The organism is Bariatricus sp. HCP28S3_A7 (genome assembly GCF_052066375.1).
Taxonomy (GTDB): Bacteria; Bacillota; Clostridia; order Lachnospirales; family Lachnospiraceae; genus Allocoprococcus.
This window is the reverse complement of sequence record NZ_JBQHSG010000003.1, coordinates 1-57,671: the sequence shown is the minus strand read 5'-3', so window position 1 is coordinate 57,671 and position 57,671 is coordinate 1. Positions and strand designations below refer to the sequence as shown.

At 45.2% G+C, this 57,671-nt stretch carries 49 protein-coding genes, 1 tRNA gene and 1 pseudogene (1 of these 51 running past the window's edge); 5 read left to right on the top strand and 46 right to left on the bottom strand.

Features of this window, described 5'->3' with window-relative positions; all coding sequences use genetic code 11:
• The 7 genes from ACTNA4_RS02805 to ACTNA4_RS02775 form a co-directional block, all read right to left on the bottom strand.
• Nucleotides 1-281: the 5' end (the start) of a CFI-box-CTERM domain-containing protein gene (locus tag ACTNA4_RS02805; protein ID WP_441028436.1), read on the bottom strand. The gene continues 481 nt to the left of window position 1, outside the view; only the first 281 of its 762 coding nucleotides appear in the window; the start codon lies at nucleotides 279-281; the stop codon falls past the left edge of the window.
• Between the two features lie 22 nt (nucleotides 282-303).
• Entirely contained in the window at nucleotides 304-1,035 is a 732-nt protein-coding gene (locus ACTNA4_RS02800; RefSeq protein WP_427806508.1) for a YebC/PmpR family DNA-binding transcriptional regulator, read from the bottom strand.
• A gap of 89 nt (nucleotides 1,036-1,124) precedes the next feature.
• The gene (locus tag ACTNA4_RS02795; RefSeq protein WP_427819805.1) at nucleotides 1,125-1,964 is read right to left on the bottom strand and encodes a hemolysin family protein; all 840 of its coding nucleotides are present in this window, start codon (nucleotides 1,962-1,964) and stop codon (nucleotides 1,125-1,127) included.
• 22 nt (nucleotides 1,965-1,986) lie between these two features.
• Complete coding sequence (locus tag ACTNA4_RS02790; protein WP_427806611.1) at nucleotides 1,987-2,334, bottom strand: type II toxin-antitoxin system PemK/MazF family toxin; 348 nt, start codon at nucleotides 2,332-2,334, stop codon at nucleotides 1,987-1,989.
• An 88-nt stretch (nucleotides 2,335-2,422) separates the two neighbouring features.
• Entirely contained in the window at nucleotides 2,423-3,589 is a 1,167-nt protein-coding gene (gene alr / locus ACTNA4_RS02785) for an alanine racemase (RefSeq protein WP_427819804.1), read from the bottom strand.
• Nucleotides 3,586-5,109 carry an NAD(P)H-hydrate dehydratase gene (locus ACTNA4_RS02780; protein ID WP_427819803.1) on the bottom strand — a complete coding sequence of 508 codons (1,524 nt, stop codon included), beginning with the start codon at nucleotides 5,107-5,109 and terminating at the stop codon, nucleotides 3,586-3,588. Before ACTNA4_RS02780 ends, alr begins: the two co-directional genes overlap by 4 nt.
• 97 nt (nucleotides 5,110-5,206) lie before the next feature.
• On the bottom strand, nucleotides 5,207-5,857 hold the full coding sequence (locus ACTNA4_RS02775) for a redox-sensing transcriptional repressor Rex (RefSeq protein WP_427806504.1): 651 nt from the start codon (nucleotides 5,855-5,857) through the stop codon (nucleotides 5,207-5,209).
• A 143-nt stretch (nucleotides 5,858-6,000) separates the two neighbouring features.
• On the opposite strand from ACTNA4_RS02775, the gene ACTNA4_RS02770 reads away from it, so the two are divergent.
• Nucleotides 6,001-7,926 (top strand): ABC-F family ATP-binding cassette domain-containing protein, encoded by a 1,926-nt coding sequence (locus tag ACTNA4_RS02770; protein WP_427806503.1) that lies wholly within the window; start codon nucleotides 6,001-6,003, stop codon nucleotides 7,924-7,926.
• Nucleotides 7,927-7,969: 43 nt separating this feature from the next.
• On the opposite strand, the gene ACTNA4_RS02765 is transcribed toward ACTNA4_RS02770, so the two are convergent.
• The 14 genes from ACTNA4_RS02765 to mgtE all read right to left on the bottom strand — a co-directional run bounded on the left by ACTNA4_RS02765 (nucleotide 7,970) and on the right by mgtE (nucleotide 23,609).
• Nucleotides 7,970-9,166: an NADP-dependent isocitrate dehydrogenase gene (locus ACTNA4_RS02765; RefSeq protein ID WP_441016987.1), complete on the bottom strand. Its 1,197-nt coding sequence runs from the start codon at nucleotides 9,164-9,166 to the stop codon at nucleotides 7,970-7,972.
• Between the two features lie 25 nt (nucleotides 9,167-9,191).
• A complete protein-coding gene (locus ACTNA4_RS02760) occupies nucleotides 9,192-9,830 on the bottom strand; it encodes a GntR family transcriptional regulator (RefSeq protein WP_441028433.1) in 639 nt (212 codons plus the stop codon).
• Nucleotides 9,831-9,960: 130 nt separating this feature from the next.
• Nucleotides 9,961-10,431, bottom strand: a complete 471-nt coding sequence (locus ACTNA4_RS02755; RefSeq protein ID WP_441028431.1) for a DUF1653 domain-containing protein — start codon at nucleotides 10,429-10,431, stop codon at nucleotides 9,961-9,963.
• A gap of 16 nt (nucleotides 10,432-10,447) precedes the next feature.
• Nucleotides 10,448-11,662 (bottom strand): threonine ammonia-lyase, encoded by a 1,215-nt coding sequence (gene ilvA, locus ACTNA4_RS02750; RefSeq protein WP_427806499.1) that lies wholly within the window; start codon nucleotides 11,660-11,662, stop codon nucleotides 10,448-10,450.
• A complete protein-coding gene (ftsY, locus tag ACTNA4_RS02745) occupies nucleotides 11,656-12,603 on the bottom strand; it encodes a signal recognition particle-docking protein FtsY (RefSeq protein WP_427806498.1) in 948 nt (315 codons plus the stop codon). The genes ilvA and ftsY overlap by 7 nt, the downstream gene beginning before the upstream one ends.
• Nucleotides 12,604-12,619: 16 nt before the next feature.
• A complete protein-coding gene (gene smc, locus ACTNA4_RS02740; protein WP_441028429.1) occupies nucleotides 12,620-16,180 on the bottom strand; it encodes a chromosome segregation protein SMC in 3,561 nt (1,186 codons plus the stop codon).
• Between the two features lie 10 nt (nucleotides 16,181-16,190).
• Nucleotides 16,191-16,883, bottom strand: coding sequence for a ribonuclease III (rnc, locus tag ACTNA4_RS02735; RefSeq protein ID WP_441028427.1), 693 nt, complete (start codon nucleotides 16,881-16,883; stop codon nucleotides 16,191-16,193).
• Nucleotides 16,884-16,936: 53 nt separating this feature from the next.
• Nucleotides 16,937-17,167: an acyl carrier protein gene (acpP, locus tag ACTNA4_RS02730; protein ID WP_427806495.1), complete on the bottom strand. Its 231-nt coding sequence runs from the start codon at nucleotides 17,165-17,167 to the stop codon at nucleotides 16,937-16,939.
• Nucleotides 17,168-17,187: 20 nt separating this feature from the next.
• Nucleotides 17,188-18,213 carry a phosphate acyltransferase PlsX gene (gene plsX, locus ACTNA4_RS02725; protein WP_441024865.1) on the bottom strand — a complete coding sequence of 342 codons (1,026 nt, stop codon included), beginning with the start codon at nucleotides 18,211-18,213 and terminating at the stop codon, nucleotides 17,188-17,190.
• Between the two features lie 135 nt (nucleotides 18,214-18,348).
• Nucleotides 18,349-19,443 (bottom strand): hypothetical protein, encoded by a 1,095-nt coding sequence (locus ACTNA4_RS02720; protein ID WP_427806493.1) that lies wholly within the window; start codon nucleotides 19,441-19,443, stop codon nucleotides 18,349-18,351.
• A gap of 641 nt (nucleotides 19,444-20,084) precedes the next feature.
• The gene (rpmF, locus tag ACTNA4_RS02715) at nucleotides 20,085-20,264 is read right to left on the bottom strand and encodes a 50S ribosomal protein L32 (RefSeq protein WP_427807031.1); all 180 of its coding nucleotides are present in this window, start codon (nucleotides 20,262-20,264) and stop codon (nucleotides 20,085-20,087) included.
• A gap of 3 nt (nucleotides 20,265-20,267) precedes the next feature.
• Complete coding sequence (locus ACTNA4_RS02710) at nucleotides 20,268-20,795, bottom strand: YceD family protein (protein WP_427807032.1); 528 nt, start codon at nucleotides 20,793-20,795, stop codon at nucleotides 20,268-20,270.
• Between the two features lie 100 nt (nucleotides 20,796-20,895).
• Nucleotides 20,896-22,083: an acetate/propionate family kinase gene (locus ACTNA4_RS02705; protein WP_427807033.1), complete on the bottom strand. Its 1,188-nt coding sequence runs from the start codon at nucleotides 22,081-22,083 to the stop codon at nucleotides 20,896-20,898.
• Between the two features lie 167 nt (nucleotides 22,084-22,250).
• Nucleotides 22,251-23,609: a magnesium transporter gene (gene mgtE / locus ACTNA4_RS02700; RefSeq protein WP_427807034.1), complete on the bottom strand. Its 1,359-nt coding sequence runs from the start codon at nucleotides 23,607-23,609 to the stop codon at nucleotides 22,251-22,253.
• A 126-nt stretch (nucleotides 23,610-23,735) separates the two neighbouring features.
• On the opposite strand from mgtE, the gene ACTNA4_RS02695 reads away from it, so the two are divergent.
• Nucleotides 23,736-24,995, top strand: coding sequence for a nucleotidyltransferase (locus tag ACTNA4_RS02695; protein WP_427807035.1), 1,260 nt, complete (start codon nucleotides 23,736-23,738; stop codon nucleotides 24,993-24,995).
• A 119-nt stretch (nucleotides 24,996-25,114) separates the two neighbouring features.
• Here ACTNA4_RS02695 and ACTNA4_RS02690 read toward each other — a convergent pair whose 3' ends face one another.
• The 9 genes and pseudogenes from ACTNA4_RS02690 to ACTNA4_RS02650 form a co-directional block, all read right to left on the bottom strand.
• A complete protein-coding gene (locus ACTNA4_RS02690) occupies nucleotides 25,115-25,987 on the bottom strand; it encodes a DegV family protein (RefSeq protein ID WP_427807036.1) in 873 nt (290 codons plus the stop codon).
• A gap of 14 nt (nucleotides 25,988-26,001) precedes the next feature.
• Nucleotides 26,002-27,111, bottom strand: a pseudogene (locus ACTNA4_RS02685) (PFL family protein); the annotation flags it as partial.
• Nucleotides 27,112-27,132: 21 nt separating this feature from the next.
• A complete protein-coding gene (locus ACTNA4_RS02680; RefSeq protein WP_427807038.1) occupies nucleotides 27,133-27,405 on the bottom strand; it encodes an ACT domain-containing protein in 273 nt (90 codons plus the stop codon).
• Between the two features lie 33 nt (nucleotides 27,406-27,438).
• On the bottom strand, nucleotides 27,439-28,236 hold the full coding sequence (locus ACTNA4_RS02675) for an MBL fold metallo-hydrolase (RefSeq protein WP_427807039.1): 798 nt from the start codon (nucleotides 28,234-28,236) through the stop codon (nucleotides 27,439-27,441).
• Between the two features lie 4 nt (nucleotides 28,237-28,240).
• On the bottom strand, nucleotides 28,241-28,852 hold the full coding sequence (gene coaE, locus ACTNA4_RS02670) for a dephospho-CoA kinase (protein ID WP_441028424.1): 612 nt from the start codon (nucleotides 28,850-28,852) through the stop codon (nucleotides 28,241-28,243).
• A gap of 96 nt (nucleotides 28,853-28,948) precedes the next feature.
• Complete coding sequence (polA, locus tag ACTNA4_RS02665) at nucleotides 28,949-31,567, bottom strand: DNA polymerase I (protein ID WP_441028422.1); 2,619 nt, start codon at nucleotides 31,565-31,567, stop codon at nucleotides 28,949-28,951.
• A gap of 142 nt (nucleotides 31,568-31,709) precedes the next feature.
• Nucleotides 31,710-31,792, bottom strand: a tRNA-Leu gene (locus tag ACTNA4_RS02660).
• A 61-nt stretch (nucleotides 31,793-31,853) separates the two neighbouring features.
• Complete coding sequence (locus ACTNA4_RS02655; RefSeq protein ID WP_427807043.1) at nucleotides 31,854-33,155, bottom strand: diaminopimelate decarboxylase; 1,302 nt, start codon at nucleotides 33,153-33,155, stop codon at nucleotides 31,854-31,856.
• Between the two features lie 57 nt (nucleotides 33,156-33,212).
• Complete coding sequence (locus ACTNA4_RS02650) at nucleotides 33,213-34,046, bottom strand: hypothetical protein (protein WP_427807044.1); 834 nt, start codon at nucleotides 34,044-34,046, stop codon at nucleotides 33,213-33,215.
• Nucleotides 34,047-34,339: 293 nt separating this feature from the next.
• On the opposite strand from ACTNA4_RS02650, the gene ACTNA4_RS02645 reads away from it, so the two are divergent.
• On the top strand, nucleotides 34,340-38,593 hold the full coding sequence (locus ACTNA4_RS02645) for an acyl-CoA dehydratase activase-related protein (protein ID WP_441028420.1): 4,254 nt from the start codon (nucleotides 34,340-34,342) through the stop codon (nucleotides 38,591-38,593).
• A 52-nt stretch (nucleotides 38,594-38,645) separates the two neighbouring features.
• Here the strand turns inward: ACTNA4_RS02645 and ACTNA4_RS02640 are convergent, their stop codons facing one another.
• The gene (locus ACTNA4_RS02640; protein WP_427807046.1) at nucleotides 38,646-39,935 is read right to left on the bottom strand and encodes an aminotransferase; all 1,290 of its coding nucleotides are present in this window, start codon (nucleotides 39,933-39,935) and stop codon (nucleotides 38,646-38,648) included.
• 274 nt (nucleotides 39,936-40,209) lie between these two features.
• The gene (gpmI, locus tag ACTNA4_RS02635) at nucleotides 40,210-41,748 is read right to left on the bottom strand and encodes a 2,3-bisphosphoglycerate-independent phosphoglycerate mutase (RefSeq protein ID WP_427807048.1); all 1,539 of its coding nucleotides are present in this window, start codon (nucleotides 41,746-41,748) and stop codon (nucleotides 40,210-40,212) included.
• Between the two features lie 188 nt (nucleotides 41,749-41,936).
• Between gpmI and ACTNA4_RS02630 the strand changes: the two genes are divergently transcribed.
• Nucleotides 41,937-42,578 (top strand): flavin reductase, encoded by a 642-nt coding sequence (locus tag ACTNA4_RS02630; RefSeq protein WP_427807049.1) that lies wholly within the window; start codon nucleotides 41,937-41,939, stop codon nucleotides 42,576-42,578.
• Nucleotides 42,579-42,670: 92 nt separating this feature from the next.
• On the opposite strand, the gene tpiA is transcribed toward ACTNA4_RS02630, so the two are convergent.
• The 8 genes from tpiA to ACTNA4_RS02590 form a co-directional block, all read right to left on the bottom strand.
• Nucleotides 42,671-43,420 carry a triose-phosphate isomerase gene (tpiA, locus tag ACTNA4_RS02625; RefSeq protein ID WP_427807050.1) on the bottom strand — a complete coding sequence of 250 codons (750 nt, stop codon included), beginning with the start codon at nucleotides 43,418-43,420 and terminating at the stop codon, nucleotides 42,671-42,673.
• 12 nt (nucleotides 43,421-43,432) lie between these two features.
• Nucleotides 43,433-44,626, bottom strand: a complete 1,194-nt coding sequence (locus ACTNA4_RS02620; RefSeq protein ID WP_427807051.1) for a phosphoglycerate kinase — start codon at nucleotides 44,624-44,626, stop codon at nucleotides 43,433-43,435.
• A gap of 113 nt (nucleotides 44,627-44,739) precedes the next feature.
• Nucleotides 44,740-45,753 (bottom strand): type I glyceraldehyde-3-phosphate dehydrogenase, encoded by a 1,014-nt coding sequence (gene gap / locus ACTNA4_RS02615; protein WP_427807053.1) that lies wholly within the window; start codon nucleotides 45,751-45,753, stop codon nucleotides 44,740-44,742.
• A 161-nt stretch (nucleotides 45,754-45,914) separates the two neighbouring features.
• Nucleotides 45,915-46,718 carry a histidinol-phosphatase HisJ family protein gene (locus tag ACTNA4_RS02610; protein ID WP_427807055.1) on the bottom strand — a complete coding sequence of 268 codons (804 nt, stop codon included), beginning with the start codon at nucleotides 46,716-46,718 and terminating at the stop codon, nucleotides 45,915-45,917.
• 32 nt (nucleotides 46,719-46,750) lie between these two features.
• The gene (mnmA, locus tag ACTNA4_RS02605) at nucleotides 46,751-47,848 is read right to left on the bottom strand and encodes a tRNA 2-thiouridine(34) synthase MnmA (RefSeq protein ID WP_427807056.1); all 1,098 of its coding nucleotides are present in this window, start codon (nucleotides 47,846-47,848) and stop codon (nucleotides 46,751-46,753) included.
• A 29-nt stretch (nucleotides 47,849-47,877) separates the two neighbouring features.
• A complete protein-coding gene (gene nifU / locus ACTNA4_RS02600; RefSeq protein ID WP_427807057.1) occupies nucleotides 47,878-48,321 on the bottom strand; it encodes a Fe-S cluster assembly scaffold protein NifU in 444 nt (147 codons plus the stop codon).
• Nucleotides 48,322-48,337: 16 nt separating this feature from the next.
• Nucleotides 48,338-49,522 carry a cysteine desulfurase NifS gene (gene nifS / locus ACTNA4_RS02595; RefSeq protein ID WP_427807058.1) on the bottom strand — a complete coding sequence of 395 codons (1,185 nt, stop codon included), beginning with the start codon at nucleotides 49,520-49,522 and terminating at the stop codon, nucleotides 48,338-48,340.
• A 36-nt stretch (nucleotides 49,523-49,558) separates the two neighbouring features.
• Nucleotides 49,559-50,020, bottom strand: a complete 462-nt coding sequence (locus ACTNA4_RS02590) for an RrF2 family transcriptional regulator (RefSeq protein WP_441028418.1) — start codon at nucleotides 50,018-50,020, stop codon at nucleotides 49,559-49,561.
• A gap of 148 nt (nucleotides 50,021-50,168) precedes the next feature.
• On the opposite strand from ACTNA4_RS02590, the gene ACTNA4_RS02585 reads away from it, so the two are divergent.
• Nucleotides 50,169-51,491: a polysaccharide biosynthesis protein gene (locus ACTNA4_RS02585; RefSeq protein ID WP_427819784.1), complete on the top strand. Its 1,323-nt coding sequence runs from the start codon at nucleotides 50,169-50,171 to the stop codon at nucleotides 51,489-51,491.
• Between the two features lie 15 nt (nucleotides 51,492-51,506).
• Here the strand turns inward: ACTNA4_RS02585 and ACTNA4_RS02580 are convergent, their stop codons facing one another.
• From ACTNA4_RS02580 to ACTNA4_RS02555, 6 genes are all read right to left on the bottom strand, one after another.
• Complete coding sequence (locus tag ACTNA4_RS02580; protein WP_441028416.1) at nucleotides 51,507-52,049, bottom strand: stage II sporulation protein M; 543 nt, start codon at nucleotides 52,047-52,049, stop codon at nucleotides 51,507-51,509.
• Nucleotides 52,050-52,122: 73 nt separating this feature from the next.
• Entirely contained in the window at nucleotides 52,123-52,665 is a 543-nt protein-coding gene (locus ACTNA4_RS02575; RefSeq protein ID WP_427807062.1) for an NUDIX hydrolase, read from the bottom strand.
• A gap of 134 nt (nucleotides 52,666-52,799) precedes the next feature.
• Entirely contained in the window at nucleotides 52,800-54,344 is a 1,545-nt protein-coding gene (gene rny / locus ACTNA4_RS02570) for a ribonuclease Y (protein ID WP_427807063.1), read from the bottom strand.
• Nucleotides 54,345-54,462: 118 nt separating this feature from the next.
• Complete coding sequence (locus ACTNA4_RS02565; protein ID WP_441028414.1) at nucleotides 54,463-55,062, bottom strand: regulatory protein RecX; 600 nt, start codon at nucleotides 55,060-55,062, stop codon at nucleotides 54,463-54,465.
• Between the two features lie 18 nt (nucleotides 55,063-55,080).
• Entirely contained in the window at nucleotides 55,081-56,103 is a 1,023-nt protein-coding gene (gene recA, locus ACTNA4_RS02560; RefSeq protein WP_427807111.1) for a recombinase RecA, read from the bottom strand.
• Nucleotides 56,104-56,555: 452 nt separating this feature from the next.
• Nucleotides 56,556-57,356 carry an MBL fold metallo-hydrolase gene (locus tag ACTNA4_RS02555; RefSeq protein ID WP_427819781.1) on the bottom strand — a complete coding sequence of 267 codons (801 nt, stop codon included), beginning with the start codon at nucleotides 57,354-57,356 and terminating at the stop codon, nucleotides 56,556-56,558.
• Between the last annotated feature and the right edge of the window lie 315 nt (nucleotides 57,357-57,671).

Below are 57,671 nucleotides of genomic sequence, written 5' to 3'. Positions count from 1 at the left end.
CCCATATTGTAATTCATCAGAATTTGTTCTTTCTTACGTTTGGATCCGGCTTTTTCCAGAATCTGATGCATGGCATCGGGAATCACGGACGCTACCTCTTCCACCGCCTCATCCGGATTATCAGCTTCTGCACACTCCCGTTCAATTGCATCAAAAAGGGGCTTGAATTCCTCATATTTGCTCTGGAACAAATCAGAATATGTACGTTTGTTAAATTCCTTCGCAAGAGGAACAGCCAGTTTGAACAATCTCTCCAGTTCTTCCTTCGTGTTATGAGTCATATCTGATTCCTCCGTTCCGGTATTATTCTTCCCAGTTGTGGTACACTTCCTGCACGTCGTCATCATCCTCAAGAAGATCTAAGGTCTTCTGAATATTTTTGATATCTTCTTCACTTTCCAGTGTCACCCATGTCTGCGGGATCATGGTCACTTCCGCACTTGCCATCGGGATTCCTGCTTCCTCAAGTGCAAGACGGACCTCACTGAAATCATCCGGTGAAGTAAGGATCTCAAAGCTGTCTTCTTCCTCTGAGAAATCTTCTGCACCTGCATCCAGTGCCTGCATCATCAGATCATCCGCATCCAGTTCACATTCTTCCTTATCGATAATGATCTGTCCCTTCTTGTCAAACATGAAGGAAACGCAGCCGGAGGTTCCGATATTGCCTTTTCCTTTCGTAAAAGCGCTTCGTACATTTGACGCGGTACGGTTACGATTGTCAGTCAGCGCATCGACAATGATTGCTGTACCGTTCGGGCCATATCCTTCATAAACGATATGTTCATAATTGTTCGCGTCTCCATCTCCCGCTGCTTTCTTGATGCTTCGTTCGATATTGTCATTCGGCATATTATTTGCCTTTGCTTTTGCTATTGCATCTCGAAGTCTGCTGTTATTTGCAGGATCAGCTCCGCCGCCTTCCTTTACAGCAACTGCAATCTCACGGCCGATCTTCGTAAAGATTTTTCCCTTCGCAGCATCATTTTTTTCTTTTTTATGCTTGATATTCGCAAACTTTGAATGTCCAGACATTGTATTTACCTCTCTGTTCGTATAGTATTCACTAAAATATTAATCATTTTATTTTAGCACTCTTTTCGGTTCCTGACAAGAACCAACTGTTACTTCATCTTCATAATCCGTACTTTGCGGATGGTATTGTTATCAACTGACAGTACCTGGAACACATATCCTTCAAATTGTACCGTGCATTTTTCGTCTTCAGAGGGAATTCTGTCAAGGCAATCGATCAGATAACCATTGATCGTGTCATAATCCTCTTCTTCAAAATTAATGCCCAGTATTTCTTCCAGATCTTCAAGCTGTGCCATTCCGTCTACGATATATGTACCGTCCGGCTGACTTGTGATCAGCTCCTCTTCTTCATCATATTCATCCTGAATATTGCCGACGATCTCTTCGATGATATCCTCCATCGTAACAATTCCCACGGTCTGTCCGTATTCATCGAGAACGATGACCATATGCCGTTTGTCTTTCTGCATCTGCTGAAACAACTTATCTATACTTTTTGTCTCAGGGACAAAGCTTACCGGCCGGATGATCTCTTTCAGATCCTTGATCCGGACATTTCTTAAAGAATCATCCAGATAACATTTCATGGCATCTCTGAGATGGACGATCCCGATAATATTATCAATATCCTCCTCATAGACCGGAAACCTGGAATTATTCTCTTCAAGAATAAATCTGATTGCATCTGAAAGTGTTGTATTTCCGTCCAGGCCCACAATATTTTTACGATGGGTCATGATATCTTTTGCTTCAGAATCCATATATCCGAAAACATTACAGATCATCTTCATTTCGCGCTTTGCAAGAACACCTTTCTGATAGCCTTCCTCAATCTTCTCTATAATTTCTTCAGCCACCCGCTCCTGATCTTCATTTTCCGAAAAGACTCTTCTCATTTTCTGAAGTAAACTATTGCCTTCTTCCATAATTATTTCAGTTTCTCCTTTACTATGTATGAAGCATCAGACTGACACACAATGCCTCATCAACTTTTCTCATCAGTTCCCGGTCCACATGACAGACTAAATCTTTCAGTCGCTGCTTGTCGATTGTGCGTATCTGCTCCAGCAGGACTACAGAATCCTTCACGATTTTGTACCGTCCCGAATCGATTTCAACATGTGTAGGCAGTTTTGCCTTATTCATTCGGGATGTTATAGCTGCACAAATCACAGTTGGGCTGTGCCTGTTGCCTATATCGTTCTGGATGATCAGCACCGGACGGATGCCTCCTTGTTCTGAGCCGACTACCGGACTTAAATCTGCATAATAGATATCTCCACGTCTTACCTGCACTTCATTCACTCTCCGATTTCAAGATACAAGAAGTATTCCCATCTTTCATCAGAAGTATTCCATGCATACTTTTCATTCTTATAATATTCTATTCAAAATAATCTATCTGCCTTACTACCTCTCCGCCGCGAATATATTCCCGGGGAACACGTTTATTGATGTCACAGACAAATTCATAATTAAACCTTCCGGATAATTCACTTAACGTTTCAACCGGAAGATACACCCCTTCATTTTCACCAATCAGGGTAACCTTATCTTCAAACTTCACATCGGGAATATCTGTCACGTCAACCATGAACTGGTCCATGCAGACTCTTCCAACGATCGGCGCTTTCTTCCCATGAATCAAAACATATCCTTTATTGGACAGACTCCTGGGATACCCGTCACCGTACCCGGCCGGTACTGTTGCAATCTGCATTCTCCGATCCGCTACAAAGGTTCCACCATAGCTGACGGCAGTCCCTTTTTCAATCCATTTCAAATATGTGATATGGGAAATCAATTCCATAGCCGGTTTCAATGGAACCGAATCTTTTCTCACTTCCTCAGAAGGGTACATACCGTAAGTAGATATGCCCGCTCTCACAAGATTCAGATTCAATTCCGGCTGATCGATGATCGCAGCACTGTTTGATACATGAAGTAGTGGAAAATGGATACCCCTTTTCTCCAGTTCTTCTTTAACCCGGATATATGAAGTAAATTGCTGATCTGTGATCTCCTTATTTTTCTCATCAGCCCGCGAAAAATGTGTAAACATTCCTTCCAGCTCTACACATGGAAGATGACTGATCTTTTCGATTGCGTTCACGCTTACGTCATCCGGCGCAAATCCGAGTCTGGACATTCCGGTATCAATCTTAATATGAAAGATTGCATTCATTCCCAGTTCTTCTGCTTTTGCCGATGCCAGAGCTGCCAGTTCACCGTCATAGACCGTCATACGGATCTGATGCCGAATCATCGCTTCCATCTGATCCGGGAAAATGCATCCGAGGCAAAGAATCGGTTTTCCAATCCCAGCTTTTCGAAGCAGGATCCCTTCTTCCAATGTTGCCACAGCATATCCCCATACGTACTCCACATCTTCTAACATTTCTGCAATCGGTACGGCACCATGTCCGTATCCGTCCGTTTTCACGACAACGATCATCCGCGCATCGTTTTTAATATTACGATACATCATTTGCATGTTATACATTACTGCATCAAGATCGATCACTGCGCGCAGTCTGTTATATGTCTTCATTTCAAGTTTTCCTCCAAAGTTTTTAGTGTTCTGCCAAGCCCCCGGATGAGATCTTCAGCAAGCACACTGTAGGATCCACATTCTTCTCTTGCCGTATCTCCGGCAAGGCCGTGCAGATATACTCCCAACACAGCCGCGTCAAAAGTCGGGAGGTTCTGAGCCATCAGGCCGGCAATCGTTCCTGCCAGCACGTCACCGGAACCGGCCTTCGCCATTGCTGCATTTCCGGATGAATTCAGAAACGTCGGATGTCCGCAAGCTGCGACGAGTGTTCTGCTGTCTTTCATGGCACAAACGACCTGCATTTTTTCAACAAACTCACGTAGAAGAGCGTTCCTATGATTCTTTAGTTCTGCAACAGGATATCCTGTCAATCTTGACATTTCTTTCATATGAGGTGTCAGCACATACTGTTCTTTCTGGCGCGCCCATTTTCTTCGCTCTTCTTCGGTAAATTCCGCAAGAAGATTGAGACCGTCCGCATCAATCACACACGGCTTCCGGTTCATTTCCAGCGTCATTTTAAAAAGTCTCCGCGAATACTCTGAAATTCCAAGTCCGCATCCGATGCAGACCACATCTGCCCATTGAAGCAGATCTGGAAGTTCCCGGAAACAATCTAAGGCCATCTCATCATAAGTCGTGATAATAGCTTCCGGCAGAAGCTGCTGAAGAATCTGTCTGTTGGATTCTTCCGTGTATATCCGTACAAGGCCTGCGCCTACCATGTACGCCGCATGGGCACTTAAGTACGCTGCCCCCGACATTCCCCTACTTCCGGCAATAAGAAGAACCCTTCCATAGCTTCCTTTATTGGAATCCGGCTTTCTCTCCGGCATCCTGGAAATCACATCCTGTTTTTCCAGCATAAAATAAAGATCGTCCCGGTTTTCAAAGCCCGGATCCGTAATGCCGATATCCTTTACCAGTACTTTCCCCGCATACTCGGAACCCGGAAAGAAAACCTGACCTGCCTTAGCGTATGCAAACGTGACTGTCAAATCAGCCCGGAACGCACATCCCAGTACTTCCCCGGTGTCAGCGGAAATTCCGGACGGAGTATCAATCGCAACTTTGTATCCCTGATACCGGTTCATTTGTTCAATCACATTCTGGTAATGTCCTTCGATATTTCGGCAAAGCCCGATTCCAAATACGGCATCTATAATAACACTATATTCCTTCTCCGGTAAAGTGTTTCCTACAGACACGCCCAGATTTTCCAGAATATGCATCTGCTGCTTCGTTTCTTCACTCCTGGATTCCAATTTTCCGGCAAAACACACATCGACCCTTTTTCCTTCTTCGGCAAGCAGTCTTGCCACCGCGAATCCGTCTCCACCGTTGTTGCCGGAGCCGCATACCACCAGTGCATAGGACAGATCAATCTGCTCTTCTTTCATTGCAGCCATACACTGAAGCGCCGCACGTTCCATCAGTACCAGCGAAGGAATCCCGATCTCATGGATCATTCTTCCGTCCGCCGCTTTCATCTGTTCAGCCGTCAATATATATTTCATATTCTCACCTTCCAATACGCAATAAAGAGCCCCGCAGCCGGAACTCTTCTCTCATTACGCCGATTCAGGCAAAATGTGTGTAACACATTCTGTCGAATTATGAATTATCTGTATGTTCCATATTATAACGTGTTATATTGTATGAAAGTCTCATCAGACTCTCCGATAAATGCACGTTCTCAACAATAATATTATCCGGAAGATTCAAATCTGTATGTGCAAAATTCCAGATCGCCCGCACACCATTATCAACCAGAACATTCGCAACATCTATGGCTCTTGTCTTCGGAATCGCAAGTACTCCGATTTCAATATCATTCTTCTGAATAAAATCACTCAGTTCATCCATCATCCGGATCTCCACACCGCGGATCGTAATTCCCACAAGTCGTGGATTCACGTCAAATAATCCTTTTAATACAAAACCTCTTTTTTCAAATGCTGCATAATTAGCCAGTGCCTGTCCAAGATTACCGGCACCGATAATGACCATGTTATGTTGGTTGTCCAGTCCCAGAATTTTCCCTATTTCCGTATATAAGTATTTTACATTATACCCGTATCCCTGTTGTCCAAATCCACCAAAATTATTAAGGTCCTGACGAATCTGGGATGCAGTTACTTTCATTCTCTTGCTCAAATCGTTGGAGGATATTCGTTCCACACCGTGTTCCAGCAATTCGCCAAGATAACGATAGTATCTCGGAAGTCTTCTGATTACTGCCTGAGATATTTCTCTTTCTTCCACCTGACATCCACCTTCCATTCTTATTCTAAATTTCATTATATAAAAATGACATAAAAAAGTCAAACTTAATAGTTGTTTTTTATTGTATTTCCGATATAATGAGGTAGACAGTACCTATTTCTACAGTATAAGGAGGTTTGAAAATGATACTGGCATGCCACAATTTAACGAAATCCTTTGGGGAGCAGGTTATTGTGAATAAAGGCTCCTTTCATATAGAAGACCGTGAGAAAGCGGCGCTGGTCGGTCTGAACGGCGCCGGGAAATCCACAATTTTGAAAATGATCGTCGGTGAATTGAATAGTGATGACGGTGATGTAATTCTTACCAAAGGAAAAACAATGGGCTATCTTGCCCAGCACCAGGACCTGATGAGCGGGAATACCATTTACGAAGAAGTCCGCACCGCCAAATCTGAGATTATCGAAATGGAACGTCAGATTCGTGCACTGGAACTGGAAATCAGTACGCTGACCGGTGACGCACTTCAGATGAAACTTGACACTTATCATAGACTTACCGCTGCATTTGAACGTGCTGACGGCTATTCTTATAAAAGCGAACTGGTCGGTGTTCTTAAAGGCCTTGGGTTTACTGAGGATGAATTTCAGAAACCGGTGGACGCCCTTTCCGGCGGCCAGAAGACACGTGTTTCCCTCGGCAAACTTCTGCTGACGAAACCGGATATTTTACTGCTGGATGAGCCTACCAATCACTTGGATATGAATTCAATCGCATGGCTTGAGAACTACCTGCTGAATTACTCCGGTGCAGTGCTCATCGTCTCCCACGACCGTTATTTTTTGAATCGTGTCGTAACGAAAGTGCTGGAGATTGAAAACGGTACACTGATGACATATATGGGAAATTATTCAGATTATGCCCAGAAGAAACAGCAGCTCAGAGACGCAAGGCTAAAAGAATATCTGAATCAGCAACGGGAAATCAAGCATCAGGAGGCAGTCATCGAAAAGCTTCGTTCCTTCAACCGCGAGAAATCAATCCGACGTGCGGAAAGCCGGGAAAAGCTGTTAAACAAAATCACACCTGTTGAAAAACCGGTTGAGCTGAATACCGATATTCATTTAAGCCTGGAGCCTTCCTGTGTGAGCGGGAACGACGTGCTTCGCGTTGAAGGCCTTGGAAAATCATTTGCTCCCCAGGTCCTTTTTCAGGATGTCAGCTTCGAGATTAAGCGAGGTGAACATGTAGCCATCGTAGGCGATAACGGAACAGGGAAAACGACACTGCTTAAGATTTTGAACAATGTGATCGCGGCGGATTCGGGAAGCTTTACACTGGGAACCAATGTACATATCGGTTACTACGATCAGGAACATCACGTACTTCACATGGAAAAAACGATCTTTGAAGAGATCTCCGATGATTATCCGACACTTACGAATACACAGATCCGGAATGTTCTAGCTGCATTTTTATTCACAGGCGATGATGTATTTAAGATGATCGGTGATTTGAGCGGCGGAGAACGCGGACGAGTATCTCTTGCAAAGCTGATGCTCTCCGAGGCGAACTTCCTGATTTTGGACGAGCCTACGAACCACCTGGACATCGCTTCGAAAGAAATTTTGGAAAATGCATTGAATGAGTACACCGGAACCGTACTTTATGTGTCCCATGACCGTTATTTCATCAACCAGACAGCCACGCGTATTCTTGACCTGGTGAACCATACTTTTGTAAATTATATTGGAAACTACGATTACTATCTCGAAAAGAAAGAGGAACTCACGACGGCATACGCCGGTGGCAATATTTCAGACAAGCAATCTACGAATGAAGGCACTTCTTCAATGTCCCAGTCCAAAATGAGCTGGCAGGAACAGAAAGAAGAACAAGCAAGAATCCGGAAGCGTCAGAACGAACTGAAAAAGACGGAAGAACGCATTACCCGGCTGGAAGAACGAAACCAGGAGATCGATACGCTTCTTATGCAGGAAGAAATCTATACCAATTCCGTCCGGTGTCAGGAACTGGCAAAGGAAAAGGCTGCAAATGAAGAAGAGCTGGAAGAGCTCTATGAAAAATGGGAAGAGCTGGCTGAATAACTGTTAAAAACGCGCCTTATCGGCGCGTTTTTCCTGTTTTTATTTACAATCTCTCAGCGATCGCTTTGATAAAATCTTCGCTGTTCAATACAGTCGGATTTGGAAGCGTCGTGATCAGTGCAAGATCTTTAGTCATATTTCCGCTTTCAATTGTATCGATCGTTGCCTTTTCCAGCTTATCGGCAAAATCCATCAGCTCCTGATTTCCATCCATCTCACCACGTTTTCTGAGTGCCCCCGTCCATGCAAAGATCGTTGCCACGGAGTTAGTAGATGTTTCTTCTCCTTTCAGGTGCTTGTAATAGTGCCGCTGTACCGTTCCGTGTGCTGCCTCATATTCATAGTATCCTTCCGGAGATACCAGCACGGAAGTCATCATGGCCAGTGATCCGAATGCGGAAGAAACCATGTCACTCATCACATCACCGTCATAGTTCTTACATGCCCAGATATAACCGCCTTCAGACTTCATCACACGTGCTACGGCATCGTCGATCAGCGTATAGAAATACTCGATTCCGGCTTCTTCAAACTTCTCTTTGTAATCTGCATCAAAAATCTCCTGAAAAATATCTTTAAAGGTATGGTCGTATTTCTTGGAAATCGTATCTTTCGTTGCAAACCAGAGATCCTGTTTCGTATCCAGTGCATAGTTAAAACAGCTTCTTGCAAAACTCTCGATTGACTGATCAATATTATGCATGCCCTGAACAATTCCGGATCCGGTAAAATTATGAACCAGCTCTCTCGTCTCGGTTCCGTCCTCTGCGGTATAAACCAGTTCTACCTTTCCGGCACCCGGGATCTTCATTTCAGAACCTTTGTAAACATCCCCGTAAGCGTGTCTTGCAATCGTGATCGGCTTTTTCCAGTTCTTTACACAAGGTTCAATTCCTTTTACAACGATGGGTGCACGGAATACAGTACCGTCAAGGATCGCACGAATGGTTCCATTCGGGCTCTTCCACATTTCTTTCAGATTATACTCTTTCACACGGGCTGCGTTCGGAGTGATCGTTGCACATTTTACTGCAACCTTATATTTCTTCGTTGCGATTGCAGAATCCACAGTAACCTGATCGTTTGTCTCGTCTCTGTGTTTCAGGCCCAGATCATAATATTCTGTCTTCAAATCAATATACGGAAGAAGAAGATGCTCCTTGATCATCTTCCACAGGATCCTTGTCATCTCATCTCCGTCCATCTCAACAATTGGTGTCGTCATCTGAATCTTGCTCATGCTTACTCTTCCTTTCTTTTGCCTGTTATTCCTGCTCAATATGAAGATTCTCCATAACATTCAGGATATGAATATGTGCCAGTTCTTCTGCACGGTCCGCATCTCCGGTCCGTAGTGCATTCAGGATCTCCCGGTGTTCTTCCAGAGATTTTTTTGCCCTGTCTTCTTTCTTCACGGATCGTTTTCTTGCCACCTGAACATATTTATGAAAATCAGAAAGAATATGTCTGAGTATCCGGCTCTGACTTGCGTCATAAAGAACCTCATGAAACTTTCCGTCAAGTTCTGCAAGCTGTTCGGCATTTCCACGATTCAAGTGGTATTCTGTAAGAAGCAGGACTTCTTCCATTTCCTGAATCTGCTCCTCTGAAATGTGCTCAGCCGCCCAACGTGCACATAGGCCTTCAAGCATGGAACGCGTCATATAGATATCATGCACGTCCTTCTCCGTAATGCCCGTCACATAGGCCCCTTTGTTCGGAATAATGTGAACCAGCCCCTCCAGCTCCAGCTGACGGAGTGCTTCCCGAACCGGCGTCCTGCTGACTCCAAGTTCCTTACCCAGTGTTGCTTCTCGTAATTCTTCATTTTCCTTAAATTTGCCTTTCAGAATGTCCTCGCGGATCTCCTGAAAAACCTGTCCCCTCAGTGAATATTTATCCATGATTCTGCTCCTGAAAACTATATTTTTTGTTGGGGTCAATATAAAATCTGACCCAAGTATACCTGGCTCATTTTTGTATCATTGTATACAACGATACATTTATTGTCAATAGGCTAGATTATTTTTTCTGCTACATCCGTTTTTCATACTTCATCAATGTCTTGATGTATTTTACCAACTGCTGGTATCGCATTTCCATCGTCTGTGCATTTTCTGTAAAATCCATACTCTGCGCAGCGGCGGAAAGGAATTCATCTGTGAGTTCTGTTTTATATTTTTGAAGGAACCGCAGTTTTTCTTCGTTGCTGCTCAGATCAAGAAATCGCATGATCAGACTCTGTTCCTCCTCATCCGCCACTGCGGTCTCTTCCTCCAGTTCAAACCGATATTCCTGATCTACATCCGGGAATTTTCTCTTATCGACCTGCTCCAGAAACATTTCCAAAGGTCGTGCAAATACCGGATGTTCTCCGTAAAGTCCTTCATAAACGACAAGCTCTTCTGCACGCTCTGTATGCTTTGCAATTGCAAGTACGCGATAACGATTCCCTTTAAAATGTCTGTAACACTCACCGACTTTCGGCATTCTGCCTTGTTTCATGATTCTCATCCCTTATCTAATAGAGTTTGGCACTGATTGTTTTAGGACGGAATCCTTCTCGCTCCAATGCCTGAATAATTCTGTTTTTGTGTTCCGTTCCAAATGCTTCCATGGTGACTCTGAGTTCAACGGCAGCATTTCGATTAATGCTGACAAACTGATTATGCTCCAGTTTAATTACATTTCCCTGTTCATCAGCAATTGTCTTTGCGACGCGCACAAGTTCACCCGGTTTATCCGGAAGAAGTACGGATACAGAAAAAATACGGTCTCTCTGAATCAATCCATGCTGTACGATGGATGACATGGTAATGACATCCATATTACCGCCGCTTAAGATACAAACAACCTTTTTGCCTGTCAGATCCATCTGTTTTAAAGCAGCCACAGAAAGAAGTCCTGAGTTTTCGACAACCATTTTGTGATTCTCGACCATATCAAGGAATGCACCGACCAGTTCATCATCTTCTACTGTAAGGATATCGTCTACATTTTCCATAACATACTGAAGCGTCTTTTCACCAACTGTTTTTACAGCGGTACCATCTGCGATCGTATTTGCGCTCGGAAGAGTCACAACATGGCCTGCCGCTACGGCCGCTTTCATACTGGCTGCTGCTGCCGGTTCCACACCGATCACTTTGATCTTAGGATTCAGCATTTTCGCAAGTGTAGAAATACCCGTGATCAGTCCGCCTCCGCCGATCGGCACAAAGATATAATCGACCGTCGGAAGTTCCTGCACGATTTCCATCGCGATCGTTCCCTGTCCTGTTGCAACATCAAGATCATCAAACGGATGAACAAATGTATAGCCGTGCTCCTCCGCCAGCTCATAAGCCTTTGCACAGGCATCATCATAGACATCTCCGTGAAGTACCACTTCCGCTCCGTAACTCTTGGTACGATTGACTTTGATGAGTGGGGTAACGGTCGGCATAACGATGGTAGCCTTACATCCAAAGGCTTTTGCGGCATATGCGACACCCTGTGCGTGGTTTCCTGCGGATGCAGCGATCAGTCCTCTGGCGCGTTCTTCCTCTGACAAGGTACTGATCTTATAATAAGCGCCTCTGAGCTTATAGGCACCTGTATACTGCATGTTTTCCGGTTTCAGATATACTTTAGCTCCGGTCTGTGCGCTTAAATGCTCACTGTAAACCAGTTTGGTAGGTTTGGTGACCCGTTTTACAATCTCGCTTGCTTCTTCAAATTTCTCTAACGTTAACATGTCTCTTCTCCTTCTTCTGTCGTAAATAAAGCGTTTACAAACTGATCTGAATCAAATTTCTGCAGATCATCAATGGATTCTCCCACTCCGATATATTTAACAGGTATTCCGAGTTCTGCCTGAATCGCAACGGCAATTCCTCCTTTTGCGGTACCGTCCATCTTCGTCAGAATGATACCGGTAATGTCTGCAACTTCACTGAATTCTCTGGCCTGTGCAAGTGCATTCTGACCGGTCGTTCCATCCAGCACGACCAGAGTCTCGCGGTACGCTTCCGGATATTCTCTCTCCAGCACACGATTGATCTTCTTCAGCTCTTCCATCAGATTCTTTTTATTATGAAGTCTTCCCGCCGTATCACACAGCAGTACGTCGGCCTTTCTCGCTTTAGCAGCCTGGACCGCATCATAAACGATGGCTGCTGGATCCGCTCCTTCCTGCCCGCCGATCAGATCGGCCCCGGAACGGTTTGCCCATTCTCTTAGCTGTTCACCGGCTGCCGCACGGAATGTATCTGCTGCCGCAAGGACAACTTTTTTGTTCTGGTCTCTCAGTTTTCCCGCTAGCTTTCCAATGGTTGTCGTCTTGCCAACCCCATTTACTCCAATCACCAGAACTACCGATGTTCTTTCTTCAAATTCATAAGCCGTCTCTCCTACATACATCTGTTCTTTGATGCTGTCGATCAGAAGCTGCTTACATGCGATCGGCTCTTTGATGTGCTGCTCTTTAACTTTTTTGCGCAGATCCTCAAGAATCGCATAAGTGGCCTTTACTCCCAGATCTCCCATGATCAGAATTTCTTCCAGCTCTTCATAAAAGTCTTCGTCAATATTGGTAAATCCGTGGAAAATACTGTCAATGCCCGATACAATATTGTTTCTGGTCTTAGTAAGCCCGGACACAAGTCGTTTAAAAAATCCCATTTTCTCTTCAGCCATATAATGCCTCCCATTCCTACTGATCCAGTTCATTTTCCAGAAGATCGACAGACACAAGCGTAGACACGCCTTTCTCCTGCATGGTAATACCGTAGAGGCGGTCTGCCGCCGTCATGGTACCTCTACGATGCGTGATCACAATGAACTGTGTATATTTTGTAAGTTTATGTAAATACTGTGCAAATCTGGTTACATTGGAATCATCCAGTGCTGCTTCGATCTCATCCAGCAGACAGAAGGGCGATGGTTTCAGATTCTGGATCGCAAAAAGCAGCGCAATCGCGGTCAACGCCTTCTCTCCACCGGAAAGCTGCATCATATTCTGCAGTTTCTTGCCCGGTGGCTGTGCGATGATCCGGATGCCCGCTTCCAGAACATCTTCATCCTCCATCAGCTCCAGTGTACCCTTTCCTCCACCAAATAGTTCTTTGAAAACCTGATTGAATTCCTGCGCGATACGCCCGAACTGCTCGGTGAACTGTTTTCTCATCGCTTCATCCAGTTCCTCGATAATCTTCGTAAGTGTTGTCTCCGCTTCGACCAGATCGTCATGCTGACCTTTCAGGAACTCATATCGTTCCGCAAGATTTTTAAAATCCTCTATTGCATTGACATTGACCGAACCGAGTGCTTTAATTTCTGCCTTCAATTCCTGGATCCGCTTCTTCATCATAGACAGATCTGTCAGATTTTCATCTCGTATCTCAAGAGCCCTGTTGTAAGTAAGTTCATACTCTTCCCACATATAATTGATCTGTTTTTCAGATGCTTCCTCATAGCCGGTTTTCCGGCTGTCCAGACGGAAAACTTCCTTGTCCAGTTCTGCCATATGTTTCGACAATTCGTCCCTTTTTCCAAGGAAAGCCTTGTTCTTCTGATTCAGTTTCTCGCGTTTTTCACGCGATTCTTCAATCTGGGTTTTCAATTCCGTAAAGAGTTCTCCTGAATCATCGATGGTCTTTCGAATTTCTGCGATCTGCTTTTCTTTCTCTTCAATTTCACCGGAGTTCTCGCCCTTGCTTGCATCTAAGGATGCCAGTTCTTCCTCAAATTTCACAATTTCTTCACTGATACGATTCAGATTCTCCTCAATGAATGCATTCTTCTGATCCAGGGCTGCATAAGTCAGATGGATATTTTCATTTTTTTGTACGGCAGTGCTTTCTTCCGCTCGCTCTTTTTCCAACTGCATCTGCAGTTCATCGACTTTTGTTGAAAGCTCTTTTTCCAATTGCTCACTGGTTTCCAGTTCTACCTGAATAGATTCCTGGTTTTCTTCGATTTCATGCACGCGGTGTTCCAGTTCTTCCCGCTCTTTATGCATGCCTTCTGTATTTTCTCTGGTGTACTTCTGTTTCGCATCCACCTGATCCAGATTCATTTTTGCAGTATTCTGTTCGACATAATCCTTCTGCAGGTTTTGTTGTATTTCTTCTACTTTCGCATAAAGCTCCGCACGCTTCGAACGGGCAGCATCGACTTCCGCCTGTGCTTCCTTCATCTCGTTCTCAAGGAGCAGTACTGTTTTCTCAAACTCTTCGATTTCGCGCCTTCTGCTGAGCAGATTGCTGCTGTTCTTAAATGCCCCTCCACTCATAGAACCGCCCGGGTTCATAAGATCTCCTTCCAGAGTTACAATTCGCAAAGTCTGATGGTATTTCCTTGCAAGTGCAATTCCAGTATCAATATGGTCCACCACAAGCGTTCGCCCCAGAAGATGAGCTGCAAGTTTTTCAAACTTCGGCTCCACGCTGACCAGTGTGTCTGCTGTTCCGATCACACCTTTTTCTTTTAATACTTCCGGTTTCCCGATTCCCTGTCCGGGCCGGATAGCAGTCAGTGGGAGAAAGGTTGCACGTCCGAATTTATTTTTCTTCAGATAACCGATCATCTCTTTAGCAGTTTCTTCATCCGAAGTTACAATGTTCTGGATACTTCCGCCAAGAGCCGTCTCGACAGCGATTTCATATTTTTTATCTACTTTGATGATATCTGCAACAACTCCGACGAGCCCCGGAACACTGCTTTTTTTCTCCATAACTTTCCGGATGCTGTTTCCGTATCCATCATAGCGTTCGGTAATATTTTTCAGAGACTCAAGTCTGGACTGTTCCCTGTGAAATGCAGTCTGCCCAATCCGGAGTTTTTCATTCTTATCCGCAATTTCCTTCTGCATTCTCTCAATATCAGCTTCATAAGCTTTCACTTTATTCACAGAATCTACGATTTTTTGGGAAATGCGTCTCAGTTCATCCTCATAGATCTTACGCTCGTCACGATGCCGCTGGGCATCACTCTCAGCTTCTACCAGTCGTTTATAAAGCTGCGCTCTCTGCACCTTGATCTGTTCCAGCATCGTATCATAATGCTGGAGTTTCGCTTTCGTAGAAGCTCGGCCGTTCAGTACTTCCATGATTTCATTCTGATGGTGTTCAATCTTCGCGGTGATCTGTGCAATCTGGGACTGAACTGAAACAAGTACAGTCTTAGCCTGTTCCTGCCTTGCCTCTTCCGAAGACAGCTTCTCTGCGATTTCTTTATGTTCTTTTTCCAGTGTCTTTTTCTGTTTTATACGTTCTTCCAGTTCGAGATCAATCGTTCTGGCCCGCTTCTCATAATGTTCATCATTCATGCGGGCACTCTTGATCTGCTCCTTAAGGAGCTCGATCTGGCCTTCCAGCTGCTGCTTCAAGAGTGTCGTCTCATTCAACTGACTCTTTGCCTTCTCAATAGACGCATCGATCTCATCTACCTGATTCTCAATGAGCTCGTATTCGTTCTTCATATCCTCATACTGCTGATTTGCCTCATCAAGCTCATTCTTTGCAATTGTAAGCTTCTGGTCCACATCTTTCATCTGCTCTTTCAGACGCATCGTTTCCATAAGAAACATATTGATGTCGTACCGCTTCAGTTCTTCTTTCTTCTTCAAGTAAATCTTCGCTGTCTCTGCCTGTTTCTGCAAAGGCCCGAACTGTTTCTCCAGCTCTCCGAGAATATCATTGACACGAACCAGATTCTGCTGCTCTTCTTCCAGCTTTTTCAGAGACATATTTTTCCGTCGTTTAAACTTTACGATACCAGCCGCTTCATCAAAGAGTTCTCTTCGTTCTTCCGGTTTACCGTTCAGAATCTTATCAATCTGTCCCTGCCCGATGATCGAATATCCTTCTTTACCGATACCCGTATCGTAGAACATCTCATTAATATCCTTAAGACGGCAGGCGCTTCCATTGATCAGATACTCGCTTTCCCCTGAACGATACAGTTTTCTCGTAACCTTGACCTCTTCAAAGTCCACCGGCAGTTTATGATCCGAATTATCCAGTGTAATGGCAACCGACGCATAGCTGAGCGGTTTCCTGTTCTCTGTCCCCGAAAAAATAACGTCCTGCATACTTCCTCCGCGAAGCTGCTTAACTCTTTGTTCTCCAAGAACCCAACGAACGGCATCCGATACATTGCTCTTTCCGCTCCCGTTTGGGCCCACGATTCCAGTAATACCGTTATGAAACTCAAATACAATCTTATTCGCAAACGATTTGAATCCCTGTATCTCTATACTTTTTAAATACATGCTTCACCTGCTAAGCCTTTCTGTTTTTCAGTTTCAAAATCGCCTGATAAGCAGCCTCCTGTTCCGCAGCCTTCTTGGTGCGGCCGATTCCCTGTCCGTAAGTCGTATCCCCGATCCGGACCTCCACCTGGAAGGATTTATTGTGATCCGGTCCCACTTCACCGACAAGCTCGTAACAGATTCTCTTCTCTGAATTTCCCTGGACAAGTTCCTGCAAGATAGTCTTGCTATCATAAAAGAGTCTTTTTCCTTCCAGATCATTTAACACATGGTTCAAAATGAACTCTTTTGCATTAGCAAAACCACCATCCAGATATATAGCGCCGATCAAGGCCTCCAGCGCATCCGAAGTGATTGAATCCCTCTTCCTTCCCCCGGTTGCATCTTCTCCCTTTCCCAACAGAAGGAAATCTCCCAGATCCAGATCACGCGCACAGAAAGCAAGCGCCTTTTCACATACCATACTGGCACGAAGCTTCGTCAGCTCCCCTTCCGGCATCTTTGGATTTTCGAAAAATAAATATTCACTTGAGACCAGTTCCAGTACTGCATCCCCCAGGAATTCCAGCCTTTCATTGCAGTCTGTCTTTTTCAGGCGTTTTTCGTTCACATAAGAGCTGTGCGTCATCGCATGTTTCAGAAGACCTTCATCCGAAAAACTGTAACTGATTTTTTTCTCCAATTCTTTTAAATTTCTGCTCATATTATCCTCTTCTAAAAGAAAAAGCCCTGTTACGGGCTTTTCCTTTATTATGCCTAATTAATTGCGTTCTTAATCTGCTCAACTGCGTCACCGACAGTTGCAATCTTCTCCGCATCTTCGTTATCAATTTCAATATCAAAAGTATCTTCAATTCCCATAATAATCTGGAAAATATCCAAGGAATCTGCTCCCAGATCGTCCACAAATGTTGTGTCCGGAGTAATTGTATCCGGGTTGCATCCTAATACATCGGCGATAATTTCTTTTAATTTCTCAAATTCCATAACTGTTGCCCTTTCTTTCCTTACATATTAACCGGTTCTTCACCAGCCTGAATACATTCTTTGATTTTTTCATTGATACGCTGTTCCTTAAATGTCACGCACTGTAAAATAGAATTGCAGACTTCTTTAGAAGTGGAACTTCCATGCGTCTTCACAACCAGTCCGTTAAGACCAAGCAGCGGAGCGCCTCCATATTCACTGGCATCAAAATCCTTCATCGTGGATTTCAGCGCCGGCTTCACCAGAAGTGCGCCAATTTTGCTGCGGAGGCTCGTCATCATTCCTTTCTTCATCTTACTGATCAGAACAGAACCGACTCCTTCGTACAGTTTCAGAATAACATTGCCGACGAACGCTTCACAGACGATCACATCGGCCTGACCATGCGGAATCTCTCTCGCTTCAATACTTCCCGTGAAATTGATATCCCTGCATTCTTTCAAAAGCGGAAATGTCTCCTTCACCAACGCATTCCCTTTTTCTTCTTCCGCACCGATATTCACGATTCCAACCTTTGGATTCTTGACACCCATCACGTGTTTCATGTAAATGGAACCCATTTTTGCGAACTGTACCAGATGCGATGGTCTTGCATCCACATTCGCTCCACAGTCGATCAGAAGAGCAAATCCCTTCTCCGTTGGAATCAGCGGTGCAAGGGGCGGCCTTTCGACTCCCTTGATGCGTCCTACCAGAAGCTGCCCTCCGGCCAGCACTGCTCCGGAGCTTCCTGCCGAAACAAACGCGTCTGCTTTCTTCTCCTTCACAAGTTTCAGCCCGACCACTATGGATGAGTCTTTCTTCCTTCGGATCGCCATGACCGGCGGTTCCGCGGTTTCAATCACCTCTGTCGTGTTCACAATGGTGATCTGTTCTTTGTTGTAAGTATATCCGGCAAGTTCGTCTGCTATGACTTCTTCTTTTCCTGTCAGAATTACCTGAATATCGTCGCGCTTCTGCACAGCTTCGACTGCACCTTTTATGATCTCCTTCGGTGCGTTATCTCCACCCATCGCATCCACTGCGATCTTTGTCATTTCCTTCATACTGTTACCTCCTGACATATCTGGACCGGTACAAAGCCCGATCTTGATATGCTTTACAACTAAAAACTATAATACTAAACATTGTTCTAAAAATCAATAGAATTGTGAAAGGATATCCGGGTCTCATGACCGTTTTTATGGATACGCAATCCCCATTCTGGTCCCCAGCGTGACTACTGCCGCATTCGGCGAATACGTTCCGAACAGATTTGCGACTGCCTGGGCATCATTTGTAATGAAGACCGTCACTTGTCTTTCGCAAATTTCAGAAAGTTCATTTTCCAGATATTCCCCGTAAAATTCCGCCAGAAGTCTGAGACTTTTGTAGTACCCTCTGTCTGCAATCTTCCCATCAAGAAGATTATTAGCCATGCAGATACTGACCTCGCAGCTTTCGGAATCCTCCCCGAATGCTTTCATTGTATCGCAGACCGTATCTACGATTACTTTATGAATACATTCGGCAGTTCCGATCGTATCCGGCATACTGCTGAAATCCTCATGTAGCCGGTTCGAGAGTTCTGCCAGTTCATAATCCTCTCCCTTACGGATCGCTCTGCCGCGCTTGATCGCTGTATTTCCAAAATCAAAGACATACACCGTCTCTCCGGTAATCCCCTGCGCCTTCGCACATCCCATCAGAGAAATCGTCTTGACTGTCTCATTGCAACAAAAACGTATCGTCGGAAACTGCCATTTTGTTTTCTGAAATTCAGATAAATATTTCAGATATTCCATGACTTTATGCTCCAGAAATGCTCCGGTTTCTCCTGCGGCAACTCTCCCGACAAAAAAGACATGCGTACAGGATTTCCAGAAGCGCCAGTCAGCTTCCGTAAGTTCATTCTTCTTTCGGCCTTCTGTTCCTTCTTTTAAGGAAAAGATCATGCAAGCGAGACCCAGGCTGAGACGATCCAAAATTCTTTCCGCTTTCTTCCGGTTCTCATCGGATTCTACGAGCTGTTCATTCAGAAAACTTGCAATATTATGATCTTCCACATCATGAAAAGCAGGAAATTCGCTGCTCACTTCGTCAGCCAGATGACGATAGGCATAGATATCACTTCCTTTAATACCATCCAATGCCCGGAGCGATGGCAAATCACTCTTATTATAATCACGATCAAAACTTACAATATAATCATTCAGCGAAAGGTAGGACTGTGATCCATCCGGGAGATATTTAAAACATTTGTTGTTCATAGCTTCTCCTTCCGTTTTCATTCTCATCAATCATTCCACCGATAAATTTGTTTCCATCTTATCATAACAGACCATTTTATTCAAGAAACAGCACATGTTCTTAACGATTTATCCGCTTCACTTTACATGCTTTTCTGACCTTTTCCAGTGCCTGTTTTGCACTTCTCATACCACTTCCCGAGAAATTTCGCATGCGTGCTTATATCCTCAGTTACATACTTGTGGTTATATGATGGTATGAGATCTCTTCTGTTCCGTTATCAACTTTCATAACATTCCGCTCCCTCTACACCGAAGGGTTCTTCAATGCTGTACTCCAGTATCTCCACATCTTCCATGGTCTTCGTCAGAAAGTCAGTGACTCGACTCCCTCTTGTCCCTTACAGGGCTAACGTAACGATGCTACAGGATTCACTTTATGTTACGGACTGCTATTTTGCACCTGTTTCTCACAGGCATACCTCGCTTCAACACAATCGGTCACCCCAAGGCATTGGAGGTTCGCTACAAGGCTCACTGGCGATTACCTTGACCAGGCTTTCACTGGCAAGCTGATAACAGCTTGCAGAACACACGACTTTCACCCGTTAGAGCGCGCCCATGGCGCGCAAACTTAAAAAAAGGATTCCAGTTCATCTGGAATCCTTTCTGATTTTTCCGCATCACTATTATTCAACAGTAATGATTTCTTTTTTGTTGTAGCTTCCGCAAGCCTTGCAAACTCTGTGAGGCATCATAAGAGCTCCACATTTGCTGCATTTTACAAGATTCGGTGCGCTCATTTTCCAGTTCGCTCTTCTCTTGTCTCTTCTTGCTTTGGAAGATTTATTCTTTGGACAAATTGACATAGGTTACACCTCCTTAAAATTCTTATAAAGATCGCGGATAACTGACATTCTGGGGTCCAGACTTGTGTCTTCGCAGTCACATGTACCCTCATTCAGGTTCTGGCCACACACGCTGCAAATCCCTTTACAGTCTTCGCTACATAGAACTTTCGTCGGCCACCCTACTAAAATCTCATTATAGAGCAACTGCTCTACATCAAGATGATATCCGTCAATGTAATTCGCTTCGTCGGAATCGTCATCATCATCGGCACAATCCATATCCGTATTCACATTCTTCTCAATCTCAAGATCAAGGTCTACAACAACATCCTCGAGACATCTGTCACAGGGAATAATCACAGTAAGCGATGATCCGCCAGTAATATGAAGCTTCTTATCACCCGCATATTCGATACGGATATGCAGGGGACTGATCCTGTCCACCGGAAATGTTCTTCCGCCAATTGAAACCTGCTTCATCTCGGGAACAACGTTATCTTCTATGGTCTTATGTGGTTCAGATAAGACGTCGGATAGGTTTATTAACATACTCTTAACTCCTATTCACACCTAGTCTATTATACCATGTAAAACGTATTTGTCAACCAAATTATTTACGAATTTTAAGGTTTCTATACTAAATAGAGTACTATAACAGTGCAACAGTCTCTCTTGCAATTGCAAGTTCTTCGTTTGTCGGAATAACAAGAACCTTAACTTTGGATTCCGGTGTAGAAATAATCATTTCTTCTCCGCGTTTTGCGTTTGCTTCCTTGTCGATTTCAACTCCGAGATATCCAAGATATGAACAGATTCTATCTCTTGTTGTTCCGTCATTTTCTCCGATACCAGCTGTAAATACGATGTTGTCTACACCGTTCATTGCAGCTACGTAGCTTCCGATGTATTTAGCAACACGATATACAAACATATCAAGTGCAAGTGCAGCGCGTTCATTTCCCTCTGCTGCAGCTGCTGCAAGATCACGGAAGTCGCTGGATACACCAGATACACCGGCAACACCGGATTTCTTGTTCAGCATATTCAGGATCTCAGAGATTCCAAGGCCTTCCTTCTTAGCAATATACTCAATGATCGCCGGGTCAATATCACCGGAACGAGTTCCCATCACAAGACCTTCCAGAGGTGTAAGTCCCATAGAAGTATCTACACATTTTCCATTCATAACTGCGGAAATAGAAGAACCGTTTCCAAGATGGCATACGATGGTTTTGGTCTCTTCATACGGTACTCCCAGGAATTCTGCTGTCTTTCTGGAAACATATCTGTGGCTGGTTCCGTGGAAGCCATAACGTTTGATTTTGTATTTTTCATAGTATTCATACGGGATTCCATACATAAATGCTTTCTTAGGCATGGTCTGATGGAATGCAGTATCAAATACAGCAACATTCGGGGTACCCGGCATCAATTTCTCACATACCACGATACCTGTCAGGTTTGCCGGATTATGAAGTGGTCCAAGATCGATACATTCTTCGATAACTTCCTTTACTTCCGGTGTAACAATTACAGATTCACAATATTTCTCTCCGCCGTGAAGTACACGATGGCCTACTGCTCCGATCTCGTCCAGGCTCTTAACAACACCGGTCTCGGCATCGGTCAGTGCATCAAGCACGTACTGGATTGCTTCTGTATGAGTCGGCATCGGTTTGTCCTCAGTGATCTTTTCTCCACCCGTCGGCTGATAAGTCAGTTTTCCATCGATGCCAATTCTTTCGCAAAGTCCCTTTGCCAAAACTGCCTCTGATTCAGAGTCAATGAGCTGGAATTTCAATGAAGAACTTCCACAGTTAATTACTAATACGTTCATAATGTTTCTCCCTTCGTGATTCATGAATTTAACGTTTTTCCTATTCCATCTGAAAACGTACACTCTATATTTCATTATAGCGTATTTCCATGCCCCATACAAGCTTTGTTATTTTTTTGACAACCGTATGAGTGTCCGGACTGCATCCCGGATGAACTGTATTGTCTCTATACTCCCTTGAGAAATGGGAATATCTGCATTGCAATTGTAAAATAAATGATCGTAGTCCCGGTATCCACCAGAGTCGTGATAAGTGGTGCTGCCATGATTGCCGGATCCAGTCCCATCTTGTCCGCGATCAGCGGCAACGTACAGCCCACCACTTTCGCCATAATGATCGTGCAGATCATCGTCAGTCCGAGCGTCAGAGCAAGCAGGAACGGTGAATCCACCTGGTTGCGGTACATGATCATAATTCGGATTCCGTTGACCAGGGCAAGGAATGTTCCGACCAGCAGCGCGATGGAAACTTCTTTCACGATGACACGGAAAATATCCTTAAACCGGATCTCTCCGACGGTTAATCCGCGGATAATCAAAGATGAACTCTGAGAACCACAGTTTCCGCCCGTTCCGGTCAGCATCGGAATAAACGTATTCAGTACAGGCATGGCAAGGATCTGTGCCTCAAAATGTCCGAGCGCCAGTCCGGAAAAGGTTGCCGAAAGCATCAAAAGTAACAGCCACATGCTTCTATTCTTGGCGTGCTGGAATGCGGAAGTCCCGAAATAAGACTCTTCGTTGGGTGTAACACCGGCCATGATACTAAAGTCTTCCGTAGCCTCATCCTGCAGGACAAGCATCGCATCGTCTACTGTTACGATTCCGACCATGCACATCTCATGATCTACGATCGGGATGGCAACCAGACCGTATTTCTTAATCTTGATAGCGACGTCTTCCTGGTCGTCGGTTGTCTGTGCATAGAGGATATTCGTATCCATGATTTCTTCCATGGTACGGCTTTCACTGCTGGTCAGAAGGTCCTTGATATCGACCACTCCCACCAGTTTTCGCTTCTCTGTGACATAACAAGTATAGATCGTCTCACGGTTAATACCGACCTGACGGATCTTCAGAATGGCTTCCGCGACCGTCATGTCCGGACGCAGTCCCACATAATCCACGTTCATGACACTACCCGCACTATCATCCGGATATTTCAAAAGTGTGTTGATCTGCTTTCTCGTATCTTCATCCGTCACCATGAGCAGACGATCCACAACATTGGCAGGCATCTCCTCCAGCACGTCGACCGTATCATCCAGATACATTTCATTCATAACTTCTTCCAATTCAGAATCAGTAAGTGCATTGATCAGTGTCTCGCGCATATCGCTGTCCATATATGCAAAGGTCTCCGCTCCTTCTTCCTTAGCCAGAAGACGGAATAGGATTATCATCTGCTTATCTTCCACTTCACTCAGAAACTGTGCAATATCGACGGGATAATATTTACCCAGCTCTTCTTTCAATTCCTTATATTCTCTAGTTTCCAGAAGCTTTAAAATTTTATCGCGATCCACTTTATTTCCTCCTTCCCAGCCCAAAAAATCTATATCGAGTATGGAAATACAATTCTTTTGCCGAAAACTTCTTTTTATAGTATAATCTTTTTGAACACAAGATACAAGGAGATTCTCGTTAAGAACATGAAAATTGTAGGTTTAATTACAGAATATAATCCTTTCCATAATGGTCACAAATATCATATTGAACAGGCTCTGAAACAAACCGGTGCCGATTATGCCGTTGTATTAATGAGCGGTAATTTTGTCCAGAGGGGTGCACCTGCCATCATGCCGAAACACCTGCGCACCAGAGCCGCACTGTCTGCCGGAGCTTCTCTTGTTCTGGAGCTTCCTGTCTGCTGCGCATGCGGAAGCGCCGAATACTTTGCCCGCGGTGCCATCGAAATCTTCGATGCACTCGGCTGCATTGATTCGATCTGTTTCGGAAGTGAATGCGGAAATGTGGAAAAACTTGATCAGATCGCCCGGATTCTCTCCGAAGAGCCGGAAGAATTCCGTCGCTCTCTTCAAAAGAATCTAAAAAACGGACTTCCGTTTCCTGCCGCCCGCGAAATGGCACTTGCAGAATACACCGGAGATCCCGATCTTGCTGAGATACTGGATTGTCCGAACAATACGCTGGGAATCGAATACCTGAAAGCGCTCCATCGTACCGGAAGCAATTTGAAAGCCTTCACTATAAAGCGTAAGGAATCCGGATATCATGATACAGAGCTCTCCGGCACTTTGAGTTCTGCTTCCGCAATCCGACATCTTCTTGTGGAACCGGAGGGCATGACCCATAAAGAAACAGGTGCGATTCTTCCGGAGATTCTGAACGATCAGATTCCGGCTTCCTCCTTTGCAATTATGGAAGAAAACTATCTTAAAAGATTTCCTGTTTTCGCAAACGACCTGTCCCTGCTTCTAAAGTACAGGCTTCTTTCCGAAACCCGAGAATCCCTCACGCAATACGCAGACATCACAACGGATCTGGCTAACCGCATCATGAACCGGTGCAACGAGTTGATATCATGGGATCAATTCTGTGAACTGCTGAAGACACGCGAGGTGACCTATACAAGAATCAGCCGGATTCTTCTCCACATTCTTCTTAATATTCGTCAGAAGAACATGGATGATTATGCCCGTACCACTTTTGCACAATACGCCCGCATACTGGGTTTTTGCAAAAAAGATGCCGGTCTCCTCACCGTTTTGCATGAGCACTCCCGGATTCCTTTGATTACAAAATTGAACACCGCCCCGCCTCTTTCCGGCGAGGCAGTCGCAATGCTTCGACAGGATCTCTTTGCAAGTGACCTCTATGAGTCCGTGATTACAAACAAATATGGCACACCCTTTATTCCAGCACCTTCGCAACCGTTGGTCATTCTTTGATTTACGTAGTAATTTCATATCATACAAGTGGGAGCTGTGCCCCATCCGGGTCACAGCTCCCACCTGTATAAGAGTTCCTCTTTATCGCATATATACGCTTTTCAGATTCAAACCGCTTTTTATGAAACCTTAAGCCTTTTCGTCACGGTCACCGCACGGGCTCCCGGTCCAATATGGCATGCCACACTTAATGACAAAGGTGCCATATAGATATCATATTCCGGGAAAGTCTCTTCCAATTCCCGTTTCCATTCATTTGCATCTTCCTGATTTCCGGTATAGGCTGCATCAATATACAGATTTTCCGGGCCTTTACAATCGGAGAACTCTGTATCGATCACCTTCTGGATCGTTTGGATCATTGTCTTCTTCGCGCTCTTCCATCCTCTTGCCTTTGAAAAAGCATCCAGCTTTTCCCCTTTGATGCGAAGAACCGGTTTCAGATTGAGTACTGTACCAATTGCAGCGGCGGCCGGTGTAAGGCGTCCGCCTTTCTTCAGATATTTCAAAGTATCAAGTGTAATATAGATATCGGATTCTAATTTTATTTCTTCCAGAAGTGCTTTGATCTCTTCTGCATTTTTCCCTGCATCAGCAAGCGCTTTTGCTTCCATTACAGAACGACGCTGTGTAACGGAAATTCTCTGGTTGTTGACCACCTTTACTTTTCCGTCGTATTCTTCCGCCAGCATCATAGCTGTCTCGCAGGAACCGCTGAGTCCGCTTGACATTGGAATGTGTACGATTTCATCATATTCTTTGAGGATGTCATCCCAGAGCTTCATCACATCGCCCGGTGCAGGCTGAGAAGTCTTGATATCCGCGTCGCTTTCCATTTTCTGATAAAATTCTTCCTGAGTCAGCGTAATCTCCTCAAAAAAGAGTTCGTCATCAATATAGAAAGGCATCGGAAGCACAAATACTCCCATCTCTTTACCATCTGCCTGCGTGATACCACTGTTACTGTCAGTTACAATTGCTACCTTACTCATATTTGAATACCTCTCTAATTCTTAAAACTATGGATTGGTGCCGGAATTCTTCCTTGTCTGTTGATGAAAGCACTGCAGTCAAACTCATTCACCGGCATGATCGGCGCATACCCAAGAAGTCCGCCGAACTCTGCCACATCCCCTACATCCTTGCCAATGACCGGAATCAGACGTACTGCTGTGGTCTTCTGGTTCACCATACCAATTGCCATCTCATCGGCAATGATTCCGGATATCGTTGCCGATGATGTCTTCCCCGGAATCGCAATCATATCAAGTCCTACGGAGCAGACGCAAGTCATCGCCTCCAGTTTCTCCAGGCAGAGTGAGCCGGCATTTACCGCATCGATCATCCCCTGATCCTCACTGACCGGGATGAACGCACCGCTAAGGCCGCCGACATAGGATGACGCCATCACACCGCCTTTTTTCACCTGGTCATTCAGCATCGCAAGCGCTGCCGTCGTTCCCGGTGCCCCCACTCGCTCCAGACCGATCTCTTCCAGAATCTCAGCTACCGAATCACCTACAGCGGGCGTAGGGGCAAGTGATAGATCCACGATTCCGAACGGAATTCCCATCCGTTTGGATGCCTCTCCTGCAACAAGCTGTCCGACACGCGTCACTTTAAACGCCGTCTTCTTAATAGTCTCGCAAAGCACTTCAAATCCCTTGCCACGGCATTTTTCGATTGCCTTCTTGACAACACCCGGGCCGCTGACCCCTACGTTGATGACCGCATCGCCTTCTGTCACACCGAGAAATGCTCCGGCCATAAACGGATTATCATCGGGTGCATTACAGAATACCACCAGTTTTGCACATCCCAGCGAGTCTTTTTCTTTGGTAGCCTCCGCCGTCGCCTTGACCATCTCTCCACAGAGACGGACAGCATCCATATCAATGCCTGTCTTCGTGGATCCGACATTTACGGAACTGCAGACACGTTCTGTGGAAGCAAGTGCCATCGGAATCGAACGGATCAGATTCTCATCGCTTTTCGTCATTCCCTTTGACACCAGTGCCGAATAACCGCCGATAAAGTTCACGCCCACCGTCTTTGCAGCCTCATCCAGATTCTCCTGTTCAATCATCTGATTCGTCTCTGCCACCTCATAAAAATTAATCATCGTTCCCGTCCTCTCTTACAGTCTGTGCATTCTCTGGAAAATCTCTTCTCTCTGACAATGAATATCCACACCGATCTGAAGACCGAGGTCGCGAAGATCCACGGAAACAATATCCAGCTCCTTCTTTGAATTCTCAACATCTACAACTGCCATCATGTTAAAATAACCATCCACGATCGTCTGGGAAATATCAAGAATATTGATATTCGTATCTGCCAGATATGTGCAGACTTTTGCAATGATACCTACTGAATCTTTTCCTACCACTGTAATAATACATTTCTTCATAGTGTGCCTCCTGTGTCTTCTGTTCTAGTCTTATTAAACGGTTACTACTTCTGAAATACGATCTCTTCTTGCCACGGAAATCGGTATCTCCTCCCCTTTATAAGGATTATCTCCCAATGTCACTTCCAGTTTTACAGTCTCATATGCAAGTTCTGCATAATTATTCTCCTTGCTGAGGTGCCCCAGCAGCACATGCTGCAAGTTCTCATGTAGTATATCACAAAGCAGGCGTCCTGACAATTCATTTGATAAATGACCTTTGTCGCCCATGACTCTCTGTTTCAAATAGTAGGGATAGGGTCCTACCTCAAGCATATGGATATCGTGATTGGATTCCAACAGAACCGCATTCAGATTCTTCAGATTCTCCACCGTATATGCATCATATTTTCCAAGATCGGTCGCGACAGCCACTCTTTTCTCATCCTGCTCAAAGCGGTATCCGCTCGGTTCATTTGCATCATGCGAAATGGCAAATGCATGGATATCAATATCTCCCACCCGAAAATCCTCATCTACATGGATTTCCCGGTAAAGCCCGTCCGGCATTTTCCCCAGTCCTTTGTATTCGCGGATTCCTCGCAAGGTTCCGGGAGTGGCATAGATTGGAATCTGATACTTCCGGCTGAATACCCCCAGTCCCTGAATATGGTCGGCATGTTCATGGGTGATCAGAATTCCGTCCAATTCCTCACCTTTGATTTCCAGAGAACAAAGTCCCTCTTCAATCTTTTTTCTGCTGATTCCCGTATCCACTAGCAAATGTGTATCTTCACTTCCAACGTAAATGCAGTTTCCGCTGCTCCCGCTGGCAATGCTGCATAATCTCATCCGTTTATCTCCTGTCGTATCTATTTTTCATATTCGAAAGCGCGCGGTCGATCTGCACTTTCGTTTTCTCAAATTCTCTGCTGTTATCGATCGTAAGATCGCAAAAATCCCGGTAAGTCTCTTCGGTCACCTGGGATGACATCATGGATGCGGTCTTTTCATCCGAATAGCCTCTGTCTGTACGAAGCCTCTGAAAACGCACCTGCTTCTCCGCATAAATATACCAGATCTCATCCATCATTTCGCGGTATACCGGTTCTGTCATCAGTGCCGCCTCAAGGACAAAGATTCCGGTTCCCTTTTTCTCTTCTTCTGCAATCAACCGGCGGATCCTCTCATTGACCGCCGGATGCACGATCGCATTCAGTACACTAAGCTTTTCCGCATCGGAAAATACGATTGTTCCCAGTTTCTTTCGATCGATCGTACCGTCCGGATTGCAGATTCCCTCTCCAAAATATTCCCGTATTTTCCTCCAGCATTTTTCCTTCGGTCTCTGGAGTTCGTGAGCGATCAAGTCCGCCTGGCAGATTCTTGCGTGGTGTATTTCTTCCAGATACGCAAGAACCTGACTTTTTCCGGAACCCACTCCGCCGGTTATTCCTATCTTAATCATCCTAGTACCCCTTCCGATATCCCGGAGTTTGTCCATATCCTTTTCTGGTCCTCTATGTTTCTGTCCTCAATGAATCCTGTCCACAGCTTTTCCTTCCTATTTCGCCTCATACCAGCTCTGTCCGGTATGCATATCAATGTCAAGCGGGACATCCAGAGTAGCGGCATTTTCCATGCATTCCTTCAAAATCGCCTGCACTTCCTCCAATTCTTCTTTCCATGCTTCTACCAGAAGTTCATCGTGTACCTGAAGGACCAGCCGCGATTTCATCTTTCTCTTTGTCAGTTCCTTGTCTACCGCGATCATGGCGATTTTGATAATGTCAGCCGCGGTTCCCTGAATCGGAGAATTCATGGCCACACGTTCCCCGAACTGTCTTTGCATGAAGTTGCTGGAAGAAAGCTCCGGTACCGGGCGCCGTCTGCCGAAAAGCGTCACTACATATCCCTGCTCTTTTGCATGGGCGACCGTATCATCCAAAAATGTCTTAATTCCCGGGTAGGTTTCAAAATATCGTTCAATATATTCGGCTGCCTCTTTTCGCGTAATGCTCAGATCCTGGCTCAGTCCAAAAGAACTGATTCCGTACACGATTCCGAAATTGACCGCTTTTGCATTTCTTCTCTGCAGGTCCGTCACCTCATCAAAAGGCGTGTGAAATACCTGGGATGCAGTGATCCGATGGATATCCCTCGCCTCACGGTAAGCCTGGATCAGTTCCTTATCACCGGAACAGTGCGCCAGCACACGCAGTTCGATCTGTGAATAATCCGCATCAACAAACACATAACCATCTTCCGGGACAAAAACCTTGCGGATCAGCCTTCCAAGCTCCATTCGAACCGGTATATTCTGAAGGTTCGGTTCCGTACTGCTGATCCGTCCTGTCGCCGTGATGGTCTGATTAAATTTTCCATGGATTCTCTGATCCTCTTCCCCGATATAGACAGCCAGACCATCCGCATAGGTGGATTTCAGCTTACTAAGCTGGCGGTATTCCAGGATTTTGGAAACCACAGGGTAATCCGGTGCCAGCTTATCCAGCACATCAGCCGCCGTGGAATAACCGGTCTTTGTCTTCTTACCGTTCGGAAGCCCCAGATGTTCAAAGAGAACAACGCCCAGCTGCTTCGGAGAATTGATATTAAATTCTTCCCCCGCAAGTTCATAGATCTCTTTCTCCAGCTCTGTGATCTTTCCGCCAAGCTGTTCTCCGTAGACACGAAGCGCTTCTCCTTCCACCTTTACCCCGTTCTGCTCCATTTTGAACAGCGTAAATACCAGCGGCATTTCGATTTCACGAAACAGCTTTTCCATATCCGTCTCGCGTAATTTTCCAAGCAGGACATCCGCTGCCGCAAACGCCGTGTACGCCTCATAACAAATCTTTTTCTCCTCATCTGCTTTCGGATCGATCATCAGTCCCAGATATTCCTGCGCCACATCTTCAAACGGATATTCACTCTTCAGCGGATTCAGCAGATAAGCAGCAATCGCCACATCGAAACATTTATCCACATCATCCGGATTTATTTTCACGTTTTTCAACAGTTTCTTCAGGTCAAATACCGCAAACTGCCCTACCTGACCGGCCACAGCCTCGAGTCCGGCAAGAAGAAACTCCGAAGAGATCTCTCCCTCTGCCGGGATACAGTAGATATCCTGATCGCCAAACGCAAGACCGATTCCTCCGATTCCGGCCTGTGCGGCAAATAACGGAAGTACATTTTTCGTCTGTTTATAGACCAGAGCTCCGACACTTGCGGCCTGCTTTGCTCTTGCAAATACCGTCTCCGCCTCCCCGCGTGTATGAATGACCCGAAAAACACTCTCCAAAGCATTTTCGCTCTGCATCTCAAATCTTGACAAAAGATTCTTGAACTGCAGTCTCTGGAAATATGCATATGCCTCCTGGGTGTAGAGATTACCCAGTTTCGCCTCATCCAGATCATACGGGAAATCCGCTTCGACATTGATCGTCGCGAGCACCTTGCTCATTTTCGCCTGCTCCCAGTACTCCACAAGATTCTTTGCGGCGCGAGGCGGCTTCAGCTCTGATGCATGCTCGTACGCATGTTCAATCGAACCATAATCCGCAATGATCCTGGTCGCCGTTTTCTCTCCGATATTCGGAACCCCGGGAATATTGTCCGAAGCATCTCCCATGAGTGCCTTGACATCGATAAATTCCTGCGGTGTGACCAGATACCGTTCTTTCACATCCGCCGCATAATAATCTTCAATCTCGGTTCCTGTACGTTTTGTCTTGGGAATCCGGATTTCCACATGGTCAGTGGCAAGCTGAAGGAGATCCCGGTCACCGGAAAGAATCACGACTTCCATTCCCTTTGCTTCGCATCTTCTGGAAAGCGTTCCCAGAAGATCATCCGCCTCCAGTCCCGCCTGCTCAATGGTTCGAACGCCCATCGCATGAAGGACTTCCTTCATAAGCGGCACCTGCTCCCTTAATTCTTCCGCCATCGGTTTTCTCGTTCCTTTATATTCAGAGTACATCTCATGCCGGAACGTAGGCGCGTGGACATCGAATGCCACCGTCAGATACTCCGGCTTTTCCTCTTCCAGTATCTTAAACATAATGTTCAGAAATCCATAGACCGCATTGGTATGCAGTCCCTCCGCATTCGTCAAGTCCGGGAGACCATAAAACGCCCGGTTCAGAATACTGTGTCCATCAATCAGTACAATCTTACTCATGCCGTTATTCCTTTCTGCACCTTGTCATGCTGCCAGCGGGGATCCTGTACATCCAAAAGCCCCTTCTGGAATCAAAAAAATCTGCAGCTGCGAAGCCAATAGAACTTTACTCTACCGGTTTCGCAGCCACAGATTTTTATACTGCCGGCGGCGGGACTTGAACCCGCACGCGGTTGCCCGCAACAGATTTTGAGTCTGCCTCGTCTGCCATTCCGACACGCCGGCCTATCACGAACCGTAGATAATCATAACACAATCATCCGCGGTTCGCAAGTGTTTTTTTTAATTACTGACAATCTTTCTCTGCTTCTTCGGTATTCTTTTTGAGTGCATCATAAACAGGAAGCGAATCAAAGGTTGCGAAATAGTCCATCGGTGTCTCCGCACGCCGGATCAGCTGCGTACTTCCGTCCTCTTTCAGGAGAACTTCCGCGGAACGAAGACGTCCGTTATAATTATAACCCATAGAGAAACCATGCGCTCCTGTATCATGGATCACAAGCAGATCCCCCATATCAATCTTCGGCAGCATGCGGTCGATCGCAAATTTATCATTATTCTCGCAAAGGGATCCGGTTACATCATACATATGATCACACGGTTCCTCTTCTTTTCCCATAACGGTGATATGATGATATGCACCGTACATAGCCGGACGCATCAGATTCGCTGCGCACGCATCTACGCCGATATACTCTTTATGAGTATGCTTCTCATGGATCGCTTTTGTAACAAGGCATCCGTACGGTGCAAGCATAAAGCGGCCAAGCTCCGTGTAGATTGCAACATCGCCCATTCCGGCCGGAACCAGCACTTCCTCATATACTTTCCGCACGCCTTCACCGATCACCTTGATATCATTCGGTTCCTGATCCGGTTTGTACGGAATTCCGATACCTCCGGACAGATTGATGAATTTAATATGCGCACCCGTTTCCTTCTGAAGCTTTACAGCAACTTCAAAAAGCACTTTCGCAAGAGTCGGGTAATACTCGTTCGTCACCGTATTGCTTGCAAGAAATGCATGGATGCCGAATTCCTTTGCCCCTTTTGCTTTCAGGATCTTGAAGGCTTCAAAGATCTGTTCGGTGGTCATGCCGTATTTCGCGTCGCCCGGGTTATCCATGATGCTGTTGGAAATCTTGAACAGTCCGCCCGGATTGTACCGGCAGCTGATCGTCTCCGGGATTTTTCCGATCGTCTGCTCCAGAAAATCAATATGTGTGATGTCATCCAGATTGATGATCGCACCCAGCTTTGCCGCAAGACGGAACTCTTCCGCCGGCGTATCGTTGGAAGAAAACATGATGTCCTCTCCTACAGAGCCTACGGATTCTGACATCAAAAGCTCCGTGTAAGATGAGCAGTCACATCCGCATCCATACTCTTTCAGAATGGAAAGAATATACGGATTCGGTGTCGCTTTCACCGCAAAATATTCCTTGTATCCTTTATTCCATGCAAACGCTTCCTTCAGTGCTTTCGCATTTTCACGAATTCCCTTCTCATCATAGAGATGAAACGGTGTCGGGTATTCCTTTACAATCTCTTCCAGTTGTCCTTTGGTCACGAATGGTCTTTTTTCCATGGTGTCCTCTCCTTCCTTGTCGTTCGATTATTTGATTGTATTTCTCTGAACTGTGATTTATTTCACATGTTCATGGGTAAACAGATGATCCTGACAATATTCATAATTGCCATTGCATTTGGAACAGTAACGGAATTCCAGGTTCGGATCATCCAGTTCTGTTCTTCCGCAGACTGCGCATTTATGCTTTGCTCCGCCTGCGTAGGTTGCAGTCGGTCTTGTCACCTCTTTCTGGAATTTATGCTTACGGATCACCTGTTTCGGACGATAACGCTGCATATTCCGATTCAGCAGGAAGAAAATCAGGAAGTTAAGGAGCGATGCAACGATCGAAATCCTGGTAACGATTCCGCCTGCCACAAAATCCCATAAAATCAGTACTGCGTCCAGTATAGCCAGCCACTTCATCTTCACCGGAATGATTCCATAAAGATAAAGCTGCAGATCCGGCATGATCGCCGCACATGCAAAGAAAATAGACATATTGATATAATACGTACTGAAAATACCTCCGAAACCAACCATACCGCCTGTGATAACATACACGATAAATGCGCCGATAATGGTGAAAATGATTCCCGAGAAAATATACACATTATACCGGAACGACCCCCAGATCGTCTCCAGCGAGGTTCCCAGCGAATAGTACAGGAGCATCATAAAAATCACAAAGATCAGGCTGAAATTAGGTGGAATGATCACCCAGCTGATCAGGCGCCAGATCTGTCCCTGAAGGATCAGCCCCGGTTCCAGCGTAAAATAACTCAAAAGCTGCGGAGATAAGAACGAAAGCAGATATCCCACACCGTAACACACCAGCAGATAGACTGTCAGATTCTTCACCGCATATCTGCCGAATTTACGTTCCATTTTATCCATCCATTTTCTCATAAACTGACTCCATTTCTGTATTTTTTATACTCTTGTTATTGTATCCTTTGACTTTGTCTTTGTCAATTCTTCCGCTTAAGTTTACCGCCGTTTTAACAAATTCTACATCTTTTTTATGACATTTTCATATATTTTCTACATTCTTAATCGAACTTCCATTTGTATTTTCATCCATTCTGTCGTATAATGAAAAATGTTGCCGAAGCTAACGGCACACACTATTTAATAGGTAGTTATATTGACATATACGAGCCTTTTTAAGGCTCTATCAGTTAAGTAAGGAGTAGTATTTTATGAGTCAGAAAGAGTTACATACACTTGGAATTGACATCGGTTCTACAACGGTTAAAATTGCAGTACTTGGCGAGAACAATGAAGTGCTGTTTTCTGACTACGAACGCCATTTTGCCAATATCCAGGAGACACTGTCAGACCTTCTCGGCCGGGCGATCTATAAGCTTGGTTCGATCCGGGTATCCCCGATGATCACCGGTTCCGGCGGATTGACTCTGGCAAAGCATCTGGGTGTTCCGTTCGTACAGGAAGTCGTTGCCGTGTCTACCGCCCTTCAGGATTATGCTCCGCAGACGGATGTAGCCATCGAGCTTGGCGGCGAAGACGCGAAGATCATTTATTTTGAGAACGGAAATATCGAACAGCGTATGAATGGGATCTGCGCCGGAGGTACCGGTTCTTTTATTGATCAGATGGCCTCTCTTCTCCAGACCGATGCGTTGGGTCTGAATGAATATGCAAAGAATTACAAAGCACTCTATACGATTGCCGCACGCTGCGGTGTATTTGCAAAATCTGATATCCAGCCATTGATCAACGAAGGTGCCACCAAGGAAGACCTTGCCGCGTCCATCTTTCAGGCTGTTGTGAATCAGACGATCAGCGGTCTTGCCTGCGGAAAGCCGATTCGCGGCCATGTCGCATTTCTGGGCGGTCCTCTGCATTTTCTTCCGGAACTGCGGGAAGCATTTATCCGCACACTGAAGCTGGATGATGAACATGTGATCGCACCGACCTATTCTCATCTTTTTGCGGCGATCGGGTCTGCGCTTAATTCTCCAAAGGAAGTAGAGACTTCGCTGAACGAGATGCGGCAGAAACTTGCCTCAAAAATCCAGATGGAATTCGAAGTAGAACGTATGGAACCGCTTTTTTCCTCCGAGGCAGACTATCTGGAATTCCAGCAGCGCCATGCAAAGCATCAGGTTCCGGTGGGGGATCTTGCCAGCTACCGCGGCAATGCCTATCTCGGGATTGATGCAGGTTCTACGACCACCAAAGCAGCACTGGTCGGAGAAGACGGAACACTTCTGTATTCCTTTTATCATGGTAATGACGGAGATCCGCTCGGAACCACGATCACTGCCATCAAAGACATTTACAGCAAACTTCCGGAGGGCGTCTCCATCGTCCACTCCTGCTCAACCGGTTATGGGGAAGCACTGATCAAAGCGGCTCTTCTTCTTGACGAGGGTGAGGTAGAAACAGTGTCTCACTATTACGCCGCATCCTACTTTGAACCGGATGTAGACTGTATCCTCGACATCGGCGGTCAGGATATGAAATGCATCAAAATTAAAAATCAGACCGTAGACAGTGTTCAGCTCAACGAGGCATGCTCTTCCGGATGCGGTTCTTTCATCGAGACATTCGCAAAATCTCTGAATTACTCCGTGGAAGAATTTGCCCATGAAGCTTTATTTGCAAAACATCCGATCGATCTCGGAACGCGCTGTACCGTATTTATGAATTCCAAAGTTAAGCAGGCACAGAAAGAAGGCGCGGAAGTGGCCGACATTTCTGCAGGACTTGCTTACTCTGTAATCAAAAACGCTCTGTTCAAAGTAATCAAAGTATCCGATGCATCTGAACTTGGCAAACGGATCGTTGTTCAGGGCGGAACCTTCTATAACGACGCGGTACTTCGAAGCTTTGAGAAGATCGCAGGCTGTCAGGCAATTCGCCCTGACATCGCCGGAATCATGGGAGCCTTCGGTGCCGCTCTCATTGCTCGCGAACGGTACCAGTTCAAAGAATGTAAGAATACAACCATGCTTTCCATCGAAGACATCAACGCACTGGAATACAGTACGACCATGTCCAAATGTAAAGGCTGTACCAATAACTGTCGTCTGACCATCAATAAGTTCAGCGGCGGCAGACGTTTCATTTCCGGCAACCGCTGTGAACGAGGTCTCGGAAAAGAGAAGACCAACAACCATATTCCGAACCTGTTCGCCTATAAGAACGAACGATACTTCGGATATGAACCGCTCAGCGAACTGGAGGCTTACCGTGGCACGGTGGGAATCCCGCGTGTTCTCAACATGTATGAGAACTACCCGTTCTGGTTCACTTTCTTTACCAGACTAGGATACCGTGTGGTTCTCTCCCCTCCGTCCACACATCAGATTTACGAATTGGGTATCGAGTCCATTCCAAGTGAATCCGAGTGTTATCCGGCCAAGCTTGCACACGGACATGTACAGTGGCTGATCAACAAGAAAGTGGATTTTATCTTCTATCCTTGTATTCCATACGAGCGAAGCGAATTCGAAGATGCCGACAATCACTACAACTGCCCGATCGTTACATCCTACGCGGAAAATATCAAGAACAATATGGACCCGATCGTAAAAGGAGAGGTCGAGTTTCTGAATCCGTTTCTCGCACTTACGAGTGAAGAGACGGTTACGACAGGCCTTGTAAATAAGTTCGGATCTCTGAAAAAGATTCCGGAGTCTGAAATCCGGACTGCAGCGCATGCTGCCTGGGAAGAACTTGCAAGCTGCCGTGCGGATATCCGCAAAAAAGGGGAAGAGACTCTTGCATATATGGAAGAGACGGGAACCAGAGGCATTGTGCTCGCCGGTCGTCCTTATCACTACGACCCGGAAGTAAACCACGGAATACCGGAACTGATCAACGCATACGGTATTGCAGTCCTCACCGAGGACTCCATTTCCCATCTGAATCCCGTCGAGCGTCCGCTCAACGTTATGGACCAGTGGATGTACCATTCCCGCCTTTACGCAGCCGCAAACTATGTGAAGACCCGCGATGACCTGGATCTCATCCAGCTCAATTCCTTTGGATGCGGTCTGGATGCAGTTACTACAGACGAGGTTGCCGACATTCTGACCGGTTCCGACAAAATTTATACTTCTCTTAAGATCGATGAGGTCAACAACCTGGGAGCTGCCCGTATCCGAATCCGTTCTCTGATCGCCGCAATCCGCGTACGTGAACAGAAACAAATGAAACGAGAGATTCGCCCTGCATCGATTGAGAAAGTACAGTTTACAAAGGAAATGAAGGAAAACTACACCATCCTTTGCCCGCAGTTGTCACCGATCCACTTCAATCTCATTGAGCCGGCTTTCCGTAAAGCGGGCTATAAGATCGAAGTACTGAAGAACGATAATAAAAACGCCGTAAATACCGGTCTCAAATATGTAAATAACGATGCCTGCTATCCGTCTCTCATCGTAGTAGGACAAATTATGGACGCCATCCTGTCCGGCAAATACGATACGGACAAGCTTGCCGTGATCATCAGCCAGACCGGCGGCGGCTGCCGTGCATCCAACTATATCGGTTTCATCCGCCGTGCACTGAAAAAGGCCGGCTATGCACACATTCCGGTGATTTCGATCAACCTGAGCGGACTGGAGAGCAATCCAGGCTTTAAGATCACCCCGTCTCTTGTGATCAAAGGTGTTTACGGGGCGATAATCGGCGATGTGTTTATGCGCTGCCTCTACCGGGTACGTCCATATGAAGCTGTTCCGGGCTCTGCAAATGCATTACATAAGAAATGGGAGGAAGAGGCCATCCGATTCATAACCAAGGATCATCAGAGCCGAAGAGAATTCAAACGTCTCTGCCGCGCAATCGTACATGACTTCGATACTCTTCCAATCAAAGACGTAAAGAAACCGCGCGTAGGTGTAGTCGGAGAAATCCTTGTGAAATTCCTTCCTGCCGCCAACAACCATCTGGTGGATCTGTTGGAACAGGAAGGCGCCGAAGCTGTCGTGCCGAATCTTGTGGATTTCCTGCTCTACTGCTTCTACAATACCAATTTCAAGGCAGAACATCTGGGCATGAAGAAATCATCTGCCAGACTTGGAAATCTTGGTATCCGTGCTCTGGAATGGTTCCGCAAACCGGCAGTGGATGCTCTGAAAGCAAGTGAACGTTTTGACGCTCCATCCCATATTGAAGAGCTTGCTGAAATGGCAAGTGAGATCGTCTCTCTCGGAAACCAGACCGGTGAAGGTTGGTTCCTGACCGGTGAAATGCTGGAGCTTATCAAGAGCGGTGCATCCAACATTGTCTGTACGCAGCCATTTGCCTGCCTGCCGAACCACGTAGTTGGAAAAGGAGTCATCAAAGAACTCAGACGCCGTCATCCGGAATCCAATATTGTAGCGATCGACTACGACCCGGGTGCCAGCGAAGTAAACCAGCTGAACCGTATCAAATTGATGCTTTCAACGGCTTACAAGAAAATAAACGAAACAGCATAAATAATAAGCGCAGATCCGAAATCTCAGACCTGCGCTTTTTTATATTTGTTATTTATTCCATTTCACTGAGCAGTTTATCGATACTTACCAGCTTCACGCTGAGAACGAAAACCTGTGCGGCAACTGCAAGCTCTTCAGGTGTCGGGAATGAAGGTGCGATACGGATATTGCTGTCTTTCGGATCCTTGCCATACGGGAAGGTTGCTCCCGCTCCCGTCATGATCAGTCCTGCTTCTTTCGCCTTAGCGACAATCGCTTTCGCACATCCTTCCATGGAATCAAAGGAAATAAAATATCCTCCACGTGGAGCGATCCAGGAACCGATCTCCAATCCTCCAAGCTCGGTTTCGAGAACATTCAGAACCGTTTCGAACTTCGGACGCAGAATATCTGCATGCTTCTTCATATGCTCTACCATTCCATGAATATCTTTGAAATAACGCACATGACGAAGCTGATTCAATTTGTCATGTCCGATCGTCTGAATGGACATCATCTGCCGGATCTCTTTCAGGTTATTATCAGATGCTGCGATTGCTGCGATACCGGAACCAGGGAAACTGATCTTGGAAGTGGAACCAAATTTATAAACCATATCCGGATGTCCTTCCTTTTTACATTCCATCAGAATCTCGATCAGATAGTCCTGTTTGTCTTCATATAAATGATGGATACCATACGCATTGTCCCAGAAAATACGGAAATCCTCGGCTGCCGGATTCAGTGTGGCAAAACGATGAACGGTCTCGTCTGAATAAGTGATTCCCTGTGGATTAGAGTATTTCGGCACACACCAGATTCCTTTTACACTTGGATCATTTTCTACATACTGAGCCACCAGATCCATATCCGGTCCGTCCTGTGTCATCGGGATATTGATCATCTCAATACCAAAATGCTCTGTAATCTTAAAATGGCGGTCATAACCCGGTACCGGACAGAGGAATTTTACCTTATCCAGCTTTGCCCATGGAGTACTGCCCATAATACCATGTGTCATCGCACGTGCCACGGTATCATACATCACATTCAGACTTGAATTTCCGAAAATAATGATGTTGTCTTTCGGTACTTCCATCATATCCGCAAACAGCTGCTTTGCTTCCTTAATACCATCTATCACACCATAATTTCGACAGTCAACGCCTTCTTCACATACCAGATCCGAATCACCGTTCAGCACATCCATCATTCCCATCGAAAGATCAAGCTGTGCCTTAGACGGTTTTCCTCTTGACATATCAAGCTTCAGACCTTTTCCCTTCACATCTTCAAATTCTACTTCCAGTTCTTTCTTAAGCTCCAGCAATTCTTCTCTACTCAAATCTTTATATGCAGTCATAGCAAATCCTCCATTTTATCGCACTGAATTTTATCTCACTGAATGATAGTATATCGAAAGAATGACGTTTCGTCAACCATTTCCTGCATTTTATTCAATTCAAAAACAGATTTTCGGCATTTTATAATGATAATTTGAAATTTTATATTTAGTTTTATTCATTTATTACTTCATCAGAATCGACAAACAGTGTAAAATGCAAAAAGGAGACGCATTTGATACGTCTCCCATTTTATTCTGCCCTGTTTAAACAACACTATACCTGCAGATATTTCTATTTTTTAATCAGCAGTGATTTTCCAGTCATTTCTTTTGGCTGTTCCATGCCCATCAGTTCGATCAGAGTCGGTGCGATATCGGCCAGACATCCGCCCTCTCTGAGTCCGTAACCTTCTGCATTGACCAGAATAAACGGAACCTGATTGGTTGTATGAGCGGTGAACGGTTCGCCGGTCTCCTCGTCGATCAGCTGTTCTGCATTTCCGTGGTCGGCACAGATGAACATCTGTCCGTTTACTTCTTTGATCGCGTCAACGGTCTTTCCTACGCATTCATCCACTGCTTCTACAGCCTTGATAGCAGCTGCTTCCACACCAGTATGTCCTACCATATCCGGGTTTGCAAAGTTGATGATGATAACATCATATTTATCGGATTTGATTGCTTCCACCAGTTTATCACATACTTCATAAGCGCTCATCTCCGGCTTCAGATCATAGGTCGCAACCTTTGGCGATTTCACAAGAATACGATCTTCGCCTTCATTTGGTTCTTCTACTCCTCCATTAAAGAAGAAGGTTACATGCGCATACTTTTCTGTTTCCGCGATTCTTGCCTGTGTCATATGATTTGCTGCCAGGAATTCGCCAAAGGTATTGGTGATCTCAGTCTTCACAAATGCCACGGATTTGTTCGGAATCGTAACATCATATTCTGTGAAACATACATACGTTGTCTTAATTCTCTCTCCGCGGTCGAATCCGGTAAATTCATCATCGCAGAATGTTCTGGTGATCTCTCTTGCACGGTCCGGACGGAAGTTAAAGAAAATCACAGAATCGCCGTTCTGGATTGTTGCGGTAGGTGCGCCATCTTTCAGAACAACCGTCGGCACAACGAACTCATCTGTCTCATCCTTATCATAGGATTGCTGAACGGCCTGCACCGGATCCTCTGCCGTAAGTCCTTCTCCTTTAACCAGTGCATTATAGGCTTTCTCTACACGGTCCCATCTGTTATCGCGGTCCATCGCATAGTAACGTCCCATCACAGAAGCGACTTCACCGACACCGATCTCAGCCATTTTATTCACCAGTTCCTGTACGTAGTCTTTTCCTGATGCCGGAGGTGTATCACGTCCGTCAAGGAAACAGTGAACATATACTTTTGAAAGACCCTGGCGTTTTGCCAGCTCAAGAAGTCCGTAAATATGGGTATTATGGCTGTGGACGCCGCCATCGGAAACCAGACCGAACATATGAAGCGCAGTTCCGTTCTCCTTCGCGTTCTGACATGCCTTTAAAAGCTCCGGATTCTCAAAGAAATCTCCATCCTGGATCGCTTTCGTGATCTTTGTAAGATCCTGGTAAACGATTCTTCCGGCTCCCATATTCAGGTGGCCTACTTCTGAATTACCCATCTGTCCGTCCGGAAGTCCTACAGCCAGTCCACTTGCGTTGCCTCGAACAAACGGACACTCTGCCATCAGTTTATCCATAACCGGTGTCTTTGCCTCTGCAACTGCATTACCGGTTGTTTTTTCATTTAATCCATAACCGTCCAAAATCATCAAAACCGTTGGTTTCTTACTCATCTGTTATACACTCCTTCATCAAATAGATTTAAAACGCTCTACCCTCGTATTTTACATGATTTTGCCTATACTTGCAATACATTGTGAATTATTTGACCATTTTTCAACAAACTCTTAATTGACAAATGTAAATAAAATGGTATAATTAATATCAGTAATAATTATCGTTTTTATCAAGGAGGTATTTCATGAATACGAAAATTTTCAGAAACATGTCATATGGCGTATACATCGTTGGAACGATGGACGGTGATCGCCCGACCGGATGCGTTGCAAACAGCGTGATGCAGATCACGTCTTCTCCGGCTACCATTGCTGCAAGTATCAACCATGACAACTACACAAACGAATGTATCGAAAAAGCAGGCGTCTTCTCTTTTTCTATCTTATCAGAAGCATCACCGGCCGAACTGATCGGAAAATTCGGTTTTCAGTCCGGAAAAGAGATTAACAAATTCGATGGGGTTGATTTCGAACTCGTATCCGGTGCTCCTGTTTTAAAGCAGACCTGTGGATATGTTGTCTGTAAGGTAGTAGATAAGATGGAAACTTCCACGCACACCGTATTCCTTGGCGAAGTGATCGCTGCCGAAGTATACGATACTTCTGTTCCGGAAATGACCTATTCTTATTATCATAAAGTAGTAAAAGGAAAGAGCCCGAAAAACGCACCAACCTATCTTCCGGAAGAAGAAGAAGCTCCAAAACAGGCTGTATCAAAATATGTCTGCCAGATCTGCGGCTACGTATATGAAGGGGATGAACTTCCGGCTGATTTCATCTGCCCGATTTGCAAGCAGGGAGCCGATAAATTCAAAAAAGTTGATTAATAATCTCACTAAAAAATCCCGCCTCCGGTTTATCGCCGGAGCGGGATTTTTATTATGTTCTTTAATAATATTCTTTAAGATGGATCGTTCTCTTATTTCCAGTTAACGATCTTTCCGAAATCCGGTTTCAGAGCTGCGCCGCCTACTAAGCCGCCGTCAATATCCGGCTGAGCAAATAATTCCGGTGCAGTAGCAGCATTTACAGATCCGCCGTACTGAATACGGATTGCTTCTGCTGTCGCTTCATCATAGATCTCAGCGATGCATTCACGGATTGCCTTGCAAACTTCCTGTGCCTGCTCTGTCGTAGCAGTCTTGCCGGTTCCGATCGCCCAGATCGGTTCATAAGCGATTACGGCTGTCTTTGCCTGATCCGCAGTAACATTCAGGAATCCAACTTTAACCTGCTGGCGGATGAAATCCATTGTTACACCCTGTTCTCTCTGTTCCAGAGTCTCTCCACAGCACATGATCGGTGTAATTCCATGTTCAAATGCCTTCAGCATTTTCTTATTAACGGTCTCATTCGTCTCTGCAAAATATTCTCTTCTCTCAGAATGTCCGAGAACCACATATTTAACTCCTACATCTGTAAGCATTGCCGGAGAGATTTCTCCTGTATATGCACCTTTCTCTTCAAAGTACATATTCTCAGCACCTACCTGGATGTTGCTTCCTTTAGCAGCTTCCATAACAGGAATGATGTCGATAGCAGGTACACAGAATACAACATCTGCGTCTTCTGTTGCTACCAGTGGTTTTAATGTATTTACCAGTTCAACTGCTTCAGACGGAGTCATGTTCATCTTCCAGTTTCCGGCAATGATTTTCTTTCTAGCCATTTTATGTTCCTCCTATTTATCGTTCGCTGCAGCTACGCCCGGAAGTTCTTTTCCTTCAAGGAATTCAAGAGAAGCTCCGCCACCTGTTGAAATATGAGTCATCTTGTCACCATATCCAAGCTGGTTAACAGCTGCTGCGCTGTCGCCGCCACCAATGATCGTAACAGCATCTGTCTCAGCTAAAGCTTTCGCTACAGCTTCTGTTCCTGCAGCAAACTTCGGCATTTCGAATGCTCCCATCGGTCCGTTCCATACAACCGTCTTAGCTTCTTTAACAGCTTCTGCATATAATTTAGCAGTTTCCGGTCCGATATCAAGACCTTCCCATCCATCCGGGATCTCGCCGCGTCCAACGATCTTGGTGTTTGCATCGTTAGAGAAGTCGTCCGCAATCACATTATCAACCGGAAGTAATAACTTAACGCCCTTTTCTTCTGCTTTCTTGATCATATTCAGAGCATATTCACAATAATCTTCTTCCAGAAGAGAATTACCAACAGATCCGCCCTGAGCTTTGCTGAATGTGTAAGACATACCACCACCGATAATCAGTGTATCAACTTTTTCAAGCAGGTTCTCAATTACAGAGATCTTGCTTGAAACTTTTGCTCCGCCAAGAATAGCAACAAACGGTCTTTCCGGATTGTTGACTGCGTTTCCAAGGAAATCGATTTCTTTCTGCATTAAGTATCCTACAACTGCTGTATCAACAAACTGAGTAACACCTACGTTAGAGCAGTGTGCACGATGAGCAGTACCAAATGCATCGTTTACAAATACATCACAAAGAGAAGCGAGTTCTTTGGAGAATGCTTCGCCGTTCTTTGTCTCTTCAATTCTGTAACGTGTATTTTCAAGAAGGATCACATCGCCGTCTTTCATAGCTTCTACTGCAGCTCTCGCGTTCGGTCCTACTACTTCTGGATCTGCAGCGAATTTTACTTCCTGTCCAAGAAGTTCAGAAAGTCTTACAGCTACCGGCGCAAGAGATAATTCCGGTTTCGGTTCTCCCTTCGGTTTTCCAAGATGAGAGCAAAGAATGATCTTTCCGCCGTCAGCGATCAATTTCTTGATGGTCGGAAGTGCTGCGACAAGACGGTTCTCGTCTGTGATCTTTCCATCGATGAGCGGTACGTTAAAATCGCATCTTACAAGGACTCTTTTGCCCTTAACATTAATGTCATCTACTGATTTTTTGTTAAGCATGTCATATGCCTCCTTAATTTCTTAAAAAATAAGGTCCGGTCCCAAATAAGACCGGACCCTTTGTGAGTCTATTCTGGAAATAATCCGTCAGATTCAATTGCCAAACATCCGGCTTACAGTAATGTTCCGAAGTGTTTGATTGTTCTTACCATCTGGCTTGTGTAAGAATTTTCATTGTCATACCAAGAAACAACCTGAACTTCTGTAGTTCCGTTGTCAAGCGGCATAGCCATTGTCTGTGTAGCATCGAATAATGAACCATATGTCATACCAACGATATCGCTTGAAACGATTTCATCTGTATTGTATCCGAAAGATTCGTTAGAAGCTGCTTTCATAGCTGCATTGATCTGATCTACAGTTACATTTCCTTCAACAACTGCTGTAAGGATTGTAGTAGAACCTGTCGGGGTCGGAACACGCTGAGCAGATCCGATTAATTTTCCATTTAATTCAGGAATTACTAAACCAATAGCTTTAGCTGCTCCTGTGCTGTTTGGAACGATGTTGCATGCTGCTGCACGAGATCTTCTGAGATCGCCTTTTCTCTGCGGTCCGTCAAGAGTCATCTGATCACCTGTGTAAGCATGGATTGTACACATGATACCAGATTTGATCGGTGCAAGATCGTTCAATGCCTTAGCCATCGGTGCCAGACAGTTTGTTGTACAAGAAGCTGCTGAAATGATATGATCATCTTTTGTAATCTTTTCATGGTTTACATTGTAAACGATAGTCGGAAGGTCATTTCCTGCCGGAGCTGAGATGATAACATTCTTAGCACCTGCTGTGATATGTGCTTCTGCTTTTGCTTTAGATGTGTAGAATCCTGTACATTCAAGAACTACATCTACATCAAGTTCTCCCCATGGAAGGTTTTCAGCTTTAGCTTCAGCGTAGATTTTGATTTCTTTTCCATCAACAGTGATAGAATCTTCGCCAGCTGTTACAGTATCAGCTAATGCGTATTTTCCCTGAGTAGAATCGTATTTTAATAAGTGAGCTAACATTTTAGGAGATGTCAGGTCGTTGATTGCAACGATCTCATATCCTTCTGCTCCGAACATTTGTCTGAACGCAAGACGTCCGATACGTCCAAATCCATTGATTGCTACTTTTACTGCCATGATTTAGTCCTCCTAAAGTTTAATTGTATTACTGTTTGTTACAGCTACAGAAATGATAAATGATTAACATTGTTAAAGATTCATCAACTATGTTTTATTGTACTAAATCCCGAACAAAAATTCAAGTGTCTTTTGCATTTTTGTGGGCTGTTTTCCATTTTTTATTTAATTCTCCTGAAAACCGGCTCCCTATTTTTAAACTCTGCATAATATCGAAATCCGCAGTCTTCGAGGATCCCGGAAACCTTGTCAAATCCATAAGCGATATGCTCTTCCCTGTGGGCATCTGAGCCGATCGTCACGATCTCGCCTCCCAGTTCCCGGTAACGTTTCAGGATATCCGGATGTGGATGTGCAAAGGGAAGACCATACTTAAGTCCAGCCGTATTCAATTCAAGCCCCTTTCCATGTTCGATCAGAAAACGCAGGATTTCGTCGATCTGATCCGAGAATGCCTGGTAGGAATACTCTTCTTCTCTATGTGTACCGTAGCGCACGGAGTAATCCAGGTGCCCCAGCGCATCAAAATCCGGACAACAGCTGATATCGGTCAGCGTCTCATCCAGCACTTCCCGATATGCTTCCCTATCCGTCCGCCCATCAAAGAAGTCTCTGTAATATGGATCCTTTCCCCGAATCACATGTACGGATCCGATCACATAATCAAAAGAATATCCTTTCAGGAAAGAGTGAATTCTTTCCGGGAGATGCGGCTGAAGTCCGATTTCCACACCGATTCGCAGATCGATCTGATCCTTATATTTTTCCCGAAGCTCTGAAAATGTGCGGAAATATTCTTCTCTGCCAAATATAAATTCGATTCCTTCACAGACATAGTCCATATCTTCATGGTCTGTGATGCAGATACTTTCGAGTCCTTTCGATATGGACGCAAGAATCATGCTCTCCGGGTCTGCTTCGGAATCCCCCGAAAAGCGTGTATGCATATGTGAGTCGCTGCACATTTTTCTCCTTTCCGGAACGATGCCGTCTTGTACTACAGGGATGTGTTTCTGTCTGTAATGATCGTTCCGCCTCCCAGCACGTAATCTCCGTCATAAAGAACCAATGCCTGCCCCGGCGTCACCGCCCTTACCGGTTCGTCAAATGTGCAAAGGATTTCATCTTCACCCGTTCTTTTGACCGTACACGGTGCACCTTTATGATTGTATCGTATTTTGCCAAATGCACGCATCTCGCCTTCGATATCTTCAACTGCCATAAAGTTCAGACGATTTGCCTTCACGAACCGTGTCATGGATTCTTCATTCGTTCCTATTACGACTTCGTTCGTTTCCGGTCGAATCTCCAGAACAAATGCGGGGTGTCCGAGAGAGAGGCCCAGGCCCTTGCGCTGTCCGACGGTATAATGTGTAATTCCTTTATGTCTTCCAAGGATTTTCCCGTCGGTACTGACAAAATTCCCCTCGGGTACTTCTTTTTTGCTTTCTCTTCGGATAAATTCCGCGTAATCCCCGTCCGGTACAAAGCAGATATCCTGACTGTCCGGTTTACTGGCCACTTTGAGATGGATCTTCTCTGCAATAGCACGGATCTCTTCCTTGGAATACTCTCCCACCGGCATCAGAGTCCGTTTCAGCTGATCCTGTGTCAGATTGTAAAGTGCATATGTCTGGTCCTTCATTCTGGTTGCCGAATGCTTAATCGCATATCTTCCGTTTGGAAGTACATCGATTCTTGCGTAATGCCCTGTCGCAATATAATCAGCACCGATTTCCATACTTCGCGTAAGAAGTGCTTCCCATTTCACATACCGGTTGCACGCAATACACGGATTCGGAGTCCGTCCGTTCAGATACTCATCCATAAAATAGTCAATGACATATTTCTGAAATTCTTTCTTAAAATTCATCACATAGTACGGAATATCCAGTGCGGCAGCTACCCGGCGCGCGTCTTCCACTGCACTGAGGCCACAGCATCCACCGTTTTCCTCCTGCACCGTTTCTTCTTCATCCTGCCAGATCTGCATTGTGACACCGATCACATCATATCCCTGTTCCTTTAGCAGGTAGGCAGCAACGGAAGAATCCACACCGCCGGACATTCCAACAACAACTTTCTTTTTCTCCATTCTTCTTCTCCGCGGCAAAGTCTAGTATACTAGTACTCTTCTTCCTCGTCCTCTTCTCCTTCATGAATATCGGACTTCGGTTTTTCAAGTCCTTCGATCTTAATTCCATTCTTCTGCGCATAATCCCAGAGTGCTGCATGAATTGCTTCTTCCGCCAGAAGAGAACAATGTACCTTTACCGGCGGGAGACCGTCAAGTGCTTCCATAACGGCTTTATTCGTGATCTGCATTGCCTCCTGAATATTCTTGCCTTTCACAAGCTCCGTCGCCATACTACTGGTCGCAACGGCAGCTCCGCACCCGAAAGTCTTGAATTTAACATCCCTGATGATACCGTTATCGTCAATATCAAGATAAATTCTCATGATATCTCCACATTTCGCATTACCTACTGTTCCCACTCCACTGGCATTTTCAATCTCACCCATATTTCTCGGGTGCTGAAAATGATCCATTACTTTTTCTGAATACATCTATATTTACCTCCTGTTATTTCTCCTGTTTTTTCATAAAGTCTTCATAAAGCGGTGACATATTTCTCAGATCACTTACGATCGTTTTCAATTGTTCTACGACATAGTCGATCTCTTCTCTGGTGATCTCTTCATTCAGTGTCAGCCGCAGCGATCCATGCGCGATCTCGTGTGGAAGTCCGATCGCCATCAGCACATGGGACGGATCCAGAGATCCCGAAGTGCAGGCAGAACCGCTTGACCCACAGATACCTGCCATATCCAGACGGATCAGAAGGGATTCCCCTTCGATAAACCGGAAACTGAAGTTTGCATTATTCGGAAGCCTCTTTTCCGGGTGTCCGTTCAGCTTTGTATACGGGATTTCATCAAGCACCCGGCTGATCAGATAGTCACGCATTTCAATCTCTTTCTTTGCACGTTCCTCCATGGTAGCCGCTGCCCTTGCTGCTGCTGTTCCAAGCCCGATAATTCCCGGTACATTTTCCGTTCCGGCACGGCGCTTTCTCTCCTGTGCGCCGCCATGAATAAAGGAGCGGATCTTAACACCCTTGCGGATATAAAGGAACCCGATTCCTTTCGGTCCGTTCAGCTTATGACCGCTGGCACTCAGCATATCGATCTGACACTCATTTACATCGATCGGTACCTGTCCAAATGCCTGAACTGCATCCGTATGGAACAGCACACCATGCTTTTTCGCGATGGCACCGATCTCTTTGATCGGTTCGATGGTACCGATCTCATTGTTGGCGAACATAACGGAAATCAGGATCGTATCCGGGCGAATCGCCGCTTCCAGCTCATCCAACTTCACAAGTCCGTTCTCATCCACATCCAGATACGTCACTTCATAGCCGCGTTTCTGGAGATATTCCCCGGTATGAAGAATCGCATGATGCTCAATCTTCGTCGTGATAATATGCTTTCCTTTCTCTGCATACGCTTCCGCCGTTGCCTTCAGTGCCCAGTTGTCGGATTCCGATCCGCCTGCCGTAAAATAGATCTCATTGGGAGCAGCTCCGAGCATCTCTGCAATGCGTTCTCTCTGCTCATTGATCTTCTCTTTGTTACCGGATGCAAAGCTGTACACACTTGAGGGATTGCCGTAATACTCTGTAAAATAAGGCAGCATCGCCTCCACTACCTCCGGGGCTGTCTTTGTAGTTGCAGCATTATCCAAATATATGACTTTATTCATAAGTTCTTCCTCCTTCTTGTCTGTATATTTCATCTTTTACATTCTATATTTTTTTTGATTTTCTTCTTTTTGATTCGTTTCTTTCTGGTTCGTTTCTTTTATGAGAGTATCGATCATAATGCCGTCTACTGTAGCAGTTACACTCTCATTGACTTTCTGCCAGACGTGTTTCGCAACACAACGGTCTTTGACGGTACAGGTCTCTTCCGGGTGAAATGCTGCACACGTTACCGGCTCAACACTTCCTTCCAATGCCCGAAGCACATCTCCAACCGATATTTCCGATGCCTTTCTGGCCAGTATGTAACCGCCTCCGGCTCCTCTTACACTTTTGACCAGACCTGCCTTCTTCATCTTGGCCATCAGTTGTTCCAGATATCGTTCGGAAATATCCTGTCGTTCGGAAATGCTGCTGATCGACACCGGCCCCACCCCTTCATATTCTGCCAGATCTATAAATGCACGCAGTCCATATCTTCCTTTTGTGGATAGTTTCACGCCATCACCTTCTATTCATTACCAGTATATCCTGTTTTATTCCTAGTTTTTTGCTAGGATTAATTCATAAAGAGAATATCACTATACAGATGTTCTGTCAAGTCACTTTTCCGAATAAGCTTTAACAAATATCCTTCTAGGAGTCATTATGTCCAGGAAGCAAACCATTATCAGAGGAACTTTTATATTAACCTTTACAGGATTACTTACAAGAGTGATTGGATTCTTTTATAGGATTTTCCTGAGCCGAACCTTTCAGGCCGAAGGAGTAGGCCTGTATCAGCTTATTTTTCCGGTCTACGCCCTATGCTTTTCTCTCACCTCCGCAGGGATTCAGACTGCGCTTTCGCGCATTGTTGCCAAGTACAAGGCTCTGAATCAGGAGAAAACCTGCCAAAATGCTTTGAAAACCGCACTGTTTCTCAGTATGATTCTCTCTTTTGCTGCACTGATTGTCGTTCAAAAGCGCGCAGAACCGATTGCTTCTACCATATTACAGGAACCGCGATGCGCAGAACTGCTAACCTCCATGTCCCTTGCTTTTCCCTTTGCTGCAATCCACAGCTGTATTTGTGGATATTATCTTGGAATGAAAAAAACAGAAGTACCAGCCGTGTCCCAGCTTCTGGAGCAGCTGTTCAGAGTACTTTCCGTTGTTTTTTTGTGTCAGATCGGCCTGCATTTTTTCATGGGAACCCCTGTTACCATCGCAGTACTGGGCATGGTCTGCGGAGAAATAGTCTCAGCAATTTACAGCATCTTTATGCTGCACGAAACTCTGTTTTCTCCGTCCGGGAAACTTCAGGATTTTCTTATACCGGCAAGGGAACTGCTTCACCTTTCTATTCCCTTGACGGCAAACCGGGTGTTACTCAATCTTCTTCAGAGTGCGGAAGCAATCCTGATTCCGTTGCGTCTTCAAATGTATGGACTGACTTTATCCGACTCCTTAAGTACATACGGGGTTCTGACCGGTATGGCGCTCCCCTGCATCCTGTTTCCATCTGCGATCACAAATTCCGTCTCCACCATGCTTCTTCCGACAGTCGCGGAGCTCCAGGTCTCTGATTTGCGAGATAATCTGCCCAAATTGATACGAAAGGTTGTCTTCTGCTGTTTTTCTCTTGGTTTTCTCTGCATGGCCGGGTTCTTCGTTCTCGGAAATATTATGGGAAATCTTATTTTCCACAACAGCGAGGCCGGCAATTTCATTATAACACTGGCTTTTATTTGTCCGTTCTTATATACCAACACAGCATTAATCAGTATATTGAACGGTCTCGGCAAAACATCGTTCACATTTCTTACCAACACAGCCGGACTCTTGATGCGAATCTGCAGCGTGTATTTTCTGATCCCCAAATATGGGATCCTCGCATATCTGCACGGGCTTCTTGCCAGCCAGTTTCTCATATCTGCACTTTCTCTTTACGGACTTCTCCATTATGGCAAGCGAAAAGAGTCTGACTAGCCAAGCCAGACTCTTTTAACAGATCAATTTCAGAAACCATTTTACGATTCCCGGATTCAGATACGCTTCTGTCATGATCCCTGCCAGAATCATGATGGCCACAAATCCTGTTTTTCCCGCATTCCACTCTGACTGTGGATAATGATACAAATACCACAGAATCACTATGTAGGCCAGGCTGTAAAAAAAGAAATGTGGTAACATTCCGGCTATACACAGAAGTATACCCCGGGCACCAAGACGGAGCACAGACGCAGCAGCTACGATTCCTGCCGAAAAGCCTGTCCAGAGCAATGTTCCGATCGCCGCTGTTTTCTTAAACTTTGTACCCCCCGCAAGTCCCAGGAACACTGCAGGCAACATCCTGTATCGCAACAAATACGGGAAATACTCTCCTATATCAATCTCCGACTGTGCATACTGGGTAAAAAATGATTCATGAAACACTCCTGTTACTGTACTAAAACTGTCCGCAGCGAGATTGGCATAGACGATTCCCAAGAGGAACCCGGACACGAAAACAAGCACCAGCTGCTGCTTACTTTGATGAAGCTGCACTCCCATGGCCTCCCTTTTTTCAAGATATTCCATTATATGTCGGGTTTTCCTCGCTGATTCACATTTTACTCACTTATTTCCGATTATACTTTGCATCGTAAGCCAGAATAGAGGCCACTGTTTTAGAGTCTTCAATCTCACCGTCAAATATCATCTGTTTCAGTTCTTCTACTGTATGTAATTCCACATTGACGAATTCATTCGGATCCAGATGCTGTTTCGATGGTACAAGATTTTTTGCCACATATACTTCAATCCGCTCATTGCAGAATGCAACGGTTGTTCTTAATGTAATCAGCCATTCCAGGTTCTCTGACCGGTATCCTGTCTCCTCCTCCAATTCTCTTGCCGAACAGTTGATTCCCGGCTCTTCCGGATCATCCAGTGCCCCTGCCGGGATCTCCAGTGTAAACCGTTCCAGAGCATTCCGATACTGACGAACCATAATAATACGCCCGTCATCCGTTACAGGCACTACTGCAGCTGCTCCCCGGTGATGAATATAATCCCACTCCTCTGTATTTCCATTGGAAAACTGCATATAGTCACGATAAACATCTACGATCGCGCCCTGATACATTCGTATTCGTTTCACTCTGGTCATTTCTTTTTCCATATGATCCATCCCTCTTTTCCCGTATTATCATAACTCAATCCCACCACATCATGCAGGATTACTCTGAGCCCATTCTATCCAGCAAAAAACAGCTATCCCGAAGGTACCCCTTCTGAATAGCTGTTATTTCCTGCTTATTTTGCGTAATCCGTAACTCTTGATTCGCGAATTACGTTTACTTTTATCTGTCCCGGATATTCCAATTCGAATTCAATCTGTTTTGAAATATCTCTTGCCAGCAATACCATATCGTCATCAGATACTTGTTCTGGAACTACCATTACACGAATCTCTCTACCTGCTTGAATTGCAAAAGATTTATCAACGCCCTTAAACTGGTTCGTGATATCTTCTAACTGTTTTAATCTGTTTGTATATGTTTCCAATGTTTCTCTTCTCGCACCCGGTCTTGCCGCAGAGATCGTGTCTGCCGCCTGAACGATGCATGCAATCAGAGTCTCTGGTTCTACATCACCGTGATGCGCTTCTACTGCATTGATAATTGTAGGTGATTCTTTATACTTTCTACATAAATCCACACCAATCTGAATGTGTGAGCCCTCTACATCATGATCAATTGATTTACCAATGTCATGTAAAAGTCCGGCTCTCTTAGCCAAACGGACATCAAGTCCGATCTCACCTGCGAGAAGTCCGGAAAGTTGTGCTACTTCAATAGAATGCTTGAGTGCATTCTGTCCATAGCTTGTTCTGAACTTCATTCGTCCAAGAAGTCGAATCAGTTCCGGATGAATACCATGTACACCAACTTCCAGCGCTGCTGCTTCACCTTCCTCGCGGATCATTGTATCCACTTCTTTTTGTGCTTTTTCTACCATTTCTTCGATTCTCGCCGGATGAATTCGTCCGTCAACAATCAAACGCTCCAGGGCAATTCTTGCCACTTCTCTGCGGATCGGGTCAAATCCGGATAAAACAACCGCTTCCGGAGTATCGTCAATAATTAACTCCACACCGGTCAATGTTTCGAGGGTACGGATATTCCGACCTTCACGTCCGATAATTCTTCCCTTCATCTCATCACTCGGAAGCTGTACTACAGAAATTGTAGTTTCAGCAACATGATCTGCAGCACATCTCTGAATCGCCGTCACGACGCATTCCTTCGCTTTCTTATCAGCCTCTTCCTTCGCCTGATTCTCCAGCTCTTTAATCATTTTCGCAGTGTCATGTTTCACATCATCTTCAACAGTTTTCAACAGATAATCTTTTGCCTGTTCGGAGGTAAGTCCTGAGATTCTTTCTAGTTCCTGTACTCTTTGTTTGCTAAGTTCTTCTACCTTTGCTTCGCGCTGCTTAATCGCTTCTTCTCTCGAAGTAAATGCCGCTTCCCTGCGTTCCATTGCTTCCGAACGCTTGTCAACGGATTCCTCTTTAGAAAGGACTCGCTTCTCATAACGTTGTAACTCTGCCCGACGTTCTTTGGTTTCCTTCTCGAGTTCGTTCTTCGTTCTGATCGATTCCTCTTTTACTTCCAAGAGAGCTTCCTTCTTTTTTGCTTCTGCCGTCTTCAATGCATCATCTATGATTTCTCTTGCTTTTGTATCAGCATTTCCGATTTTAGAATCCGCGTCACTTTTTAACTTCGACACGGTAGCAAAATAAGTAATCGGCACCGCCACAATAAGTGTGACAACCACAGCAATAATTATACTCATTATTGGCACAGGAGCACCTCCTTATTTAGTTTTCATTGTACAAATACAACACTTAAATTCTATACTGTTTTCACAAATATGTCAAGCATTCCGTGCCAAAACTTGTATCACTTGACGATTAGGGCTCAAACGCCTTTTTTATGTCCGTATAGCGAAAGCCTTTGCGTGCCAGACTGGCATATGCTTTCTGCAAGCTGACAGGATCCATCTCTTCCGGATTCCAGTGCTTTTTATGCATGATCTCCCGAATTGCCTCCCGATCCGAATGCTCTGCATAAACTTCTTCCAGAACCTTGTCAACGAGTTCTCCGGACACGTTCTTCTGTGCAAGAAGTGCCTCGATCTCACGGCGGCTCTTCTTGCCCTTCCTGCTCTCAGTGAAATTTCGGACATAGTTCTCGTCATTTATGTATCCAAAAGACTTCACATACGCAATCGCCGCTTCCGTCACGTCCTCCGGATATCCGTTCTGTCTGAGCTTCTGCCTGAGCTGCTCCTCCGTTCTCGCCATATCCGTCAACAAATGCATGGCTCTCAGCTTTGCCCGTTTCAGAAGTACTTCCTCTTTCAGTCTGCTCCAGATCTCATCCGTAATTTCGCTGCCTTTCTCAAGGCCATAACTCTTCAGATCCGTTTTATAGAGCATACATACATATTCTCCATCTAAATACATCCTGAATTTTGTCTTTGTGACCGACTCTATTTCCGTAATAATCATGCATTCTCACCTGCCGAATCACTCTTCCTGTGTCTCCGGGGCACCCTCGCCAAGTCCGTAATGCTCTCTGACCTTTTCTTCTACTTCTTCCATAATCTCCGGATGAGAAGCAAGATAAGTCTTTGCATTTTCCCTGCCCTGTCCGATCTTCTCTCCGTTATATGCATACCATGCACCGCTCTTATTGATCACATCCACGTTTGCGGCAAGATCAAGGATATCTCCTTCTCTGGAAATTCCTTTTCCGAACATGATATCAAACTCCGCTTCTTTGAACGGCGGCGCGATCTTATTCTTCACAATCTTGACACGGACACGGTTTCCTACCATCTCACCGCCCTGCTTCAGAGTCTCGATCCTTCTTACATCCATACGCACAGAAGCATAGAACTTCAGAGCTCTACCTCCCGTAGTGGTCTCCGGATTACCGAACATCACACCGACCTTCTCACGAAGCTGGTTGATGAAGATCACTACACAGTTCGACTTACTGATTACCGGCGTCAGTTTTCTGAGTGCCTGGGACATCAGACGCGCCTGAAGCCCGACATGACTGTCTCCCATGTCACCTTCGATCTCCTGTTTCGGTACAAGTGCAGCTACGGAGTCCACAACAATGATATCGATCGCTCCGGAGCGCACCATCGTCTCCGTGATCTCCAGTGCCTGGTCACCGCTGTCCGGCTGGGAAATATATAATTCATCAATATCCACACCGATATTCTTCGCATACACAGGATCCAGCGCGTGCTCCGCATCAATGAATCCTGCAATTCCTCCGCGCTTCTGGACTTCGGCGATCATATGAAGTGCGACCGTCGTCTTACCACTGGACTCCGGTCCGTAGATCTCCACGATACGTCCCTTCGGTACGCCGCCCATTCCGAGCGCAATATCGAGACTCAGGGATCCTGTCGGTACAGTCTCCACCTGAACCTGTGCGGCCGGATCCCCCAGCTTCATCACAGTTCCTTTTCCAAAATCCTTCTCCAGTTTTGCAATCGCTGCATCCAGCGCTTTCTTTTTATTCTCATCACTCATTGCTGCCATAATTCAAATTCTCCTTTATCTTTACTGAATTTTCTCATCAAAGTTTACTTTTGGAATTCCGACTCTATCGAACGAATGTTTGTCGTAAATCAATAATAGTACATACGTTCTGTTTTGTCAAGCAGTTTTGTTCTTATTATGACGAATGATCTATTGCAGAACCGAACCACAATGCCATCGTCATCTCTCTGAAAATGTGCCACTCAAAAATGGTCCACCGAACCATTTTCTCATATGCATGGCAACTGAAAACGGAAAGGATCAAAATACTCTGATCCTTACCTCCTTGAATGATACCATACCAAAATCTTCTTTACAAGCAATTTCACGGATCCTGTTGCGATAAAAAGCTGTACCAGAAAGAAGCAACACTTCAGCCGCAGAGCCAAAGTGTTGCTTCCAAATCAAATATAAGAAATCATTCTATCCAAAGATTTCCCGCACTATATTTCAAACCATTCCATATCCTCCGGAACATACAGATTTCCGTGATAATACGCTTTTCCCTCAGCCGTATACAATTCCTTCCTGTTCTTCAGATGGTCTTCCTCAGTGTGATACAAAATCAAATTTGCCACGCCCAGCCGTTCGGCAAGTTCACATGCTTCCCGCACCGTGCTATGGTGTTTCTCGTAAGGTTTGTATCGATCGGCCTCGCTATATAGGCAGAATGCCTCATGCATCAGCCAGTCGCTGTCCTTTACATACTCGTATTCGCATGGGTTATAGGGTTCGTCTCCGCAGCAGGAGAGCTTTGTGCCGCCGGGTAGGATCATGGAGAATCCGTACTGTTTCGCTTTCGTCGACTGGATATCAAAGAAGGTGACCGGACAATCCATGATCATCTTCCGGTCCCCGTTTTCCAGAGGAATCATCTGAATCCTTTCTCCGATATGCTTTGTCACCTTCTTCTGAATAGTGAGCTCCGCGATCGTCACCACCTTATTTACCAGATCCGAATGGCAGTAGATTCTGAGATCACCCTCATATTTTCCCTGATTCATCTTCTGTCCAATCATACGGATCAGCCAGATAACGCCAAGAATATGATCAAGATGTTCGTGAGTCAGGAAAATATCGTGGATTTCTTCCAACGGTACCTGTGCGTCCTTCAGCGCTTTTAAGATGCGGTTTCCACCGCCACCGTCTACCAGAAAGTGCCTGTGATTATCTGACAATACGAAACAGGTGTTAAAATATTCCGTCACCGCTGCATTTCCAGTCCCTAACACCGTAAGTTTCATGGTTATTCCTCCTCTTGTACTTCGGTAGTGTCAAAAACTACCTGTTTTTTTGTCCCAAAATTCAATAAAAACCTTGATTTTATGGGAGAATGCAAATAAAAAGAGCATTGACCTCCCTTTTTCTGGTATAATGTCCTCGACCAAAATTCCAAAACACCAAAGGAGACAATGCTCATGGACATTATACAATACTTACTTTCTGTTATTCAATATCTTTATCAGCAGAATTGCTGGCTGATTACTTTTATCTGCAAATATATTCCACTGAAACAGTGGGCTTTTGACGATTCTCACTCTCCAAAGTACCAGAAACTC

Excerpts from the sequence above, each read along its gene's own strand:
- recA (WP_427807111.1), bottom strand. The coding sequence starts at position 56,103 with ATGAGTGATGAGAATAAAAAGAAAGCGCTGGATGCAGCGATTGCAAAA.
- coaE (WP_441028424.1), bottom strand. The coding sequence starts at position 28,852 with ATGATTAAGATAGGAATAACCGGCGGAGTGGGTTCCGGAAAAAGTCAG.
- ACTNA4_RS02770 (WP_427806503.1), top strand. The coding sequence starts at position 6,001 with ATGATACTGGCATGCCACAATTTAACGAAATCCTTTGGGGAGCAGGTT.
- ACTNA4_RS02645 (WP_441028420.1), top strand. The coding sequence starts at position 34,340 with ATGAGTCAGAAAGAGTTACATACACTTGGAATTGACATCGGTTCTACA.
- ACTNA4_RS02680 (WP_427807038.1), bottom strand. The coding sequence starts at position 27,405 with ATGAAGAAATGTATTATTACAGTGGTAGGAAAAGATTCAGTAGGTATC.
- ACTNA4_RS02585 (WP_427819784.1), top strand. The coding sequence starts at position 50,169 with ATGTCCAGGAAGCAAACCATTATCAGAGGAACTTTTATATTAACCTTT.
- mnmA (WP_427807056.1), bottom strand. The coding sequence starts at position 47,848 with ATGGAGAAAAAGAAAGTTGTTGTTGGAATGTCCGGCGGTGTGGATTCT.
- gpmI (WP_427807048.1), bottom strand. The coding sequence starts at position 41,748 with ATGAGTAAGAAACCAACGGTTTTGATGATTTTGGACGGTTATGGATTA.
- ACTNA4_RS02610 (WP_427807055.1), bottom strand. The coding sequence starts at position 46,718 with ATGTGCAGCGACTCACATATGCATACACGCTTTTCGGGGGATTCCGAA.
- acpP (WP_427806495.1), bottom strand. The coding sequence starts at position 17,167 with ATGGAATTTGAGAAATTAAAAGAAATTATCGCCGATGTATTAGGATGC.
- ACTNA4_RS02630 (WP_427807049.1), top strand. The coding sequence starts at position 41,937 with ATGAATACGAAAATTTTCAGAAACATGTCATATGGCGTATACATCGTT.
- ACTNA4_RS02755 (WP_441028431.1), bottom strand. The coding sequence starts at position 10,431 with ATGAAACAAGGCAGAATGCCGAAAGTCGGTGAGTGTTACAGACATTTT.
- plsX (WP_441024865.1), bottom strand. The coding sequence starts at position 18,213 with ATGAAGGAAATGACAAAGATCGCAGTGGATGCGATGGGTGGAGATAAC.
- ACTNA4_RS02800 (WP_427806508.1), bottom strand. The coding sequence starts at position 1,035 with ATGTCTGGACATTCAAAGTTTGCGAATATCAAGCATAAAAAAGAAAAA.
- ACTNA4_RS02555 (WP_427819781.1), bottom strand. The coding sequence starts at position 57,356 with ATGAAACTTACGGTGTTAGGGACTGGAAATGCAGCGGTGACGGAATAT.
- ACTNA4_RS02710 (WP_427807032.1), bottom strand. The coding sequence starts at position 20,795 with ATGTTAATAAACCTATCCGACGTCTTATCTGAACCACATAAGACCATA.
- rny (WP_427807063.1), bottom strand. The coding sequence starts at position 54,344 with ATGAGTATAATTATTGCTGTGGTTGTCACACTTATTGTGGCGGTGCCG.
- ftsY (WP_427806498.1), bottom strand. The coding sequence starts at position 12,603 with ATGGCTGAAGAGAAAATGGGATTTTTTAAACGACTTGTGTCCGGGCTT.
- ACTNA4_RS02640 (WP_427807046.1), bottom strand. The coding sequence starts at position 39,935 with ATGACTGCATATAAAGATTTGAGTAGAGAAGAATTGCTGGAGCTTAAG.
- ACTNA4_RS02765 (WP_441016987.1), bottom strand. The coding sequence starts at position 9,166 with ATGAGCAAGATTCAGATGACGACACCAATTGTTGAGATGGACGGAGAT.
- ACTNA4_RS02620 (WP_427807051.1), bottom strand. The coding sequence starts at position 44,626 with ATGCTTAACAAAAAATCAGTAGATGACATTAATGTTAAGGGCAAAAGA.
- ACTNA4_RS02705 (WP_427807033.1), bottom strand. The coding sequence starts at position 22,083 with ATGAACGTATTAGTAATTAACTGTGGAAGTTCTTCATTGAAATTCCAG.
- nifU (WP_427807057.1), bottom strand. The coding sequence starts at position 48,321 with ATGTATTCAGAAAAAGTAATGGATCATTTTCAGCACCCGAGAAATATG.
- ACTNA4_RS02575 (WP_427807062.1), bottom strand. The coding sequence starts at position 52,665 with ATGGAAAAAGAAATGACCAGAGTGAAACGAATACGAATGTATCAGGGC.
- ACTNA4_RS02780 (WP_427819803.1), bottom strand. The coding sequence starts at position 5,109 with ATGAAATATATATTGACGGCTGAACAGATGAAAGCGGCGGACGGAAGA.
- rpmF (WP_427807031.1), bottom strand. The coding sequence starts at position 20,264 with ATGTCAATTTGTCCAAAGAATAAATCTTCCAAAGCAAGAAGAGACAAG.
- ACTNA4_RS02695 (WP_427807035.1), top strand. The coding sequence starts at position 23,736 with ATGAAAATTGTAGGTTTAATTACAGAATATAATCCTTTCCATAATGGT.
- nifS (WP_427807058.1), bottom strand. The coding sequence starts at position 49,522 with ATGAATAAAGTCATATATTTGGATAATGCTGCAACTACAAAGACAGCC.
- alr (WP_427819804.1), bottom strand. The coding sequence starts at position 3,589 with ATGAAGACATATAACAGACTGCGCGCAGTGATCGATCTTGATGCAGTA.
- gap (WP_427807053.1), bottom strand. The coding sequence starts at position 45,753 with ATGGCAGTAAAAGTAGCAATCAATGGATTTGGACGTATCGGACGTCTT.
- ACTNA4_RS02690 (WP_427807036.1), bottom strand. The coding sequence starts at position 25,987 with ATGAGTAAGGTAGCAATTGTAACTGACAGTAACAGTGGTATCACGCAG.
- ACTNA4_RS02565 (WP_441028414.1), bottom strand. The coding sequence starts at position 55,062 with ATGATTATTACGGAAATAGAGTCGGTCACAAAGACAAAATTCAGGATG.
- polA (WP_441028422.1), bottom strand. The coding sequence starts at position 31,567 with ATGAGTAAGATTGTACTGATTGATGGACACAGTATTCTGAACCGGGCG.
- ACTNA4_RS02795 (WP_427819805.1), bottom strand. The coding sequence starts at position 1,964 with ATGGAAGAAGGCAATAGTTTACTTCAGAAAATGAGAAGAGTCTTTTCG.
- ACTNA4_RS02760 (WP_441028433.1), bottom strand. The coding sequence starts at position 9,830 with ATGGATAAATATTCACTGAGGGGACAGGTTTTTCAGGAGATCCGCGAG.
- rnc (WP_441028427.1), bottom strand. The coding sequence starts at position 16,883 with ATGAGCAGAAATTTAAAAGAATTGGAGAAAAAAATCAGTTACAGTTTT.
- ACTNA4_RS02720 (WP_427806493.1), bottom strand. The coding sequence starts at position 19,443 with ATGAGAATGAAAACGGAAGGAGAAGCTATGAACAACAAATGTTTTAAA.
- ilvA (WP_427806499.1), bottom strand. The coding sequence starts at position 11,662 with ATGTTAACGTTAGAGAAATTTGAAGAAGCAAGCGAGATTGTAAAACGG.
- smc (WP_441028429.1), bottom strand. The coding sequence starts at position 16,180 with ATGTATTTAAAAAGTATAGAGATACAGGGATTCAAATCGTTTGCGAAT.
- ACTNA4_RS02675 (WP_427807039.1), bottom strand. The coding sequence starts at position 28,236 with ATGAGATTATGCAGCATTGCCAGCGGGAGCAGCGGAAACTGCATTTAC.
- tpiA (WP_427807050.1), bottom strand. The coding sequence starts at position 43,420 with ATGGCTAGAAAGAAAATCATTGCCGGAAACTGGAAGATGAACATGACT.
- ACTNA4_RS02655 (WP_427807043.1), bottom strand. The coding sequence starts at position 33,155 with ATGGAAAAAAGACCATTCGTGACCAAAGGACAACTGGAAGAGATTGTA.
- ACTNA4_RS02650 (WP_427807044.1), bottom strand. The coding sequence starts at position 34,046 with ATGAGAAAATGGATGGATAAAATGGAACGTAAATTCGGCAGATATGCG.